Raw genomic sequence first — 56,826 nt, forward strand, 5'->3', positions numbered from 1 at the left:
GGCGGCCGTGGTCAGCCGCAGGATCGCCTCGATGTGCACCTTCAGCATGGCCAGCTCGTCCTGGAGCGGGACCGTCCCGAAGGCGCCCTTGTTGCCGAAGCCCGCATTGTTGACCAGGAGGTCCACCGGGCGGGCCGAGTCGGCGAGCCGGGCCTCCACGGCGCCGATGCCCTCGTCGGTCGCGAGGTCGGCGGTCAGCACCTCCGTCTCGATGCCGTACCTGCCGTGCAGGTCGGCGGCTGCGCGCTCCAGGCGCTCGGTGTCCCGGGCCACCAGGACGAGCCGGTAGCCGCTGCGGGCGAGCCGGCGGGCGAAGGCGGCTCCGATGCCGGCGGTAGCGCCGGTGATCAAGGCTGTGGTCATGCCCCGACCGTACCGACTCGTCGCACCCGAGCACACACCCAGGGCGACCCCACCTGCTCGGCGACCTCCGGATGCAGGCCCCGGGGGTGCTCGTACTGTCGAACGGGGGCATCGTCCGACCGGGCGGATACCATTCGAGGAGGCACATCTGATGCTTGCTCAGTTCCGGGCCGAAACGGCTTCGACGTCACACAGCGCGACGCTGGAGGCCGAGACACCCGCGAGCCTGACGGTGGAGGACGAGGCCGTCGTGTCCGACGCGCCCACGTATCTGCCCGAGGCCACCGGCGCGGTGCTGCTGGCCGCGCTCCTGCTCCTCTCGCCGAAGGGCCCGAGGGAGAAGCCGACCCGGTAGGACGGCTCCTCCCCCGTCGGGCCACGCGCCCGTGACCACTCCCTCCTGAAGGGGGACCCGCTCACCATGCCAACCGCCGAGACCCCTCTCCGTGACGAGTTCGCCGCGGCGGTCGAGCGGGTGGCGGACCGGACCCTCGCCGTCCTCCAGGACGGCGGGGGCACGGCCGCACTCGCGGACCCCGACAGCCTGGTACCCCGCCCCCTGCCGGCCGCGGTACGGGTGCTCGGCGCGGACCTGTTCGCGCCGCAGCTGCTCACCGGCGCGGAACCCGACGGCACCGCCGCCGCCCTGCTGTCCGAGGCACGCGTCCTCCCGCCCCGGTACATCCCCGGACTACCGGGAGCCGGTGCCGTCCGGGCCGACGGGGCCGACCTGCTGCGCTACCTCCGGGCCCACCTGGACGGCGGACCTGCGACGAGTCCGGACGGCGGACTGGTGAGGGGCCCGGGCCCCGGACCGGCCACGGGCCCGGACGGCGGACCCGCGACGGACCCGGACGGCGGGCTGCGGACCGCACTGCGGGACGTCCAGCGGCTGCGGTTGCGGCTGCCGCACTCGACCGACCGGATCGGCCTGGTGTGGATGCACCGCCGCTCGGGCGACCGGGACCTCTCCTTCCACAGCGGCGGCACCCGGGGCTTCACCGCCTTCGTGGGGTTCTCACCGGACGGCCAGGCGGCCGTCGCCGCGGTGGCCAACACCGCCCCGGCGCTGGACGGCCGGTTCGTCCAGGCCGGGTACGAGGTGCTGCGGGCCGCCAGCCGGCCTGAGGGTGCCGGTACCGGTCCCCGCCCGGGCGGGGACGGTTCCGCCCGGGAGGGGACGCTTCCGCCCGGGCGGGGACGGTTCCCGGTTCAGACGGCGACGGCCTTGGCTCGGTCGGCGGCGATGTTCACGGCGAGGCCGGCGAGGACGGTGCCCATCGCGTAGCGCTGGATCCGCAGCCAGCCGGGGCGACGGTTGAGGAAGGCCGCGATGCTGCCCGCGCTCACCGCGATCAGGCCGTTGACGGTGATCGCGATCGCGATCTGGGTCAGGCCCAACAGCAGGCTCTGCACGGCGACGTGACCGCGCTCCGGGGCCACGAACTGGGGCAACAGCGAGATGTACATGATGGCGATCTTGGGGTTGAGCAGGCAGGTCAGGAAGCCCATCGCGAACAGCCGGCGCGGCGGGTCCGGCGGCAGCTGCTGCGGGGCGAAGACCGCCGTGCCGCCCGGCTTGACCGCCTTCCAGGCCAGCCAGAGCAGGTATCCGGCACCGGCCAGCTTGATCGCGGTGTAGAGGACGGGCACTATCGAGAACACCGCGGCCACCCCCGCCGTCACCGCGCCCAGGTAGACCAGGAAACCGGCCCCGACCCCGAGCAGCGAGATCAGCCCGGCGCGGCGGCCCTGCGCGATCGAACGCGACACCAGGTAGATCATGTTGGGCCCGGGCGACAGCACCATGCCCAGGGCGACGGCGGCGATCCCGAGCACGGCCCGGCCGTCCACGGCGGATGTCAACGCGTCCATGCGAGGAGGCTAGGCCGGGCAATCGGCTCGATGCAATGATGACTTTGCACTCGGTGCAATGCGAGCCGCTGGAGGGCCGACCCCGATGGACGACTACCGCCTGCTCGCCGACCGGATCGCCGCCGAGATCGCGGACGGGCGGCTGCGGCCCGGCCAACAGCTGCCGACCCAGCGCGCGTTCGCCCGCAGCAGGGGAATCGCCGCCTCGACGGCCGGGCGCGTCTACCGGGAGCTGGCCCGGCGCGGACTGACCGTCGGGGAGGTCGGTCGCGGAACCTTCGTCCGGGCCGGACACGCACCGGACGGCGCACGGGTCGCGCTCGCGGAGCCGTCCGCCACCCCCGTGGACCTGGAGCTCAACTACCCCTCCGTCCCCGGGCAGAGCGAGCTGCTGACGGCCGGACTGGCGCCGCTGCTGCGGCCGGACGCGCTGGGCGAGGCGCTGCGGCCGGTCGGCGCGGCGGGAACGGGCGCGGCCCGGCGGGCGTTCGCGGGGCTGCTCTCGGTCGACGCCTGCGACGCCTGTGACTCCTGCGATTCCTGTGACTCCTGCGGCTCCTGGCACGTCGACGCGGCGGACCTGCTGTTCGCCGGCAACGGGCGGCAGGCCATCGCCGGGGCGCTGTCCGCCCTGGTGCCGCCCGGGCAGCGGCTGGGCGTGGAGGAACTGACGTACCCGGTGGTCAAGGCGGTGGCGGAACGGCTGGGCATCGTGCTGGTACCGCTGGCCGTCGACGAGCACGGGCTGCTGCCTGACGCCGTCGCGGCCGCCCATCGGACCGCCGGTCCGCTGCGCGCGGTGTACGTCCAGCCGCGCCTGCAGAACCCGCTCGGCGTGAGCCTCCCGCGGGAACGGGCGGTGGCGCTGGTGGCCGTGCTGCGGCGGCTCGACCTGACGGTGGTCGAGGACGCCGTCTGGTCCTTCCTCCGGCCGGGGTCGGCGCCGCTGGCCGCGCTCGCGCCGGAGCGCACGGTGCTCGTGGACAGCCTCTCCAAGCGGCTCGCCCCGGGGCTGACCACCGGGTTCGCGGTCGTTCCCGCGGCGCTGCGCGAGCGGGTGGCGGGGGCGCTGCGCTCGGGCGGGTGGGCGCCGAGCGGCTTCGCGCTGGAGGCGGCCGTGCGCTGGATCGGGGACGGCACGCTGGCCTCGGTGGAGGCCTCGAAGCGGGCCGACGCGACGGCCCGGCAGCTGCTGGCGCGCGAGGTGCTGACGGGGCAGCGGCTGCGGTCCGACCCGGGCTCGTACTACCTGTGGTGGGAACTGCCGCCGGGCCTGCGGGCGGAGGCCTTCGTCGCGGAGGCGGCGCGGGCCGGGGTGTCGGTCACGCCGGCGGCGGCATTCGCCGTCGATCCCCGGCGCTCGCCCTCCGCCGTCCGGGTCGGGCTCGCCTCACCGCCGTTGCCGGTGCTGGCGCGGGCGCTGGAGATGCTGGCGGTGATCGCTGCGGAGCTCGGCGGAGGGCGGCGAACAAGCTAGGGGGGACGGGTGACAGATGACAGCTGACAGATTTCGAAATCTGTCAGCTGTCATCCGTTCGCTGTCATCCGTCTGCTGTCATCCGTCTGCTGTCGTCCGTCTGCTGTCATCTGTTCGCAGCCAGCCGCCGGCCGCCGGACTGTCAGCCGTCAGCCGCCCGACCCGCTCCGGCTCCCCCGGGCCTCCGTGTCCGCCGCGCCCCCGGCACCGACGGCGCGCAGGCGGCTCGCGGCGGTGGCGGCGAGCTGGGGGGCGAGCCGGGCCACGTCCCGGGAGCCGACCACCGCGATCATGGTCGGCACCAGCCAGCGGACCGGCTGCATCCCGCGCAGCCAGGCCTGCGCGTAGACGTGGGCGGACCGGCGGGCGATCCCGGCGACGATCCGCTCCACCGCGGGTTCCAGCGGGTACGTCTTGTTCGCCGGCCACGGCAGCCGGGATCGCATCTGCCTCAGCACGGCGTCCTGGTCGGCCCCGCGCACCATGTCGGTGTCGGTCCAACTCAGGTACCCGACACCGACCTTGATCCCCTGGTACGCCACCTCGGCACGGATCGAGTGGGCGAAGGCCTCCACCCCGGACTTGCTGGCGCAGTAGGCGCTCATCAGCGGCGCGGGGGTCAGCGCGGCGAGCGAGGCGATCTGGAGCAGGTATCCGCGGCTCTCGGCGAGCGCCGGCAGGAAGGCCCGCGCGGTGGCCACGCTGCCGAGCAGGTTCACCTCGATGACCCGGCTGAACGCCTTGTGGTCGCTGTCGGCGAGCGGCCCGCCGATGGCGATCCCGGCGTTGGCGACGACGGTGTCGATCCGCCCGTAGTGCTCCTTGATCCGGCGGGCGGTGTCCTCCAGCGCCTCGAGGTCGGTGACGTCCACCTCCCAGCTGGTGGCGGACGGACCGCACCGCTCGGCGACGTCCTTCAGCTCCTCCGGCTCCAGCCCGAGCAAGGCCACCTTGGCCCCGCGCCGGGCGAGCTTGCGGGCCAGCGACGCGCCGACGCCGCGCGCGGCCCCGGTGACGACGACGACCTGCGCGGACAGCGGCGGGATGGCGTTCATGCGACGGAGGTCCTCTCCTCGACGGAGGCGGGAACGGTGCCGACGGGCTCGGCACCAGCGACGGCACCAGCGACTGAAGCGGCGGCGGAAGCGGCGGCCAGGTACGCCGAGGCCATCCGGTGGATCTCGGCGGCGACCTCGTCCGGGCGCTCCAGCGGCGACATGTGGCCGACCCCGGGGAGCAGCAACAGCCCCTGCGGGTCCTGGAGTTCGGCGACGATCCGGTGGGCGTGCACCGGCGGGGTCAGGCGGTCGGCGGTGCCGACCACCACCGCCGTGGGCGCGGCGAGCCGGGCGAGCCCGGCGTGGACGTCCAGCCGGTCCAGCACCGCGGCCCAGTTGGCGCGGACGGCGGTCGGGCAGGCGTGCACGATCCGGGCCGTCGCCTCGACCTGACCGGCGGGCGAACCCGGCCCCATGGTCGCGTACTTGAGCGCCACCCGGCTGACCGGCGAGACCGACCCGAGCGGCATCCGGGAGCGCAGCAGCTGCCGGTGCAGGAGGCGCCGCAGTCCCGGGGAGCGTACGGCCGGTGGCAGGACGGCGAGTTCGGCCACCAGGTCGCCGGGCCCGGTGGAGATCAGGACGGCCGCGGCGGTGCGTTCGGCGACGTCGGGTCGGCCGCCGGCGGCCATGATGGTCATCCCACCCATGCTGTGTCCGGCCAGCACGGCCCGCTCGCCCGCCGGAACGGTCCGCGCGAGCACGGCGGAGAGGTCCTCGGCCAGTGCCCGGGTCGAGTAGCGGGCCCGGCTCGGCGGGATCTCGCTGCGTCCGTGGCCGCGCTGGTCGTAGGCCACCACCCGGTAGCGGTCGGTCAGTCGGCGGATCACCGGGGCCCAGAAGGCGGTCGAGCAGGTCCAGCCGTGCGCGAGTACCACGGTGGGCGCGCCGGGCCGGCCGTGCACCTCGACGTGCAGCCGGATGCCGTCCGCCGACCGGATGCTCAACTCCTCCGCCGGAACCGGTGGTTCGTACCCATCGGGGAGGTGGACGCCACTCATGCGGAGACCTCCTGGCCGGCGGTGCGGGCGGCGGTCGGTGCGGCGCGCATGATCAGTTCGTACTCGCCGAGGTCGACCTTGCGGGTGGCCCGGCGGAACGAGGTGGTGGAGCCGGGCCAGAGCACGGTGTTCTTGCCGTTCGGGTCGAGGTACCAGCTGAGGCAGCCGCCGGTGGTCCACACGGTGCGGTCCATCCGGTGCTGGAGTTCGAGGTTCCACTGCCGCTGGGCGCGCGCGGTGGGCTGCATCGCGGCGGCTCCGATCGAGCCGAGCGTGGTCAACGCGTCGATCATGTAGTTCAGTTGGGACTCGATCATCAGGATCATCGAGCTGTTGCCGAGGCCGGTGTTGGGCCCGATGACGAAGAAGAGGTTCGGGAAGCCGTTCACGGTCGAGCCGCGCAGCGCCTCCATGCCGTCCTTCCACTCCTCCGCCAGGCTGGTGCCGTTGGTACCGAACACCCGGGCGCCGATGGGCATGTCGGTGACGTGGAAGCCGGTGCCGAAGACGATGGCGTCCACCTCGTGCTCGCTGCCGTCGGCCGCGACCAGGGTGGAGCCGCGCAGTTCGCGCAGGCCGGAGGAGACGACCTCGGTGTTGGCCGCCGCGAGCGCCGGGTAGTAGGTGTTGCTGAGCAGGATGCGCTTGCAGCCGATCCGGTAGTCCGGGGTCAGCTTGGCGCGCAGCGCCGGGTCGGGGACGCCCTGGGCGATGTGGCGTTCGGCGAGCCGCTGGACCAGGCGCAGCAGTCCGGGGCGGCGCACGAAGGCGTCCACCTGGATCTCGCGGAGCGCGAAGAGGGTGCCGCGGCGGATCTTGGTGGTGACCGGCAGGCGGCCGTGCAGCCACCTCTCCAGCTGGGTGATCTCGCGGTCGCGGCGCGGCAGCACCCAGGCCGGGGTGCGCTGGAAGACCGTCAGCTTTCCTACCTTGGGCTGGATCGACGGGATGATCTGGGCGGCGGAGGCGCCGGTGCCGACCATCGCGACGCGCTTGCCGGTGAGGTCGAAGTCGTGGTCCCAGCGGGAGGAGTGGAACACCTTGCCGGGGAACCCGCTGAGCCCGGGCAGGTCGGGGATCTGCGGGTCGGCGAGCGGTCCGGCGGCGGAGACGATGGCGTCGGCGGTCCACTGGCCGGCCGAGGTGGTGATCCGCCAGTGGGTCCGCTCGCTCTCCCAACGGGCTTCCAGCACATCGGCGTTGAAACGGAGGTGGGGTCGGAGGCCGAAGACGGTGGCGACCTTCTCCAGGTAGGCGCGGATGTCCGGCTGGCCGGAGAAGCTGCGCGGCCAGTCGGGGTTGGGCGCGAAGGAGAAGGAGTAGAGGTGCGAGGGCACGTCGCAGGCACAGCCGGGGTAGCTGTTGTCGCGCCAGGTGCCGCCGACGGAGTCCGCGCGCTCCAGGACCACGAAGTCGGTGATCCCGGCGCGGCGCAGTCGGACCGCGGCGCCGAGGCCGCCGAAGCCGGAGCCGATCACCGCCACCCGGACGTGCGGGACGGACTCCTGCGCAGCGGCGGTGTCGGTCGCTGCGGACGCGCCGGAACTGGGGCGCTTGCTGCTGGATGCCATGCGGCAACCTCCTGAGGATGGGACGGTGATCGTCGCGCTCTCCCGGGGGTCTGCGGCCCCGGGACCTCCCGGGGGCTCGCCTCCGGGACCCCGCCAATCGCGCCAGCAATCACTGGCATCGTTGGCAGGGTAGCCCTTGCTGACACCGGATGGAAGAAGCACGACAGCTCCGGTTCGGGGATCGTTCCGAGCCGACGGTCCTATGCTGATCGCCGTGGACAAGGTCAGAGCTGCTGCGGGCGACAGAAAACGCGAGTACCGGGTGGAGGAACTGGCCGAGGCCGCCGGCATCACCACCCGCACCCTGCGCTTCTACCGCGAGCGCAAACTGCTTCAGCCGCCCCGCAAGGAGGGCCGCATCGCCTGGTACGGCGAGGAGCACCTGGCCCGGCTGCGGATGATCGGCGAACTGCTCGAGCGCGGCCACACCTTGGGCGGCATCGCCGAGCTGATCGGCGCCGGGGAGAGCGGGCGGGACGTCGCCGGACTGATCGGGCTGGAGGCGGCGATCGTCGCACCGTGGTCGGACGAGACGCCGGTGCGGCTGGACTGGGAGGAGCTGAAGGCGGCCTTCGGCGACCAGCTCACCGAGGAGAACACCGCCGAGTCGATCGCCCAGGGCTACATCACCGTCGAGGAGGACGGCATCACCCACGTCAGCCGCCGGCTGATGGACGCCACCACCGAGTTGGTGGCGGAGGGGGTGCCGCTCTCGGCGGTGCTGGAGGCGAGCCGCCGCACCCGTGAGCACGTGGACGCCATCGCCGAGATCTTCATCGAGGTGGTCACCGAACACCTGCTCAGCGCGCTCGCCACCGACACCCCTCTGCCGCGCGGCGAGGCGGCCCGGCTCACCGAGCGCATCCTTCGGGTCCGGCCGCTGGCACGGACCGTCGCGGACGCCCAGTTCACCCTCGCGATGGACCGGCGGGTCCACGTCGAGTACGCCGAACTCCTGCGCCAGCGACGGGAGAACGGCTCCGAGGCGTAACCGGGCCACTGGCCGGGCAGGGATTCCGGCGCCCCGCCCGTACGTTGGAGGTGCCGCCGATGCCCCGACCGCCCAGCCGCCGCACCGCTCTCGGCCTTGCCGCCGGGATCGCCCCCGGGCTCGTGCTCGCCGCGTGCGGGGCCGGCTCCACGGCCTCGAGCTCCGGCTCGTCCGGATCTTCCGGCACTGGCGGGACGGGCGGGACCGGCGGCGCTGGCGACACCGGCAGCACCGGCGGGCCCCGGACGGTCCGGCACGCGCGCGGCGAGAGCACCGTACCGGCGCGGGCGAGCCGGGTGGTGGCCCTGGACAGCGACGCGCTGGACTCGGTGGTCACCCTCGGGCTCGACCCGGTCGGCGCCACCACCGTCGCGGCGGGTACCGCCTTCCCCGCCTACCTGCCCGCCGAACGGCTGGCCGGTACGAAGCCCGTCGGGGCCATCGGCCAGCCCAGCCTGGAGACGATCGCCGCACTGCGGCCGGACCTCATCCTGAGCAACCAGGTCCGCGACGACAAGCGGTACGACGAACTGTCGAAGATCGCGCCGACGGTGCTCACCCGGACCACCGGGCCGACCTGGAAGGAGAACGTCCGGCTGCACGCCGAGGCGCTGGGCCGGACGGCCGAGGCCGACGCGGCGGACGCGGCGTTCCGGGCGAAGCTCCGGGACCTGGTCACCGCGCTCGGCGGGCCGGCCAGGGCGGCGGCCACCCGGGTCGAGATGGCCCGCTTCCTGGCGGGCGCGCCGACCAGGCTCTACCTGAACGACACCTTCGTCGGCTCCCTGCTCAAGGACCTCGGGCTCGGCCGGCCCGCCAACCAGGACAAGACCGGCTTCTCGATGGAGATCAGCCCCGAGCAGGTGGACCAGGCCGCGGCGGACGTCATCTTCTACTCCGTGTACGGGGACGAGGCCAAGTCCGACCAGGGGAAGATCACCGGAGGGGCGCTCTGGAAGAACCTGGACGCCGTGAGGAGCGGGCGGGTGTTCCGGGTGGACGACGGTTTGTGGATGCTCGGCATCGGCTACACCGGGGCCGGGCTGATCCTGGACGAGATCCGCAGGGACCTGGTGCCGACGGTCGGGTGACGGGTGCCGGGTGACGGTGCCGGATTTCAGATGTCAGCCGTCAGCTGACGGAGTTCATCATCTGTCATCTGAACTCCGTCATCTGTCACCGACCGCCCGCCGGCGCCAACCGCCCGGTACTCGCAAGGAAGGCCACGAACCCGCCGAGGACGATCCAGCCGGGCCAGCCCGCCAACGACATGGTGAGCGGGTCCAGCTCGGCGTCGGGGTCCGCGAACTCCCGGACCATCGACACGCTCATGCTGCTCGCGAAGGCGTGCGCCACCACCGCCGGGACGACCGACCCCGAGCGCAGCCTCAGCCAGGTGAAGACCGGCACGACGAGCACACAGCTCACCGTCAGCGCGGGCACCGCCAGGTACCAGGGCCTTCCCGGGTACTGGCCACCCATCAGCAGCGTCGGCAGGTGCCAGAGCGCGAAGGCCGTCCCGGTGAGCAGGTACGCCCGCACCAGCACCCCTGCACCGCCGCCTCCGCCACCACTACCGTCACCGCGTCGCAGCAGCCGGGGGAAGAGGAAGCCCTGCCAGCCGATCTCCTCACCGAAGAACAGCGGCAGCGACAGCACCAATCCGATCAACCCCCGGGCCGCCCACGCAACGACCCGCCCCGGATCCAGCGAGCCGAAGCCGGCGAAGGGGTAGCTGCCCGCCAGGGCGCCGAGCACCAGCGCCGCGGCCGTCAGCCCGCCGAGCACCCCGAGCGGCAGCAGGCAGGCCCGGACCGCGCGCCACCGCGGCCGGGGCAGGCGCAGCGCGAGCGCCTCCCGCACTCCGCCGCCGCGTTCGACGAAGCGGACCACGAGCAGCGCCGCCAGCGCCGGGGCCAGCATGGCGGCCCCGATGCAGAGTTGCTCCAGGGCACCGGTCTCTTCCCGGGCGTCGGCCCGCCGGTACCCGTCGGCGAGCAGCGGTGCCATCGCCGCCCACATCCCGGCGTAGGCGAGCACCAGGTAGACCAGCAGGCCGCGCCGCCGGACGGCGCTCGTCGGGGTTCGCGTCAGTAGCGTCATGTCGGGGACGTTACGGACCTCGGGCCCGTTCCCGGAACCAAGTGCACTGCCACCCGCGGTAGTTGTCCACTACCACCGCGATGGTCGAGTTTTCTGGGTGTACGGGAGTCCGGCAGAGGTGCTACGTCACGCCCCGCGCTCCGCCGCCCGCCACCCGTCATGCCGCGAGTCACCACGAAAGCTGCACGAGAAGAAAAATTGACGTATCGTCAGGCGTCACACAGCGGGGGCGACGGTGGTCCGCTCACCGTCGCCCCCGCCGTACTCCCCCGCCGGCCGGCACCCACGGCCCGGCGGGGCCTCGACACTGTCCCGGGCCGGGCCCGATCGGTTCAGGCCCGGACCTTGACCTCGGTCCGGATCAGTTGACGTTGACCGCCGTCCACGTGGCGGCGACCGCGTTGTACTCCGCACTGCCCGAGCCGTACAGGTCGGCCGCCGCGCTGAGGGTGCCCGCACGGGCGCCCGCGTAGTCGGTGGTGGAGGTGAAGTACGTGGTCAGCGCGCGGTACCAGATCTGCGCGGCCTTGTCGCGGCCGATGCCCGCGAGCGTGGAGTTGTCGTACGTCGGGCTGTTGTAGCTGAACCCGTTGATCGTCTTCGCGCCGCTGCCCTCGGACAGCAGGTAGAAGAAGTGGTTCGCCACCCCGGACGAGTAGTGCACGTCCAGGTTGCCGACATTCGCGTCCCAGTAGTCCGCCGAGCCGCCGTCCTTTGTCGGCTGGTCCATGTAGCGCAGCGGGCTGCCGTCGCCGCGCAGGTTGATCAGCTCGCCGATCCAGTAGTTCGGCGGGTTGGAGGGCAGGTTGGCGTACCACTCGACCATCGTGCCCATGATGTCCGAGGTGGCCTCGTTGAGGCCGCCGGACTCGCCCGCGTAGTTGAGGTTGGCGGTCGCCGCGGTGACGCCGTGGCTCATCTCGTGGCCGGCCACGTCGATCTCGGTGAGCGGTGCGGTGTCGTTGCTGCCATCGCCGTACGACATGCAGAAGCAGCTGTCGTCCCAGAAGGCGTTGACGTAGTTGGAGCCGTAGTGCACCCGGCTCAGGGCGCCGACGCCGTCGTTGCGGATGCCGCTGCGGCCGAAGGTGCTCTTGTAGAAGTCCCAGGTGGTGGCGGCCCCGAACTGGGCGTCCACGGCGGCGGATTCGCGGTTGTTGACGGTTCCGTCGCCGAAGCTGTTGCTGGTGTTGGCGAACAGCGAGCCGGTTCCGTCGGTGCCGTTCTTGAGGTCGCTGGTGGACTGGCCGCCACGGCTGTCGTCCTTCAGCTGGTACTCCGAGCCGCTCTGGGCGGTGGTCAGCGGGACCTGGCCGACGAAGACGCCGTTGCCGGTGCCGGCCGCGGTCTGGACGGTCTCGTGGCCGGCGAGGGTGCGGCCGTCGGTGGCATCGGTGACCAGGATCTGACGGCTCGGGGTGCCGTCGGCGCGCAGGCCCTCGACGGTGGTGCGGTACGCCAGGCGGGGGTTGCCGTCGGTGGCCCAGACCACCAGCTCGGCCCGGCCGGCCTGGTGGACCTCGGTGAGCGGCGACTCGTCGGCGTCGGTGGTCACCCCGACGGTGGCCCTGACCGCCGCGGTGACCTGCGTGACGGCCTGGTCGGCGGAGAGCTTCGGGGTCAGGTTCGGCAGCGCGATCCGTGCCGCGACCGCCTTGTCGACCGACTTCACCGAGCCGTCGGCCTTCTGGTGCACGACGAGGTCGCCGCCGATCACCGGCAGGCCGGCGTAGGTGCGCTCGAAGCGCAGGTGGCGGGTGCCGTTCTTGTCCAGCACGGCGTCCCTGGCGACCAGTTGCTCCTTGTCGCCGAGCTTGAGCGCCTTGGCCAGCGGGCCGGCCTGACCGGCCGCCAGCTTGAGCACGGTCGCGTGCTGCTGGGCGGCCTGGGCCTGCAGCGAGGGGGTGGGAGCGGCCTGGGCGGCGGTGCTCACCTGGATCACACCGGTCAACAGGGCCGTGGCCGAGAGTACGGCGACGGCCGCGAGCTTACGCTTCACGTACGAGTCCTTCCGGGAAACCGCGTCTGGGCGCGGTCGCACCGCGTCCCGGGGGGCCGGGTCGGCACCTGTGGGGCGGGACGGGCACTGACGTGCGGGAACCCCGTGCAGTCGAGCGGCTCGCCACCGAGGGGTGGGGGTGGGGCTACCGCCGGGGGATGACCAGAAGCATGACAATCCAGCAGATGAATTGACAGGTCTGGTTCAGCGATTGGCCAGGTCCCGCCATTGGGTAAAGGGCGTCCAATCGACGGGCATACCAGGGCGATTCACCACATCCCACCGCGGGTCTCGACCCGTGCGACGGCCGACCGCCTGCACCTACGGGCACTCACCCGCCGAACGCCGGGGTGACTCGTGCGCCCGGCCGACCGTCGATCGACTTTTACATGTGTGTAGAAGATTCCATACGGTCCCTTGACACCCTGGTGGCGAGGTCCCGCCACCCGAACCCCCTTGCCTACCTGGTGAGTTCCTGCTATCGGCGCGCATCGGCCCGTACCTGCGCCCGGGCCTGTGGCCGGGCCTGAACCCGGGTCCGCGCGGCCTGGGCCGTCACTGGAGCCGCCACTCCTGGGCGGTGTTTCCAGGGGTGCAGGCGACCATGGTGACCGCGCTGCCGGGGCCGTTGTTGGTCATACAGCTCTGGTTCTGGTAGTCGCCGAGCGTGTACGAGCCAGCCGAACTCCCGGTGCGAACCGTCCAGTTGGTGAGGAAGCTGAATCCGCTGTTCAGGACGACCTTCCCGTCCATCGTCTGGACCATCAGCGGGCCTCCGTTGTTGCAGGCGTTGAAGAGGATCCACGAGCCGGGGTTGGTCGAACGCACCCAGCCGTACTGCGCGTGACCTCCGACCACGATCGGGTTGTCGCCGTTCAGGTTGTCGTCGCGCATGCCGATCGCACGGCCGTCCTTCACGCTGACGATGGTGCCCCAGCTGTTTCCGCCACAGGAGGCGGGCCGGCTCGGGCTCTGCGGGGCGCCGGTGGCGCCGCCACCGTTGGTCTGGGCCGGGGGCTGCGGGTTCTGGTTGGCGGGCGGGTTGGCCGGGTTGCCACCGGCGGGCTGGTTCGCCTGACCCGCCGACGCCCCGCCCGCGGCCGTTCCCGTACCGCCGGCCCGGTTGCCGCCGGAGCCACCCGGGCCGCCGCTGCCGCCCTGACCGGCGGCCGGGACCTGGGCGGCCGGGAGCTGCGGCTGGCCCTGGGCGGCGCCGGGCACCGGCTGGTCGGACCCCGGGGTGGCCGCCGGGGTGTCGGTCGGTGCCGGGGCGGCGGGCGCGGTCGTGGTCGCGGGCGCGGTCGCCGGCGTGGCGCCGCCCGGGTTCGCGGGGGCGGTGACCACCACGGTCGGCTGCGCGCCTGGCGGCAGGGCTGCATCGGAGCCGCCGGCACCGCGGTCGATCAGCAGGACGGTCGCCGTGCCCATCGAGATGACGACGGGGATGACGACGGGCACCAGAAGGGTGCGCCGCGGGCGCCGTCGGCCGGGTTCGGTGGGCGCCTGCGGCCCCACCTTCGCGACCTCGTCCGGCGCCGGGGTGCCGCCCTTCGCCAGGTCCACCGCGGCATCGCCCCCGGCCGGCTCCGCTGCCCGGTCCTCGGGTCGATCCGCCGTGACCCGCTCGGCCGGGTCCGCGGCACGGGCACCGCCCGCAGCCCCTTCGCCGGCACCGGGCCGCAGCGGGATGGTCCCGCTGTCGGCCGCGCCGGCCTTCCCGGGCACCCGCGCGCCTGCGGCGCCACCCTCCCCCGCGAGCGCCGCACGGGCCGCACGGGCCGCCGACGCCATCGCGGCGGCATCCGCGTACCGCTCCTCGGGCTTCTTGGCGAGCGCCCTGGCGACCAGTGCCCGCACCGACACCGGGAAGGTGTCCGGCAGTTTCGGCACCGGCTGGTTGACGTGCTTCAGCGCGATCTGGAGCGGCCCGTCACCGGAGTACGGCGGCCGGCCGACCAGCAGTTCGTAGCAGACGACACCGATCGAGTAGAGGTCGGTGGCCGGCCCGAGGTCCGCGCCCTCGGCCTGCTCCGGGGACATGTAGAGCGCGGTGCCGATGATCGCGAACGGGGCGGTGAGCTTGGTACTGGCGAGCGCCCGGGCGATGCCGAAGTCGGTGATGGCCACCCGTCCGTCGGCGCGCACCATCAGGTTGGACGGCTTGATGTCCCGGTGCACGATCTCCCGCCGGTGCGCGGCGTGCAGCGCGTCCAGCGCGCCGGCCACCAGGTCGAGGACGCGCTCGACGCCCATCGGGCCGGTGTCCTTGAGCACCCGGTCCAGCGGACGGCCGTCGATCAGCTCCATGACGATGTAGGCGCAGCGCTCCTCGCCGTCCCCGCCGCTCTCGCCGTAGTCGTGGACGCCCACCACGCCGGGGTGGTCGACCGCGGCAACGAGCTGGGCCTCGCGGCGGAAGCGCTGGGCCGAGGTCTCGTCCTCCAGCAGTTCCGAGCGCAGGATCTTGACCGCGACCCGCCGCGCCAGCACGGTGTCCTCGGCCTCCCAGACCGATCCCATCGCACCGCCGCCGATCTTCTCGACCAGCTCGTACCGCCCACCGAGCACGGTGCCCGCGCCGCTCATACCCCTGCTCCCCCGTGTCATGACCCCGCCCCCGCGGGTCGTCGGCACACAGTGTGCCAGAGGATGTCGAGGACTCAGTCGCGCAGTCCTGAAGAGGAATTGAGCATCGCTTGTCAGTCGGCGAGGAAGTACCGAGCACAGTCCGCGACCTTCCGACCGGCCGCGGCGACGGCCCGCGGCCGGTCGGACTGGATGGCGTGACCGGCGCCGTGAACGGTGCCGTGCGTTTCCCCGGACGGCGCTGCTGGCCATGTGCCGACGGGTCGGCCGGATCGGCCGGGTCGGCCGGGTCGAAATCGGGCCTCAGGCCGGCAGGACCCGCTTCAGCAGGCCGAGCAGCGCATCCCAGTGCCGTTCGGCGGCCACCGCGTCGTAGCGGGTGGTGTCGGCCTGGGTGTAGCCGTGCGGGGCGCCTGCGTAGACCTCGGCCTTGTACCGGACGCCGGCGGCGGTGAGGGCCTCGGCGAGCCGGTCGATCTGCTCGGGCGGCAGCGCGGGGTCGTCGTCCGCGTGGCCGAAGTACAGTTCTGCGGTGATCCGATCGGCACCCAGGTGCGGGCTGTCCGGGAGGTCGGTGGCGAGGCTGCCGCCGTGGAACCCGGCCGCGACGGCGATCCGGTCCGGGTGGCTGGCGGCCGTGCGCAGCGCCAGCAGGGCGCCGCGGCAGTAGCCGGTCAGGCCGACCGGGCCGTCCTGGACCAGCGGGGACTCGGCGAGCCAGCGCAGGTACGCGTCCGCGTCGCGGGCGGTCGCCTCCGGGGTGAGCGTGTCGAGCAACGGGACGAGCCGGCCGAAGAGTTCGTCGGCCTGGTCCAGGTCTATGAGTTCCGGCAGTTCGACGACCGGCGAGCGGCCGTTGCGGTAGTAGGCGTTGGGGACGAGCACGGTGTACCCGGCGTCGGCCAGCCGGTCGGCCATGGCCTCCAGGTGCGGCCGGAGCCCGAAGGCGTCCATGTAGAGGATGACGCCGGGGTGGGCCCGACCGTCGTCGGGGTGGGTGAGGTAGGCGTCGGCGGTGCCGTCCGCCGTCGGGATGTCCACGAGGGTTCCGCGCACGGGCATGGTGAGGGGCGCTCCTTCCGGTTCGTCCGGCAGCGTATCCGGTGGGTCCGCGGCCCGCCCGTGCGCTTTTCGCCACAGCGCGGCCTCGCCCTCACAGCGCGGTCTCGCCCTCCCGGCGCGGCCCCCACACGCGGCGTGGCTTCGCACCCCGGCGCAACCACGATGCACGGCCAGGACGTGCCCGGGGAACGCCGGGGCCCCGCGGGGGCGTTGTGCGGGCATGGGGTGGATCGTGGGTGTGACGGCGGTGGTCGCGGCGGTGCTGGGGCTGGTCCTGCTGGCGGCGTGGCAGGTCCAGGACGAGGCCTCGTCACGGCCGCGTCAGCGCGGGCCGGGGACGGGGCTGGGTGTCGGCGGGCTGGAGGAGCTGCACGCGCTGTTCAGCCCGGGCAAGCAGGTGCAGATCGAGCAGAAGCACGAGCGGCTCGTGCTGCGGGACGACGCGCAGGCCGGAGCGCCGCCGCACTTCGGCGTGGACCTGGACCGGGGCGTGGCGGTGCTGCCCGACGGCGCCGGCGGGCGGACGCCCGGGGAGAAGGGGGCTCAGGACTCCCAGGTGCGGGAGCAGAGCACCAACCGGTAGCCGTCCGGGTCGGCCATCGTCACGCCGTACTCCTCCCAGTACGGGTTGTGGGACTCGACCCGGGTGCCACCGGCCTCCTCCAGCCTGGCGACCAGGGCCTCGTCCACCGGGGCGCCGAGGTAGACGACGAACAGGTCCTCCACCGTCGGAGTGGGCTCCAGCGGCCGTTCCGGGTCGTGGGTCAGCTCGAAGTGCCAGCTGCCGCCGGACGGACCAACCATCAGCAGGTCGTGCTTGCCGGGCACCCGCTCGGTGCTGCGCCACTGCACGTCGAGGCCGAGGCCGCCGACGTAGAAGCGCTCGGCCGCCGCGAGGTCGCGCGAGGGGCGGGCGATCCGTACCCGCGTCGTGGAATCGATCATGCGAGTGACCATAGCCGATGCCACTGACAGCGAACGGGCCCGTCCGGCAGTGCTGTGGACGGCCCGTCAGAGGCGGCCCAGCCGTTCCTCGTCGGAGGTCCGCGGGCAGGTCAGGCAGGCGGCCGCGGCGGGACCGACGGCGTAGTAGAGGCAGCAGCCGAGCCGGGTTCGGGTGTGGTGGGCGCGCCCGTCGGGGGTGTGCAGGCGGCGGAAGTCGGCGCCACCGGGGAGCGGCAGGGTGCCGCCGGGCAGGACGGCCTCGGCGGCGGCGACGGAGGCGTCCTCCTCGCCGAGCATCCGGCCGAGGTACCAGAGGGCGGAGGCCAGGTCGTCCGTCACCATGCCCCAGAGCGCGCGGTCGCGGCGCCGGGTGGGCCCGGCGAACGCGGCGAGCACCGGTTCGAGGTGCGCGACCACGGCGGCCCGCAGTTCGGCGCGCAGTTCGTCGTCGCCGGGGAGGGTGACGTGCCCGCGCGGGCGCAGGGCGAGCGCACCGGTGGGGGCGTGCAGCCAGAGGTCGGCGGCCTCGACGACGGGGACCCGGCGGGCGAGGTGCCAGGGCCCGGCGATCAGCAGGCAGACCGACCAGGCGTAGTGGTGGAGCAGCCGGGAGGCGGTGACGTGCGGTCGCGGGGCGCGGCCGTGCTCGTCGGCGATGCGGGCCTCAGTGCCGGCCAGGACGGCGGCCAACGCCGGTTCGTCGGTGATGAGTTCGGCTCCGGAGTACCAGCCGTCGGCGGCGCGCGGGTCAGGCTCTGCGGCGTCGAGCAGGCGCAGTTCGAGCACCGGGCAGAGCTCCAGCAGCCGCCGGTAGTCGGCGACGAGCGCCGAGGACGCGGCGGGCACCGAGGACGCAGCGGGCACCGAGGATGCGACGGACGCCGCGGACGCGACGGACGCAACGGGCGCGACGGGCATGGGTGTTCCGGGAACCATTGACACTCCCGTGATCGATTCTGCATGATCGATTAAGGTGAGGCTCACCTTACAACGCTTCACGGTCGAGCCAACCGAAGCTTGACGAATTTAGGTAAAGCTAACCTAAGATATTGCTTCGTGCTGAGAACCGACCCGCCGGCCTCCACAGCCCCGGCGACGCCTCGTTCTCCGGCGATCCGGCAGCCCCTGCTGCTGCTCGCCGGCGTGTGCGCGCTCGTGCTGTGTGCCGCCCTGAGCCTCGCTCTGGGCTCCCGCTCCATTCCGCTCTCCACCGTGGTCGACGCCCTCACCGGTGCCGCCCACGGCGGTGACGCCGATGTGGTGACGGGCCTTCGGGTCCCGCGCACCCTCGTCGGGCTGGCGGTCGGGGCTGCGCTCGGCGTCGCCGGGGCGGTCGCCCAGGGCGTCACCCGCAACCCGCTGGCCTCCCCGGTCACCCTCGGCATCAACGCCGGCGCGAGCCTCTTCGTGGTCGCCGCGATCTACGCGCTGGACCTCGCCCGCCCGGTCGAGTACGTCTGGTTCGCCTTCGCCGGTGCCGCCGTCGCCGCCGTCGGCGCGTACGCGATGTCCCGGCGCGGCGGGGACCTGGACCCGGTCCGGTTGGCGCTCGGCGGCACCGTGCTCACCGTGGTGCTCACCTCCTGGACCTCCGCGCTGATGCTGGCCAGTCACCGCACCCTGGACGAGGCCCGGTTCTGGTTGGCCGGCTCGATCGCCGGCCGGCACCTTGACACCCTCGCCCCCGTCCTGCCCTTCCTCGCGCTCGGTCTGGTCGGCGCCCTCGCCATCGCTCCCGCGCTCAACGCGCTGGCGCTCGGCGACGAGACGGCGCAGGCCCTGGGCGTGCCGGTGGCCCGGATCCGGCTGGCCGGCGGGCTGGCCGTGGTCCTGCTCGCGGGCAGCGCCGTCGCCGTGGCCGGACCGGTCGCGTTCATCGGGCTGGCCGCACCGCACCTGGTCCGTCCGCTGCTCGGCAACGACCACCGCTGGCTGCTGCCCGGCTGTCTGATCACCGGTCCGCTGCTGCTGCTCGGCGCCGACGTGCTCGGCCGGCTGGTGGTACGACCGTCCGAGATCGAGGTCGGCATCGTGACCGCCTTCCTCGGCGCGCCGCTGCTCGCGGTGCTGGCCCGGAAGGTGGCCAAGTGAGCGCGATCGCGCTGCCCGTCCGGGGCCTCGCCCGCCGCCGCGCCCGTACCGCCGCCTGGTCGCTGGTGGCCGCCGCCCTGCTGGTGCTGCTGACCGGGATCGCGCTCGGCACCGGCCAGGTCGGCATCCCCGCCTGGGACGCGCTGCGCGCGCTGGTCGGGCAGGGCGAGCCCGGGAACGTCCTGGTGGTGCAGCAGTTCCGCGCGCCCCGGGTGGTCTCGGCACTGATCGCGGGCGCCGGGCTGGCGGTGGCCGGCTCGATGCTCCAGCGGCTGTTCCGCAACCCGCTCGCCGCGCCCGACACCATCGGCATCACCGGCGGCGCGTCCTTCGGCGCCGTGCTGATGCTCGCCACCGGCGCCTCCCAGCAGCTGATCCCGCTGGCCGCGGTCGGCGGCGGTCTGCTCGCGGCGCTGTTGCTCGGCGGCTTCGCCTGGCGCTCCAAGATGGCCGTCACCCGGCTGGTGCTGGTCGGCCTGGCGGTCCAGCAGGGCCTGGCGGCCGCCGTGAACCTGATGATCGTACGGTTCCCGGCCGAGCTGGCCTCCTCCGCTCTCCAGTGGACCACCGGCTCGCTCTACGGCCGCAACTGGGCCGAGGTGTGGATCGGCGGCACCGCGATCGCGCTGACCACCCTCGCCCTGCTGCTCTGCCAGCGGCGGGTCGCGGTGCTCGACCTCGGCGACGACTCGGCCGGCGGCCTCGGCCTCAATCCGGCCCGGGACCGGCTCTGGCTGCTGCTGCTCACCATCACCCTGGCCTCACTGGCCGCCGCGCTCACCGGGCCGGTCGCCTTCGTCGCGCTCGCCGTCCCGCACCTGGTCCGGCTGCTCGCCGGGCCGCCCACCCTCGGCACGCTCGGCCTCACCGCGCTCACCGGCGCCGTGCTGCTGCTCTCCGCCGACCTCCTCGTGCTGCACGTGATCCCCGTCCACGGCCTGCCGGTGGGTGCCGTCACCGCCACCCTCGGCGCGCCCTGGCTCCTGGTGCTGATGATCCGCCAGGGCCGGCTTCCCCAGAGGAGCAGCTGATGACCTCCGTCGAGACGACTGCCGGGACGGGCCAGGCCGCACGTGCGGCTACCGGTAAGGCCGTCGGTGCCGGTGCTGCCGCCGGTGCCGCCGCCGGTGCCTGTGCCGCCGCCGGTGATGCCCCCGGTGCCGCCGCGAACCGGCTCGCCACCCGGAGCCTCGGCCTGCGCTACGGCGACCGGACCATCGTGGACGGGCTCGACCTCGAACTGCCCGGCAACGCCGTCACCGCGATCGTCGGGCCGAACGCCTGCGGCAAGTCGACGCTGCTGCGCGGGCTGGTCCGGCTGCTCGACCCGGCCGCCGGGACGGTCACCCTGGACGGCGCCGACATTCACCGGATGCCCGCCCGGGCGCTCGCCAAGCGGATGGGCCTGCTGCCACAGCAGCCCGTCACCCCGGAGGCCGTCACCGTCGAGGCGCTGGTGCGGCTCGGGCGCTACCCGCACCAGCGGATGCTCAGCCCGTGGTCCAAGGCGGACCAGGCGGCGGTCGAGGAGGCGCTGGAGCGCACCGGCACCGCCGAGCTGCGCGACCGTCAGGTGGACCGGCTCTCCGGCGGGCAGCGCCAGCGGGTCTGGATCGCGCTGGCGCTCGCCCAGGAGACCGACCTGCTGCTACTGGACGAGCCGACCACCTTCCTGGACCTGCGTCACCAGCTGGACGTCCTCGACCTGGTCGCCGACCTGCACGCCCAGGCCGGGCGCACCGTCGTGATGGTGCTGCACGACCTCGGGCAGGCCGCCCGGTACGCCGACCACCTGGTGGTGCTCAAGGACGGGCGGCTCGCCGCCGCCGGTCCGCCGTCGGAGGTGCTGACGGCGGAACTGGTGGAAGCCGTCTTCCAGGTGCCGTGCCGGGTCGTGCCCGACCCGGAGACCGGGACTCCGCTGGTCGTGCCGCGGGCGCGCGGACGCGGCGGCGCCACCGCGTCCGCCTCCTGAACCCGGGCTCCTGAGCTCCGCCTCGTGACCTGCGGCCGATGACCTCCGCCCTGCCGAACTCCCCCTTCCCATCCCCCCTCCCCGTCCCCCTGTTCGGGCCGACCGCCCGAACCGATCCAAGGAACCCCGATGAACCGCCGACTCCCCGTCGCCGTCCTCGCCGTCGCCCTCTCGACCACCCTGCTCGCCGCCTGCGGCAGCAACGGGGACGGCACCAAGTCGGGCGGCGACTCCGCGTCGTCCGCGTCCTCCGCCTCGGCCGCGACCGCCGCCGGGTTCCCGCGCAGCGTCAAGCACGCCGCCGGAACCGCCCAGATCAAGAGCCAGCCCAAGCGCGTCGTGGTGCTGGACAGCGGCGAGCTGGACGACGTCACGCTGCTCGGCATCACGCCGGTCGGCGCGGTGTCCCCGCACATGAAGACCGAGGGCGGGTTCCCGAACTACCTCAAGGACAAGATCAAGGACACCAAGGACGTCGGCCCGATGAACGAGCCGAACCTGGAGCTGATCGCCTCCCTCAAGCCCGACCTGATCCTCTCCTCGAAGGTCCGCCACGCCAAGGTGTACGACCAGCTGAACGCGATCGCCCCGACCGTGCTGGCCGAGACCACGGGCTTGCCGTGGAAGGAGAACCTCGCGCTGTACGCCCAGGCGCTCGGCCGGGAGGACGACGCGAAGAAGGCGCTGGCCGACTACGAGGCGCGGGCGAAGAAGCTCGGCGAGGAGATCAAGGCGAAGAACAACGGGACGATGCCGACGGCTTCGGTGGTCCGCTTCGTGGCCGGCCCGACCCGCCTGTACGCCAAGGCCTCCTACAGCGGCGTGGTGCTCAAGGACGTCGGCCTGGCCCGTCCGGCCTCGCAGGACGTGGAGCAGAACATCGTCGAGGTCAGCGCCGAGCAGATCAGCCAGGCCGACGCCGACCTGGTGTTCGTCACCACCGCCGACGACCCGAGCAAGACCAAGGAGAGCGAGGTCCAGCAGACCCCGGTCTGGCAGGGCCTGAACGCTGTCAAGAACAACAAGGTGTTCAACGTCCCGGACGAGACCTGGATGTCCGGCATCGGCGTCCAGGCCGCCGACGCGATGCTCGTCGACATCGCCAACGCCGCGGGCGTGGACGCGCCGAAGTAACCGTCGACAGCCCGGGCGAACAGATGACAACCGTCGGACGAGCGATGACAGACGACAGATTTCAGATGACGGGTTTCAGATAACAGATTTCGAAAGTTGTCAGCTGTCATCTGTTCGCCCCTCCCGCTTCCGCCAGCCCCCGAGGACCCTCCATGCGGCTCTACCTGCTCGCGCTCAACCCCACCGACTCCGTCACCTCCGGCTTCCTGCCCGCCGCCGCCCGGCTCGGGCTCGACGTCACCGTCCTGACCGACGGCGCCGAAGCCCACCGTCGGGCCTACGCCGAGCTCCCGTTCCCCGCACCCGAGGTCCTGGAGTGCGACGTCCGCGACTTCCGCGCCGTCATCAGCCTCGTCTCCCGCCGCGCCCTGGCCGACCCGGAGCACGCGCCCGACGCGGTGTTCAGCAACAGCGACCACCTCCAGACCCAGACCGCGCTGGCCGCCGAGTACTTCGGCCTCCCGGCCAAGGACTGGAAGGCTACTTTGCGAGCCAAGGACAAGGGCCAGTTGCGCCGCCACCTCACGCTGACCGGCCTGGACACCGTCCGGTCCGCCGAGCTGGCCCCCGGCCAGGACCCGGCCGAGCTGGACGTGCCGTTCCCCTGTGTGGTCAAGCCCCGCGAGGGTGTGGCCAGCGAGGACGTCACCCTGGTCACCGACGCCGCCGAACTCGCCAAGCGCTGCGAGGAGATCCGACTCCGCAGAGCCGGCGCCACCCTGGTGGTCGAGGAGTTCCTGGTCGGGCAGCTGTGCACCCTGGAGACCCTCGGCGACGGCCGGCGACGGCACGTCCTCGGCGGGTTCCGTACCCGGCTCTCCCCGCCGCCGGACTTCATCGAGGAGGTGCTCACCTTCGTCCCGGCCCACCCGCAGCCGGTGGTCGACCAGGTCATCGCCCAACTCGACGCGCTCGGCGTCGGTTTCGGCGCCTGCCACACCGAGTTCGTGCTCCAGCCGGACGGCCGGGCCCGCATCATCGAGGTCAACTACCGCGCCATCGGCGACCAGTGCGACCTGATGCTGGCCGAGATCCTCGACATCCCCCTGTTCGAACTCGTCCTCGGCGTCCACCTGGGCCGCGACCTGCCCGCCGACCTCACCGAGCGGTGCGCCGCCACCCCGCGCCGGGCCCGCAACGAGGTGGTCTGCGCCGACCGCGCCGGCGTCCTCACCGCCGCGCCCGGCCCGTACGACGAGGAGCGCGACGGCGTCCGGCTCGCCTACCGGCCCCTGCGCCCGCTCGGCGAGCGCCACGAGCACTACCGCACCAACCGCGACTACCTGGGCGTCGTCTGGGCGATCGGCGCCGACCAGGACGCGGTGGACGCAGCCGCCGCCCGCTTCCTCGCCGCCAACCGCTGGGAGATCACCCCATGACCGCCGGACAGTCGTCGACCGGTGCCGCACAGCGCTGGACCGCGGCCGAGCAGCTCACCCTGCGCGTGCTCTCCGCCCTGCTGCGTGAGGACGTCCTCGGCCTGCGCACCCTCGGCCGCGTCGAGGAGCGTACCGACGGCCACTGGCTGACCGTCCCCGGGCTTCGACTGGCCCTGCCCGTACGACCGGAGGGCTTCCAGTGCGAGTACGCGGCCCGGCTGCCGCTGCTGGAGCCGGCCGGTCGGCGGATCACCGGCCCGGAAGCCGTCGTGGCGGCGCTCGCCGAGTCGGCCGAGGCCGAGGACCGGCCCGGCTGGGCGGCCTTCGCCGAGGAGTGCCGGCAGACCCTCGCCACCATGGAGTTGCACGAGCGGGTCCGCCCCGAGGTGCACGACCGGCTCGTCGACCTGTACGGCGAGGACCCGGCCGACTGGACCGGCCCCGCCGCCGCCCTCGGCCACGACACCCTGGCCGCCTACCTCGACCACCCCGTCTACCCCACCGCGCGCGGCCGCTCCGGCCTCACCGAGCCACAACTTCGTTTGTACGCCCCCGAGTTCCATTCCCCCTTCGAGCTGCGCTGGCTGGCCGTGCCGGCCGCGGCGCTGACCGTCCACGGCGGGCAGCCGCTGCCGAGCTGGTGGCCCACCCCGGCCTGGCTCGGCCTCGGCGACCGGTGCCCCGGCGAGGGCTGGGCCACCCTGCCGGTCCACCCGCTCACCGTCGGCGAACCCCTGGACGAGGCGCTGGCCGCCACCGGCCTGACCGGCCGCGCGGTGCTCGCCGAACGGCCGTACCTGACCGTCGTCCCGACCCTGTCCATGCGCACCGTCGCCGTCGTCGACGACCCCTCGTGCCACCTCAAGCTCCCGCTCGCCACCGCGACCCTGGGGCGCCTCAACCGCCGCACCATCAAGCCCGGCACACTGCTCGACGGCGCCGCCGGCCAACGGCTGGTCGAGGCCGTACTGGCGCGCGAGCCGCGCTTCGCCGGCCGTATCCTGCACGCCGACGAGCAGTCCTGGGCGCATGCCGGACACGAGCTGCTGGCCGTGCTGCTGCGCCGCTACCCGACCGGGCTGGAGCAGGCCGTCACCGTCCCGTTGGCCGCCCTGCTGGCCCCCGCACCCGGCGGCCGCCTCGTCCTGGACCACCTCGCCGACCGCTACTACCGAGGTGACGTCCTCGCCTGCTACGACGCCCTGTTGGAGCTGCTGCTGGACTGGCAGGCCACACTGTTCGGCCACGGTGTCGCCCTGGAGTCGCACCAGCAGAACACCTCGCTGGTGATCGACCGGGACGGCCTGCGGCTGCTCTACAAGGACGACGACGGCCCGCGCGTGCACACCGCCCGGATGACCGCATCGCTGGGCGAACTCGCGCCCGCCCGGGAGGAGTTCGACGACGCACGGATATTCGGCGAGGACGACCGGGCGCTCACTGACCTGTTCGCCACCATCACCGGCCACCTGTGCACCGGCGCCCTCGCCTTCGGTCTCGCCGACCACGGCCGGGCCGAACTCTCGGAAACCCTGGCTCTGTTGCGCAAGCGTACGGCCGAGGCCGTGGAGCGGATCGGGCCGGCGGGCGCACCGCTGCGGGCCGCGCTGCTGGACGCCGAGCGACTGCCGGTCAAGGCCATGGTCACGGCCGGGACACTGCTCAGCAAGCAGCGTTCGGGCGCCGCCGACATCAACAAGCACTACACCAGCGGGCCCAACTATCTGCGCGAACAGGCCGGAGAGCCCCCGCACGACCGGCCGGGCGGCATCGTTCCGGACGGCGATTCGGATGACCACCCACACAACCACCCGCACGACCACCCGGTCGGTCTTCACGAGGACGGACTTCAGGACGGACTTCCGAACAGCCGGCGACGCACGGACGAGGCCGTCCGGTGACCGTGGAGACCCTGCCGCCGCAGTCGCAGCCCTCGGCCGACCGCTCCGGCGGGCTCGGCCGGCGCCAGGTGCACGCCGTCGCGGCCTGTTACTTCGTCGCCTCCTTCGCCGCGCTCGGCCTGCCGCCCTACCTGACCGCGATCCTGCCCTCGCTCGGCGACCCGCAGGCCCGCTGGGCCGGTGTGCTGTACATCGTCCCGACGGTGTTCAGCGCCCTCGGCGCGCCGCTGTGGGGCCGACTGGCCGACCGCTTCGGCCGCAAGCGGCTGCTGCTGCGCGCACAACTGGGGCTCACCGTCTCCTTCCTGCTGGCCGGAGCCGCCGACAGCCTGACCACGTTCACCCTCGCACTGGTCCTCCAGGGCTTCCTCGGCGGCACCTTCGCCGCGACCAACGGCTACCTGGCCGCCGCCCTCGACGGCCCCCGGCTCTCCCGCGCCCTCACCCTGATGCAGGGCAGCGCGCGGGCCGCGCTGGTGGCCGCGCCGATCCTGGTCGGGGCGCTCTCCCCGTGGATCGACCCGCACCGCCAGTACCTGGTGATGGCCGTGCTCCCGCTCGCCGCGGCGGTGTTCCTCTCGCTGCTGCCCGAGCCGGAGCGCCCCGAGACCGTCCCGGCGACCGGCGGCCGGCCCGTCGAGCGGACCGCCACGGTGTCCCTAATGCCGCTCTACGCCTTCGAGTTCACCTTCGTCTTCGCGACGGTGATCTCCTTCCCGTACCTGATCGCCCTCGCCGAACAGCGCCTGCCCGGCGTGGACGGCACCACCACCGGGGTGCTGTTCGCCCTGCCGCACCTGTGCTACCTGGTGTTCGCCGCCCGCACCCACACCGTGTTCCACTCCCGCCCGCACGCCGGCATCGCGCTCGGCTTCGGCTTCGTCGCGCTCGGCCTGGTCGGGCACGCGGTGGCGTACTCGCTGCCCGTGTTCGTCGCCGTCCGGCTGCTGCTCGGGGCCGGGCTCACGCTGGGGCTGGTCTGCCTCGCCGTGCTCGCCGCCGGCGCCGCCCAAGGGCGCCCGCCCGGGCGGATGTTCGGCACCCTCGAACTGGTCTCCAAGGGTGGCGCCGTCGCCGCCGGCGCCGTCGCCGCGCTGGCCAACGGGCGGTTCGGCGCCGCCGCCCCCGTGGTGGCCGGAACCGCCGCCGCCCTGCTGGCCGCCGTCGCAGCCACCACCCTCACCCTCCCGTCCCTCCGCCAGCGCTGGAGTCGCCGATGACCCCCGAGCAGTCCCCCCACTCGCCCAGGACCGACGACCCCCGCGGCACCGACGGCCGGCCCTTCGAGCTCGGAAGCCGAACCTGCGGCACCGACGAACTGCCCACCGCCGACGAGGCGGTGGTCCACACCCTGCTGAACTGCCTGTTGCGCGAGGTCTCCGCGCCCGAGCACCAGACCGCCGCCGACGAGGGCCGCCTGCTGCTGCGCCTGCCGCGCCGCGGCGTGCTGCTGCGGGTCGCGCTGCGCCGCACCTCGCTGCTCGGCGCGCATCGCTTCACCGGCCCGGTCGAGGCCGAACGCGACGGCGGCTGGGACGAGTTGGACTGGCGGGAACTGGCCGAGCACGTCCGACACGAACTGGAGCTGCGCACCGGCACGGTGAACGAGGAGTTCCTCGACCAGGTCGCCTCCAGTCACCACGGCGTCCGCGAGGGCCTGGCGGGCCGACCGGCCGCCGGAACCGACCGCTACCTGGAGTCCGAGCAGGCGCTGCTGTTCGGCCACCGCTTCCACCCGGCCCCCAAGTCCCGCTCCGCCGCCCGCGGCGACTGGCGCAGCTACGCCCCCGAGTCCCGTGCCGCCTTCCCGCTGCACCACCTCGCCGTCCGGGCCGACCTGCTGGCCGAGGAGTCGCTGGACGGGAGCACGACCGCCCTGCTGGACGGGCTCGGCGAGGTACCGGACGGCTACCGGCTGCTGCCCGCCCACCCCTGGCAGTACCAACTCATCGGTGACCACCCGCTGTTGCGCGCCGCCCTGGCCCGTGGCGACGTCCTCGACCTGGGTCCGCGCGGCGAACGCTTCACCGCCACCGCCTCGGTGCGCACCCTGCACGGCGCCGACGCCTTCCTCAAGTTCAGCCTGAACGTCCGCATCACCAACTGCCTGCGCAAGAACGCCGCTTACGAGCTCACCGGAGCCGTCGCCCTCACCCGGCTGCTCGCCCCGGCCCTGGCCGACCTCGCCCGGCGCTTCCCCGACTCGGCCATGCTGCGCGAACCGGCCTTCCGCACCCTCGCGCTGCCCGGCGCCGACGGCCACGCCGACCGGGCACTGTACGAGGGCTTCGGCCTGATCGTCCGGGAGGGCTTCGGCGGTGTGCTCCGGCCGGGCGTCACCCCGCTGCTGGCCGCCGCCGTCGCCGACGAGCACCCGACCAGCTCCGCGCACGTCTCCCGGCTGCCGGCGGGCGGTTCGGACGGCGCGGCGGCGCTCGGCTGGTGGCGCGACTACCTGCGGCTGCTCGTCCCGCCGGTCCTGGCCGCCTACTTCGAGCACGGCGTGGTGCTCGAACCGCACCTGCAGAACGTGCTGATCGGCGTGGACCCCACCGGGCACCCCGTCCAGGTGCTCTTCCGCGACCTGGAGGGCACCAAGCTCGTCCCCGAGCAGAACGGGGACGTCCTCGCCGCGCTGCCGCCCGAGGTGGCCGGCCCGATGACCTACGACGCGGAGCGCGGCTGGGACCGGGTGGTCTACTGCCTGCTGGTCAACCACGTCGCCGAACTGCTCGCCGCGCTCGCCGACCGCCACCCCGACCTGGAGTGCGCGCTCTGGCAGGCCGTCCGGGACAGCCTGGAGGAGTACGCCGCCGCACACGGCTGCCCGCCCCGGCTGCGCGCGCTGCTCGCCGGTGTCCCGCTGCCCGCCAAGGCGAACCTGCTGACCCGCTGGGAGCGCAAGGCCGACCGCGAGGCGGGCTACGTCCGACTGCCCTCCCCGCTGGCCGGCTCCGTCCTCGCCGAGGCCGCCCGCATGCCCGCCCGGACGTCGGCCCGCGCGTCCGCCCACGCGCCCACCCACACGTCCGTCCGCCTTCCCGCCGGGAGCACCGCCCGATGACGAACCAGACCATCCGGCCGACCCAGCCCTGCCGGGCGACCGAGGCGGCCGGGCCGACCGAGGCCGTCCGCCGCTTCAGCGCCGGCCTGGCGGCCGAAGAACTACCCGCCTACGTCTACGACTTGGCGGCACTGCGGGAGCACGCCGCGGCCGTCCGGGCCGCGCTGCCCGAGCGGGTCGAGCTGTACTACGCCGCCAAGGCCAACCCGGAGGCACCGCTGCTGATCGCGCTGCGCGAATCGGTGGACGGCTACGAGGTGTCCAGCGGTGGGGAATTGGCCCACGTCCGGGCCGCCGTGCCGGGCGCACCGCTGGCCTTCGGCGGCCCGGGCAAGACCCCGGCCGAGATCACCTCGGCGGTGGAGGCCGGGGTGCACCGCTGGCACGTCGAGAGCGAACAGGAGCTGCATCGGCTGGCCGCCGTCCTCGCGGACCGACCGGGCACGGTCGTGGACGTGCTGCTGCGGGTCAACCTGGCGGTCGAGACGGAGGCACTCGACGCTGTGCCGCTCGCGATGGGCGGACGTCCGACGCCGTTCGGCCTGGACCCGGACCGGGCCGAGGAGTGCGCCCGACTGCTCACCGGGGACGGCCCGCTGGGGCGACAGCTGCGGCTGCGCGGCGTGCACGCCCACCTGGCCAGCGGGCTCGCGGCAGCGGAGCAGCTGTCGGTCGCGGCGCAGATCGTCGGTTGGTCGGCCCCGCTGGCCGAGCGGCACGGCTTCCCGCTGACGGAGGTCAACATCGGCGGCGGGATGGCCGTGGACTACGCGGACCCGTCCGCCCGCTTCGACTGGACGGCCTTCGGCGAGGGCCTGGCCAAGCTGCTCGACGCCCACCCCGGGCTGACGCTGCGGATCGAGCCGGGCCGGGCACTGACCGCCTACTGCGGCTGGTACGCGACCGAGGTGCTGGACGTGAAGGCGAGCCACGGCGAGGACTTCGCGGTGGTCCGCGGCGGCACCCACCACCTGCGCACGCCCGCGACCCGGGGGCACTCCCAGCCCTTCGCCGTCCTCCCGGTGGACGCCTGGCCGCACCCGTGGCCGCGCCCGGCCGTCACCACCGGCCGTGCCACCCTGGCCGGGCAGCTCTGCACCCCGAAGGACGTCCTCGCCCGCGCCGCCGAGGGAGCCGACGGTCTGCGGGCGGGCGACCGCGTGCTGTTCGCGATGGCGGGCGCGTACGCCTGGAACATCTCGCACCACGAGTTCCTGATGCACCCTCGCCCTGGCTTCCACCACCTGGACGGCGACGGGCCGGGCGCGGTGGAGGAGTGACGGAGGAGCCGACGAAGGATCGCTGACGGATGACAGCTGACAGATTTCGAAATCTGTCAGCTGTCATCCGTCAGCGGTCGGCCGTCGGCTGTTGTCCGTCGGCCGCCGATCGCCCGCCCCGCCCGCCACCTGAACCGCCGCCCCCTTCCGCCACCCGGTCCGCCGCCGCCCCCTTCCGCCGCTCGTGGGAGAGTGGTAGGCAGCGAAGGGAGCGCGAACGTGCTGATGGACAAGGTGGCGGAGATACTCGCCGAGGCGTCGGCCGAGGCGGTGGAACCCCGCTTCCGGGCGCTGACCGCCGGCGAGGTGCTGGAGAAGGCCCCCGGCGAGATCGTGACGGTCGCCGACCGCGAGGCCGAGGCGATCATCGCCCGCCGCCTGCACGAGCTGCTCCCCGTGCCCGTGGTCGGCGAGGAGGCGGTCGCCGCCGATCCGTCGCTCGCCATGGCCCTGCACGACGAGCCCGCCGTCTGGCTGGTCGACCCGGTGGACGGCACCGCGAACTTCGTCGCCGGCAGACCCGAGTACGCCGTGATGTGCTCACTGGTCCGTTCCGGCCGGACCGTCGCCTCCTGGATCTGGCAGCCCGCCACCGCCACCGCCTACCGCGCCGAACTGGGCTCCGGCGCCTGGCGCGACGATGTGCGCCTGACCCGCCCCCCGGCGCCGAAGGACGTCGCGAAGCTGCGCGGCTCGGTGAAGAGCCGCTACCTCGACGCCGAGCACAGCCGCCGGCTCCAGGACAACATCGCGGCCTTCGGCGAGATCTCCCCCGGTCGGCACGCCGCCGGGATCGAGTACCCGGACGTCGTCGAGGGCCGCTCCGACTTCGTCCTCTACTGGCGCACCCTCCCCTGGGACCACGCCCCCGGCTCCCTCCTGGTCACCGAGGCCGGCGGTGTCTCCGCCCGCCCGGACGGCTCCCCGTACCGCCCCGAGGCCCCCGGCTGCGAGGACGGTCTCCTGGTCGCCGCCGACCCCGAGACCTGGGAACTCACCCACTCGATCCTGCTGGACGGCTGACCCCGCGGCCGCGCCCGCCCGGAACCGTTCCGGCCGCGCCCACCTGGCCCCCTTCCGGCCGCGCCCCGTTCCGGCCCCGCACAGCCGGACCGGCGTCTACCCCGCCCGCTCGCCCGCCACCTCGCGGCCGGCGCCCACCACTTCCCGCAGCAGCGCGCCGACCTCCTCCACCGTGGTGTGGGGGTTCAGCAGCGTGAGCTTCAGCCGAACCCGGCCCGGACCGTCGCCCGGCAGTTCGGTGCGGCCGACCACCGCCCGTCCGGTGCGCAGCAGCAGGCGACGCAGCCGCCCGTTGACCTCGTCCAGCGCCGTCTCGTCCGTCATGCCGGGCGGCCGGTACCGGAAGAGCAGGACGGTGAGCACGGGCTCGGCGTGGAGTTCGAGCGCCGGGTCGGCGCGCACCGCGTCGGCGGTGGCGCGGGCGAGGTCGTGGCAGGCGTCGACCAGCCGGCCGAGTCCGTCGCGGCCGAGGGTGCGCAGGGTGACGGCGAGCTTGAAGGCGTCGGCCCGGCGGGTGGTGCGCAGCGAGCGGCCGAGCAGGCTGGGGTAGCCGGCCCGCTCGTCGTCGGCCGGGTTGAGGTACTCGGCTCGGCGGGCGAGCGAGGCGTAGGTCTCGGCGCGGCGCACCAGGAAGATCCCGGCCGCGGCCGGCTGCCAGCCGAGCTTGTGCCAGTCGAGGGAGACCGAGTCGGCGCGGGCGAGGCCGTCGAGCAGTGGGGCGAGCCGGTCGGAGAGCAGCGCCCCGCCGCCGTACGCGGCGTCCACGTGCAGCCAGGCGCCGTGGCGGCGGGCGAGGTCGGCGGCGGCGTGCAGCGGGTCGACGGCTCCGGTGTCGGTGGTGCCGGCGGTGGCGACGACGGCGATCGGGGTCCGTCCGGCCCGGTCGGCCTCGGACATCGCCCGCTCGAGTGCGTCCTCGCGCATCCGCAGCCTCCGGTCCACCGGGACGGGGATGACGGCCCGCTCGCCGAGTCCGAGCAGGGCGGCGGCGCGCTGGACGGAGAAGTGCGCGGCCTCGGAGGCGAGGATGCACGGCCGGACGCCGGCCGGGATGCCGTCCAACTCGACGATGCCGCCGAGCTTCTGGTCGCGCGCCAGCATGAGCCCCATGAGGTTGGACTCGGTACCGCCGGAGGTGAGGACGCCGGCGGCGCGGTCCGGGTCGTAGCCGACCAGTCCGGCGATCTCGGCGAGCAGGGCGCTCTCCAGGGCGGTGGCGGCGGGGGCCTGGTCCCAGGAGTCCTGGGAGGGGTTGAGGGCGCTGACCGCGAGGTCCGCCGCGGCGGCGACGGCGAGCGGCGGGCAGTGCAGGTGCGCGGCGCAGGCCGGGTCGGCGGGGTCGGCGGCGGCGTGGGCGAGCAGTTCGGTGAGCCGGGCGAGCGCACCGGGTCCGTCGGCGGTGGCCAGCGCGTCGTCGACGAGTGCGGCGATCTCGGCCGGGCTGCCCTTCGGCAGCGGTCCGGAGCGCGTGGCGGTGCCGCGCTCCAGGGAGTCGAGGACGGTGGCCAGCAGCGGTCCGAGTGCGCCCGGCCCGGCCGCGCCGCCCGCCAGGGCGTCCGTCGCGACGCTGTCGTGGGGGAGCCCGACGGGGCCGGCTCCGGCCCCGGTCACCGCTTCCCCCGAACCGCCGACGCTCCCGCCGGACCGCCTGCCGAACCATGTACCACCGCGCCCGACGACCCACCGCCGGGCCCGCTCGCGGAAGCCGCCGCGATCGCCTCCGCCAGCCGCTCCAGCACCGCCGCCACCTGTTCGTCCGTGATGGTCAGCGGCGGGAGCAGCCGCAGCACCGCGTCGTGGCGTCCGCCGAGTTCGACGATCAGCCCCCGGGCCAGGCACGCCTCCCGGACCCGCACCGCGAGCGCCGAGTCGGCCGGCCGGGCGCCGCACGCGTCGGGCTCGGCCGCCGGGTCGACCAGTTCGACCCCGAGCATCAGCCCCCGTCCGCGAACGTCGCCGATCACCGGCAGGTCGGCCGCGAGTTCGCGCAGTCGGGCCGCCATCCGCTCGCCGACGGCGGCGGCCCGCTCGGCCAGCCCGTTCGCCGCGACGTGGCGCAGTGTCGCGGCCCCGGCGGCCATGGCGAGGGTGTTGCCGCGGAAGGTGCCGGTGTGGGCGCCGGGCCGCCAGCCGTCGTAGTCCTCGCGGTAGACGACGACGGCAAGCGGCAGGCTGCCGCCGATCGCCTTGGAAAGAACCATGGCGTCCGGGACGATGCCACTGTGCTCGATCGCCCACATCGCCCCGGTGCGGCCGACTCCGGTCTGCACCTCGTCGACGATCAGCGGGATGCCGCGCTCGGCGGTGATCCGGCGCATCGCGCGCAGCCACCCGTCGGGCGCGGGGACGACCCCGCCCTCGCCCTGGACGGCCTCCAGGATCATCGCGGCGGGCGCCACCACACCGCCCGCCGGGTCGTCCAGCAGCCGCTCCACGTACGTCTCGGCGAGTTCGGCACCCGCCTCGCCGCCGACCCCGAACGGGCAGCGGTAACCGTACGGGTACGGCAGCCGGGCGACCTCGCCGCCGCTCGGCAGCGGCTCCTTGACGGCGACGTTGCCGGTGAGCGCGAGGGCGCCGGCGGTCATGCCGTGGTAGGCGCCGGTGAAGGCGAGCGCGCCGGAGCGGCCGGTGGCGGTCTGCATCAGCTTGAGGGCGGCCTCGACGGCGTCCGTCCCGGCCGGTCCGCAGAAGTGCACCCGGGCGCGGGCGGCGAACTCCGCGGGCAGGCTCTCGAACAGCGCGCTGGTGAAGTCGTCCTTCTCCGCGGTGGCGAGGTCGAGCAGGTGCAACGGGGCGCCGCTGTCGAGGGTGCGGCGGATCGCCTCCAGCACCACCGGGTGGTTGTGGCCCAGGGCGAGCGTGCCGGCGCCGGAGAGGCAGTCCAGGTAGCGCCGTCCGTCGGCACCCTCGACGGTCATGCCGTGGGCGCGGACCGGGACGATCGGGAAAGAGCGGGCGTAGGTTCTGGCGGCGGACTCGCGGACGCGCTGACGGCGCAGGATGGCTTCACCGGCGGCCGGGGTTCCGGAGGTGGCCTGGACGGGTACGGCAGCGAGCGACACGAGAAACCCCCAGGGGAAGTTAGGTAAGCCTAACTTTACTGGCCGTGACCTGGCGGAATGCCCCCGGGGCCCCAGAACCACCCGCGCGAGTGAACCTCCCCCGGTTCGCCCAACGAGCGCCGCGTGGAAAGGTCACGGCCCGGACCTCGACGCCCCCTCCGACCGACGGTCCGGGTCCGGATACGGCCCCGAGCCCGGCCCCGAGCCCGGACTCGGGCTCGGGGCCGGGCTCGGGCTCGGGCCGGGCTCGGGCTCTGACTCGGGCTCGGTGAACCGTCAGGCCCGGCTCCTCCACCGGTAGCAGAGCTCCGGTCGCCCGACGCTGCCGTACTGCGGCTCCCGCACCGCGCACCCGGTCTCCACCAGGTGCTCCAGGTAGCGCCGCGCGGTGATCCGCGAGACCCCGGCGGCGGCGCCGGCGGCCGCGGCCGACAGTCCGGTGGCCGCTTCGCGCAGGACCGAGGCGACGGAGTCCAGGGTGGGCGCGCTCAGCCCCTTGGGCAGGGTGGTGCGCTCCGGCGTGCGGAGCAGCGCGAACGCCTGGTCGACCTCCTCCTGGCCGGTCGCCTCGCCGGTGCGCCCGAGGCTGTCGCGGTAGCGGGCGTAACGCTCCAGACGGTCGTGCAGGGCGGCCGCGCTGAACGGTTTCAGCAGGTACTGCACGACGCCCGCGGAGACGGCCTGCCGGACCATGGCGAGGTCACGGGCCGAGGTCACCGCGATGACGTCGGTGCTGTGACCGGCCGCGCGCAGGGTGCGGCAGAGCTGGAGCCCGTGGCCGTCCGGCAGGTAGAGGTCGAGCAGGGTGAGGTCGACGGGCGTCCCGGCCGCGCGGGCCCGGTCCAGGAAGCGCAGCGCGTCGGCGCAGCTGTGGACCGTCCCCGCGGCGTGGAAGCCGGGCTCGCGCCGCACGTACAGGGTGTGCGCTGCGGCGGCCACCGGGTCGTCCTCGACCACCAGGACGGAGATCTCCTTCCCGGCGGGGGCGCCGATCCCGGTGTCGGCCGTGCTGTCGGCGGCGCCACTCATGCCAGGGCCCCTTCCTGTTCCCGACCGGCAGACCGGGCGGCCTGGTCGGCCCGGTCCGCGGACTCCTCCGATTCGCCCGCCGCTCCTCCCGGCTCCCCCGGCCCACCCGGCCGGCCGGCCAGCGGAAGCCGCACCGTGAGCACCGCGCCACGCTCCCGTCCGACCTCGACGGTGCCGCCGTTGCGCCGCGCGGCCTGGGCGACCAGCGCCAGCCCGAGCCCGTGCCCACGGCCGTCCTGCTTGGTGCTCCAGCCGCGCCGGAACACGTCCTCGACCGCGCCCGGGTCGATCCCCGCGCCGGTGTCGGCGACCCGCAGTAGCAGGCACGCGCCTGGCGCCCCCGCGTCCCCGTCGTCGCCCCGGCCGTCGCTCCCGCGATCCCGACCGACGCCGTCCCGACTGCCGCCATCCCGAACGCCATCGTCCCGAACGCCGCAGTCCCGGCCGTCGGCGATCCGCGCCGTGACGGTGACCTCCGGCGGGACGGGGCTCTCGGCCGCTCCGGCGATCGCGGCGTCCACGGCGTTGTCGATGAGGTTGCCGAGCACGGTGATCAGGTCTCGTGCGGAGAGCCCGGGCGGCAGCACCCCGTCGTCGATCCGGCTGTCCTCGGTGAGGGTCAACTCCACACCCCGTTCGGCGGCTTGGGCCGCCTTGCCGAGCAGCAGCGCGGCCAGCACCGGCTCGCTCACCGCCGCGACCACCCGGTCGGTGAGCTGCTGGGCGAGTTCGAGCTCGGCGGTCGCGAACTCCACCGCCTGCTCGTGGCGACCCAGTTCGATCAGCGAGACCACGGCGTGCAGCCGGTTGGCGGCCTCGTGCGCCTGCGCGCCGAGCGCCTCGGTGAAGCCGCGTACCGAGTCCAACTCGCCGCTGAGTGCCTGGAGTTCGGTGTGGTCCCGGAGGGTGACCACCCGACCGAGGCCGGTACCGGCGCCGATGGTGGAGGTGTTCAGCACGACGACCCGCTCGGCCGTCAGGTGCACCTCGTCCCGGACCGGCTCCTTCCCCAGCACGGCCGCGACCAGCGCCTCCGGCAGGCCCAGCTCCACCACCGGACGTCCCTCCAAGTCACCCGCCAGTCCGAGCAGTTCACGGGCGGCGTCGTTGCACAGCACCACCCGGTGCGAGCGGTCGACCAGGACCAGCCCCTCGCGCACCGCGTGCAGGGTGGCCTGGTGGTACTCGTAGAGGTGACTCAGCTCGTCCGGCCCCATCCCGTGGGTGTGCCGCCGCAGCCGGGAGTTGGCGAGGTAGGTGCCGACGCCACCGAGCGCGAGCGCGGCCACCGCCACCCCGACCAGGGCGAGCAGCGGACCGCTCAGCTGCGCGGAGATCGACTCCACCGTGAGGCCCGCGCTGACCAGCGCGACCACCCGGTGCTGGTCGTCCCAGACCGGGGTGACCACCCGGACGGACGGGCCGAGCGTTCCGGTGTACGTCTCGCTGCGGGTCTGCCCGGCGAGCGCCCAGTCGATGTGCCCGAGGTAGGTCCGGCCGATCTGCTCGGGCAGCGGGTGGGTCCAGCGCACGCCGTCGGTGTCCATGACGGTGATGAAGGAGACCCCGGTGTCGGCCCGTACCTGCTCGACGTACGGCTGGAGCACCGCGGTCGGGTCCGGGCCGCCGACGGCCGCACGGACGGACGGCGAGTCCGCGACGGCGTGCGCGACCGCGGTCACCTGGCGGCGGGCGGCGTCCTCGGTGCGGCCGGCGGTGAAGAGGTACGCGAGCACCGCGCCGCCGGCGACCACGGCGGCGACGATCACCACCTGGACGACGAACAGCTGCCCGGCCAGGCTGCGGACCAGCCGCCGGGGCCCGCGGCCCGTCGACCGGTGCGAACGGCGGCGCGGGGCGGTGGGGGCGGTGCGCTCGGACATGCCTGCCAGTGTGCACCACACTCCCGGACGCCCCCAGGGCACGGCGACGGGCGGGAGCAGCCCACCCGTGCCCGCCCGGCCCGCACCGTTCGCGGCCCGCACTGATCACAGCCCGCACCGTTCGCGGCCGGGACATCCGGACCACCCGCACCGTTCATGAACTCTATGAACGCAAACGTGACCTCCGTCACCTCCGGGCCCATAGTCAGAGCGGCCCATCCCCCGGGGCCACCAGGACTGCACGGCAAGGGAGCCGCAGATGTCGATCACCGGAGCCGCCACGGCGGCAGGACCCAGACGCAAGGACCGGACCCACTACCTCTACATCGCCGTGATCGCCGCGGTGGTCGCGGGTGTGGTGGTCGGCCTGGCCGCCCCCGGTTTCGCTGTGGAGCTGAAGCCGGTCGGTACGGGCTTCGTCAACCTGATCAAGATGATGATCAGCCCGGTGATCTTCTGCACCATCGTCCTGGGCATCGGCTCGGTGACCAAGGCCGCCAAGGTCGGCAAGGTCGGCGGCCTCGCCATCGGCTACTTCCTCGCCATGTCGACCGTCGCGCTGGGCATCGGCATGGTCGTCGGCAACCTGCTGGAGCCCGGCGGCGGCCTGCACCTGACCGCCGCGCTCGCCAAGTCCGGCCACGCCCAGGCGGCCGCCGGCGGCGCCCAGTCGACCACCGACTTCCTGCTCGGGATGATCCCCGAGACCCTGTTCTCGGCCCTCACCCAGGGCAAGGTGCTCCAGACCCTGCTGGTCGCCCTGCTCGCCGGCTTCGCCCTCCAGGCGATGGGCACGGCCGGCGCGCCGGTCCTGCGCGGGATCGAGCACTTGCAGCGGCTGGTCTTCCGGATCATGTCGATGATCATGTGGGTCGCGCCGATCGGCGCCTTCGGGGCCATGGCCGCCGTGGTCGGAGCCACCGGCACCGCCGCGCTGAAGAGCCTGGCCGTCATCATGATCGGCTTCTACGTCACCTGCGTGCTGTTCGTCGTCGTGGTGCTGGGCACGCTGCTGCGCCTGGTCGCCGGGGTCAACGTGTTCTCGCTGCTGAAGTACCTCGGCCGCGAGTTCCTGCTGATCCTCTCCACCTCCTCCTCCGAGAGCGCGCTGCCCCGCCTGATCGCCAAGATGGAGCACCTGGGCGTCAGCCGCCCGGTCGTCGGCATCACCGTGCCGACCGGCTACAGCTTCAACCTCGACGGCACCGCCATCTACCTGACCATGGCCTCGATCTTCATCTCCGAGGCGATGGACAAGCCGATGTCGCTCGGCGAGCAGCTCTCGCTGCTGGTCTTCATGGTGATCGCGAGCAAGGGCGCGGCCGGGGTCACCGGGGCCGGACTGGCCACCCTCGCGGGCGGGCTGCAGTCGCACAAGCCCGCGCTGGTGGACGGGGTCGGCCTGATCGTCGGCATCGACCGCTTCATGTCGGAGGCCCGCGCCCTCACCAACTTCGCGGGCAACGCCGTCGCGACCGTCCTGATCGGGCACTGGACCGGCGAGCTCGACACCGAGCGCTCCCGGCGGGTGCTGGCCGGCGAGCTGCCGTTCGACGAGCAGACGCTGGTCGACGTCCACGGCGCGCCCGCCGGCCCGGCCACCGCGGCGGACGGTTCGGCGGCTGCCGCCCCCGAGACCGTTCCCGCCCAGGGCGCCGCTCCCGCCGGCGTCTGAGCCCGGCAGCGGCCCTCGCACTCCCCCGGCCCGGCGCCTCCACCAATCCGGACGGCGCCGGACCGGGGCTTCGTCTTCCCCGAGCCGGGGCCTCGTCGTTCCCGGACCGGTCGGCCAGCCCGGACGGGCCTCGCGACTCGCTCGTCACAGCTCCTGCGAGCCGCTGACCACCCAGGCCACCCCGCTGGCCGGATCCTCCAGCGCGACGTGCAGATGGTGCAGCCCGGCCGACGGCTCCTGCCAGGTGAAGCAGCGCATCCGGGCCACCAGCGCGTTCACCTCGGCGCGGTCCACTCCGCGCGTCCCAGCCGTCCCGGCTGCCCTCTCCCAAGTGCCCGCCCCGTCCGCCGTGTCCGCACCGCCCATCGCAGCCATCGCGGCCAGCGCCCGCCACAGCGCCAACCGCCCGTGCGCGCAGCCCTGATCCCGCCCCACGGCGGCGGCCCGCACCAGCGCCGGATAGGCGAGCGGGAACGGCAGGTACCCGCCGATCACCCGACGGTCGCGGGCGAGCAGGGCGGCCGCCGCCGGGGCCGGACCGCGGACACAGGCCGCCGCCGCCCACGGCGCGAGTGCCCCCAGCCCGGCCAGCGCCCGGGTGACCCGCGGCCCGTCCGGGCGTCCGGCCGACTCCTCCGCCGGTGGCAGTTCCACCTCACCCAGGCCCTCCCGGCTGGCAGGCAGGGTCAGCAGCGCGCTGCGCGCACCCCCGCCGGGCAGGTACTCGCGCACCCGGGCCGCCTCGTCCCAGCCCGACGCCTCCCACGGCTCCAGGCGCAACGGCACGCCCTCGGGGTCGGACTCGGGCCCGTACGGCCCGGAGCCGCACGACTCGGACCGGTGCGACTCGGACCCGTGCGGCTCGGACCCGTGCGGCTCGGACCCGTGCGGCTCGGACCCGTGCGAGAGGTCCTCGCCGAGCAGTGCCCGGGTGTGCGCGACCAGCCGTCGCACCGGGGCCGGGCCCAGCAGCGGGGCCAGCCGCGACCAGGAGTGCCTGGTCGCCAGCACTTCCCAGAGCGGGCCGGCGTCGTGGTCGGCCACCCCGGCCGCCGTCCCCGCGCCGCCGTCCCCGTCGAACAGCCGGACGGCCAGCTCGGGCGGCGCCGCGTAGGCGATCAGGTGGCCGAGCGGTGCCGTCAGCACGGCCGCGGCCTCCTCACCGGCCTCGGCCACGGCGGCCGCCCGGCCCTGCCGGTAGGCGGCGAGCAACTCGGGCCAGCGGCCGTCCTCGGCCAGTGCGCGCAGGCGGCCGTCCTCGTACGTGATCACGATTCGCAGGGTACGGGCCGGGGCGCCGCATCAGTTTGACTTGCCGTCAGACCGGTGCGTCGGAGCGGCGATCGCACACCCGTCCCGACCCCCTCGGTCGCGCCCGCGGTCACGCCCGCGGGCACGTTCCCGGTCGCGTTCCCGGTCGCGTTCCTGCTGGAGGATCGCGCGCAGTCGGCCGTGGGCGCGGCGCCGGGTGACAGCGAGCGTACTGCGGTGCAGCCCGAGCAGTTCGGCGGCCTCGTCGATGCTGTAGCCGTCGAGGTCCACCAGCACCACCGCGCGGGCCTGCTTAACCGTCAGGAAGCCCAACAGGCGCAGCACCTCCCAGCGCGCCTGCGACTCGGCCATCCCGCCGGCCCAGGAGTCGGCAGCACCCCGGTCCCGCTCGCCGACGTCGCCCGCCTCCGGCACCTCGGGCATCGGCACCCGCCGGCGCTCCCGGCGCCACTGGTCGCGCAGGATGTTCACCATCGTGGTGAACGCGTAGGCGTACGGCTGCGGATGGCCTAGGAAGCGCTCCGGCCGGCGGGCGATCCGGAGGTACGCGTCGTGGACGACGTCTCCCGCTCCGATCGGGCCGCCGGCGAGGGAGGCCGCCGCCTGCTGGAGCCTGGGCAGCAGATCCGTGAACACCCGGTTGAACTCTGCCGATTGACCACTGCTCACGCCGGGAGCGCAGTCCGCTTCCCGTCCGCCGCCCGCATTCCGACCACTGCAATCCGCCATGCCGCTCTCCCCGGAAATCGGCACCCCGAGCACCAGGCCGGCCTTGACGACGGAGCGCCGTAGGCCAACCGGATGACTTGTGACACAGGTCACATCATAGTTCGTCGTTTCACTGTGCGCAGTCAATCGTGTGCAACATGTCACCGACCGCGCGGGAGGCGGGAGTTCACCTCCCGGCAGACATCCGGGCGGTCGGGGCGCCCCGCCCGACGAGAACCCCTCGACAAGGAGAACCACCGTGCGAGGCTGCATCGCCAGGAAGTTCGCCATGTTCGGACTGGCGGCCACGGCCGCCCTCGGCGTACTCGGGACCACCACCCCGCCGGCCGCCGCGGCGACGGTCCGGATCCAGACCACGACCCCCGACGCCATCCCGGCCTGGAACACCGTCGCGACCGACACCTACCGCTGCGTCATCACCGGCAACTACGGCTGGCGCTGGGAGGGCCGCTGCAACGTCTATTCCGGACGACTGCGCACCATCACGTACTGCGCCGACGGCTCGTACAGCACCGGCCTGTGGATCGGCGCACGACCGGAGGCCTGGGCGGTCTGGGGCAACTGCCCCGGGTCCACCTGGACGCGGGTCGTGTTCCAGTGGCACAGCTGAACCGCTGACGCCCTAGGCGGAACGGCCGGAGCACCCCCGGCCGAACGCGGACGACCGATCGACCGACCGCCGACGACCACCGTCGACGATCGACGGCGGACAGATGACAGCTGACAGATTTCGAAATCTGTCAGCTGTCATCCGTCCGCCGCACGCTGTCCGCCCGTCGGTGCCTCGGCCCGCCTGCCCGCCTCAGCCCACCGGTGAGGCGTCCGCGAGCAGCCTGGCGGCGTGCACCCGGCCCGCGTGCTCGACCAGGTTGATCAGCACCTCCTTGCCCGAGGCCCGGTGGCGCGCGTCGCACAGCAGCACGGGTGTGCCCGCGTCCAGGTCCAATGCGCGGGCGACCTCCTCCGGACCGAACTCCCGTGTCCCGGCGAAACGGTTCACCGCGACCACGAAGGGAATTCCCCGGTGTTCGAAGAAGTCGACGGCCGGGAAGCAGTCCGTCAGCCGACGGGTGTCGGCGAGCACCACCGCACCGAGCGCCCCCTGGGCCAGCTCGTCCCAGAGGAACCAGAACCGGTCCTGCCCCGGGGTGCCGAACAGGTAGACCGCCAGCCCCTCGCGGATGGTGATCCGGCCGAAGTCCATCGCCACCGTGGTGGTGGACTTCCGCTCCACGCCGTCCAGGTCGTCCACCTCGCGCCCGGCCTCGGTCAGCCGTTCCTCGGTGCGCAGCGGCCGGATCTCACTGACCGCGCCGACCAGTGTCGTCTTCCCCACCCCGAATCCCCCCGCCACCAGGATCTTGAGCGCGAGCACCGTGCCGTCGGGATCCTCGGCGTCGAACGGATTCGGTCCGTCGTATGGATCCGGTCCGTCGTACGGCGCGGGCGGCCCGGACGGGGCTGCCGACGCGGACGGGGCGGGCGGGCGGTCAGAGTGCGCGGAGTCCACGGATGACCTCCTGGAGGATGCGCTCGTCGGGGAGCAGGGCGGGCGGGACGGGGCGGCGGACCCGGATGAGCCCGGCCGCCAGCAGGTCGCCGAGCAGTACCCGCACGACGCCCACCGGCAGGTCGAGGTCGGCGGCCAGCTCGGCCACGGACAGCGGGGTCCCCCGGCACAGCGCGAGGATCCGCGCCTGTTCAGGGCCGACCGGCGGCTCGGGCGCGTCCGGCACGAGCACCGGGTCGGGCAACTCGGTGACCACCACGGCGATCAGGTCGAACTGCTGCTCCCCGGCCCCGGTGCGCCCCCGGGTCATCGCGTACGGGCGGACCACCGGCCCGGCGTCGTCGTCGTACCAGCGGGACCGGTGGGCGGCGGCGAGCGGATTGCGGGAGTGCCCGTCGGGTTCGGCCCTCGGGTGCTCCGGATGTCGCCCCCGGTACGGGTGGGGCACCGGACTCACCGGCCGCCCACCGCCCGCGGCGGGGCGCTCAGGTGCTCGCCGACCCGGCGGACCAGTCTGGCCATCTCGTAGGCGATCAGGCCGAGGTCGGCCCGGGCGGTGGCGAACACGGCGAGGCAGGTGCCCTCCCCGGCCGCCGCGACCAGCAGGTACCCGCCCTCCAACTCGACCATGGTCTGGCGGACTTCGCCCGCGCCGAAGTGTCGGCCGGCGCCCTTGGCCAGGCTGTGGAAGCCGGAGGCGACGGCCGCCAGATGCTCCCCGTCCTCGCGGGCCAGGCCGGCCGAGGTGCCCATGGCCAGGCCGTCGGCGGAGAGCATCACGGCGAAGCGGAGTTCGGCGGCGCGCTGGACCAGCTCGTCGAGGAGCCAGTTCAGCTCCCCCGCGCGGTGGGTGGTGGCGATCACGGACGCTCTCCTTCGGGTCGGAACGGGTGTCGGGGGTGGCGTGCCCGCGGCGGCTGCGGAGGGTCGGCGGGTTGCCCGTCCGGCCGGCCCTCCGGGTACAGGCCGCGCGCCCATCCGTTCTGGAAGGCGGACATCGCCGCCCGCGCCTCCTCGGGGCTGCGGCCCGCGGCGCCAAGGCCGTCGCCGGCTCCGGGATCGGCCGAGGAGGCGGCAGCCGTACCGCGGCCGCGCGCGGTCGGGCGGGCCGGGGCCTCGCGCAGTTGCGGCGCGAGGCTCGCCTGGCGGGTCCGGCGCGGCAGCTCGGCGGGGCCCGGGTCGGCTGGGTGACCGTCCGGTACGTGGCCGCTCGCAGGTCGGGCCTCCGATCGCCGGGCCTCCGGTCGGTGATCGTCGAGTCGGTGATCGTCCGGCCGGTGGCCGCCCGGTCGGTGGCGCTCCGATCGCCGGCCGCCCGGTCGTTGGCCACCCGATCGCCGGTCCTCCGGCCTGGCGTCGCCCGCGCCGCCGGGCCCGGGTACCGGTTCGGCCTGGGGTTCCGTACGGTACGGCTCCGCGCCGTACGGCTGCGGCGGTCCGGACCGCGGACGGGCGGTCGCACCCGCACCCCCGCCCGCGGCCGGACCGGTCACCCGGGCGCCGTCGGCCCGGAAGGGGGTGCGGCGCACCGGCCCCGGGTCACTGCCCCGGACACCGAACGCCAGCAGAGCCCCACCCTCCGGCGATGGCCCACCCACCGCCGGAAACCCGTCGCCGGTCCTGCCCTGCGGGTGCTCCCGGCGCCTCGGGCCGCCGCTCGGGCCGCCGCTCGACGCGTTGCCCACGGCGCTGCCCGGATCGCCCGTCGCCCCCTCCCCGCGGGCGTGCACCGCCGTGAACTCCCGCTCCGGAAGACCGGCTTGTGCCCACTCGGCAGGTAGCGGCCCCATCGGCGCCTCCCCGGCCGCCGCACCGCCCGGCGCCGCTGCGGACGGCAGGGGCGCCACCGGCTCGACGTCGTGTCGCACGTCCCCCGCCTCCATCGCCTCCGGCTCCATCGTCTCCGCCGCCATCGCCTCCGCCGCCGCCTCGTCGGCCAGCAGCGTGGTCGGCAGCAGGACCACCGCGGTGGTGCCGCCGTACGCGGAGGTCACCAGCGAGACCTTGACGTCCTGCCGCCGGGCGAGCCGGCTGACCACGAACAGGCCGAGCCGGTCGCTGTCGAAGAGGTCGCTCTGCTCGACGGCGGCGATCCGGCGGTTGGCCGAGGCCAGCACCTCCGGGCCCATGCCGAGGCCGCGGTCCTCGATCTCCAACGCGAAGCCGTTGCCGACCCGTTCGCCCCGGATGTGCACCCGGGTGTGCGGCGGGGAGAACCCGGTGGCGTTCTCGACCAGTTCGGCCACCAGGTGGGTGAGGTCCGCGACGGCGTGGCCGACCACGGCCGCGCACGGCAGCGGGTGGACCTCGACCCGGGCGTACTCCTCGACCTCCGAGACGGCCGCGCGCACCACGTCCACCAGCGGGACGGGTCGGCGCCAGCCACGGCCGGGAGCGGCCCCGGAGAGGATGATCAGGCCCTCGGCGTGGCGGCGCATCCGGGTGGTGAGGTGGTCCAGCCGGAACAGGTCGGCCAGCTCGGACGGGTCGTCGGTGCGGCGCTCCATCGCGTCCAGCAGGGTGAGTTGGCGGTGCACCAGGACCTGGCTGCGGCGCGCGAGGTTGACGAACACCCCGGAGACGCCGGAGAGCACTTCGGCCCGCTCGACCGCCGCCGTGACGGCAGCCCGCTGGACGGTGCCCAGCGCCCGGTGCACCTGGCCGATCTCGTCGTCCCGCCCCACCGGCCGGGGCGCCTCGGCCTCGATGTCCACCTCCTCGCCCGCGCGCAACTTCCGCATGGTCGCCGGGAGTTTGCGCCCGGCCAGCTCCAGTGCCGAATTGCGCAGGCCGATCAGCTCGCTGACCAGACCGCGACCGATCTGCACCGAGATCACCAGCGAGGCCACCACGCCGACCAGGCCGAGCAGCACGGCCATCCCGGCCGGGGTGAACAGGCCCAGGGCGTAGGGGTCCTGGCGCTCGGCGGCGACCCGTCCGGCCCGGTCCTCGACGGTCCGCAGGGCGCCGGCCACATTGCCCGCGACCATCGCCCAGCGGTCGGCCTGCACCGCGGCGACCGCGATCCGCCCGTCGGCGGCCGTCCGCACCCTGTCCTCGTACCCGGCCAGCTCGCGGTGGTCCTGGCCACCGGTGACGGCGAGCAGCGACTCCCGGTCGGCGGGGCGCAGGTCGGCGGCGGCACCCCGCTCGAACTCCCGCCGGGCGAAGGCCGCGCCGGAGAACTCCCGCAGCTGGTCGTCACCGAGCCCGCCGGACAACTGGGCGGCGCGCAGCAGCGCGTCCTCGCGGGCGAGCAGCTCACGGGAGCGGGCCAGCTCCAGCAGCACCCGGGCGTCGGCGGCCACCTGGCGGTCCTGGAAGGGCGCGACGGCGCCGGCGGCGGCGAGCGCCCGGTCCACCGCCTCGCCGTACACGGCGTACGCCTCGGGCCAGCCGACGCTCCTGGCCAGGACCCGGTCGCGCAGGACGGGCAGGGCGGCGAGCGAGCTGCCGAGGGCGTCCAGCCTGGCCGCCGCCTCACCGCCCAGTCCCTGGGCGTCGGCGCGGTTGTAGCCCCGGTCGGGGCGGTGGGCGTCCGGGAAAAGCGGGGTGAGCGCCCGGTCGGTGGCCGCCGCCGCCTCGCGCAGGGCGCTCTCCCGGACGGCGGTGGGGGCCGGCGCCGGGGCCGCCAGCAGCTGACCGACGGCGGTGCGTTCGGCCTGCAGCCCGGCGACGGTTTCGGCGACGGGGGTGAGCAGGGTGCGCTGGGCATCGCGCTGGCGCATCAGACCCCAGACGCCCTGGGCGGTGGTGACGGTGGCGAACCCCCACAGCGCGATGACGGAGACGACCGGGACCATCAGCAGCGCGATGATCCGGGCGCGGACGCTCCGGGGGCGCAGCCCGCGCAGCCACGGGCCCGGGCGCGGCGGACGGGCGGGCGGCCCGGCATGGGCACCCCGACGGGTACCGGGGGCGGTACCGCGGTCTTCTCGCATGGGTGAGGAGCCTTTCGGGCGGGGAGAGCGGGAAAACGGGAAAGCGGGAAAACGGGAAGGCGGAAGGCGTGCGGCTCAGGCGGCTTGCAGAACGCGCCGCGGCGGATGCGCAGCTCAGGCGGCGCGCTGCCCGGCCCCCGCCTCGGCCGGGGACGGCCCGTGCGGAGCGGGCCCGTGCGGAGCGGGCCCGGAGTGCGGGGGCTCGCCGGGGTGCTCGCCGATGGACGGCTCGCCGATGGACGGCTCGCCGGCCGCCCGGTAGCCGGCCCGCTCCTGGGCGGTCGGCGAGAGCGCCACGAAGGCGGAGGCGAGGAAGAGGAAGGAGCCGAGGCCGACGGCGAGCGGGAAGACGAACTCCATCGGGCTGACTCCGCCGAGCTCCGTGCGGGTCGGCTCCAGCCGGACGTGGACGGCGGCCATGCCGGTGTAGTGCATGCAGCTGACGGCGAGGCCCATGGCCATCGCGGCGGCCGCGGCCGCGTACACGTTGCGGATGGTGACGGCGGACCAGAGCGCGGCGGTGGCGGCACCGACGGCGACCAGTACGGAGGCCGCGACCGTTCCGGGGTCGTAGTGCAGTCCGCCGTGCATCCGGAGGGCGGCCATGCCCAGGTAGTGCATCGCGGCGACGCCGAGGCCGGTGGTGACGCCGCCGGAGAGCAGGGAGAGGCCGCGGTGCCAGCCGTAGCAGACCACGGTCAGGCCGAGGCCGGTGACCAGCACCGCGACCACGAGGCTGAGGAGGGTCAGCGGCACGTTGTAGCGCAGCTCGGTGCCGTCGACGGTGAAGCCGAACATGGCGACGAAGTGCATGGTCCAGATGCCGGAGCCGATCGCGGCAGCGGCCGTGACCAGCCAGTTCCGCCGGGCCGGGCCGCTCGCGGTGAGGCCGCGCAGCGTGCAGCGCAGCCCGAGGGCGGCGCCGGCGCAGGCCATCAGGTACGAGAGGGCGGGGGTCAGCCAGCCGAGGCTGAGATTGTTGAGGGTGCCCATGGGACCTCCGGTCGACCGGTCGGGCCCGGGGGCGGTACGCGGTGCGCCCGGGCTCCCCTGGCCGGGCGGACTGCGTGAATGGCATATGCCAGCCGCATGTGCGCTTCCGGTCCGGGGTGCGTGGGACGCTACCGAGAGGCCGGAATCGGTCAGACAAAGATCTGAAAAGCTGCCCGTGACACACGGGTGGTGTGTTCGAATGGCCCGGTCGTGTACCCAGCGGACGGTCGACGAGCGCGCGGCGGGCGACGTACGGACGACAGCGGACAACCGACAGCGAACAGCGGACAGATAACAGAGTTTGAAATCTGTCATCTGTCCGCTGAACCCCGTCGGCTGTCGCCTGTCAGCTTGTCGCCCGCCTACCGCAAGCCGCCCGTCAGTCGCCCGGCGTCACCCGGATCCGCATCGGGCTCGCCGCCCGCAGCGTGATCCCCTGCGCCAGCGCCACCCGCCGGTCCACCGCCTCCAGCTCGAAGTCCCGCAGCAGCACCCCCAGGGCCAGCACGGCCTCCAGCATCGAGAAGTGCTGACCGATGCAGGCCCGCGGCCCACCGCCGAACGGGAACCAGGCGTACCGGTGCCGCGCCCGCTCCGCCTCCGGCAGGAAGCGGTCCGGGTCGAACCGCTCCGGCTCCTCCCAGTGGTCCGGGTGCCGGTGGGTGACCAGCGGCGCGACGACCACCTGTGCCCCTGCCGGGATCACGTACCCGTCGATGACGGTCTCCTCGACCGCCCGCCGCCCGCCCAGGGCCGCCGACGGGTAGAGGCGCATCGCCTCCTTCAACACCCGGGTGATGTACGGCAGCGCGTCCAGGTCCGCCGCCGTCGGCGCCCGCCCGGCCAGGACGGTCCGCGCCTCCTCCCGGGCGAGCCGCCGCTGTTCGGGGTGGATCGCCAGCAGGTGCAGCGCGAAGGCCAGCGCGGTGGCCGTGGTCTCGTGCCCGGCGAGCAGGAACACAAGGACCTGGTCGCGGAGTTCGGCCGGGTCGAGCCGCGCGCCGTCGTCGTCGCGGGCCCGCCCGAGCAGGGTGAGCAGGTCGTCCGCGGCCTCGTCGTCGCCGCGCGCGGCCCGTTCGGCGATGATCCGGTCGCAGACCCCGTACAGCGCCCGCTGGGCCTCGGTGCCGCGCCGGTTGGCCGGGGTCGGCCAGGTGCGCGGAAGGCGGACCGGGGCGTAGCCGCGCTCCTTCACGTACCCGCCGAGCACCGGGAAGCTGTGGTGCACCACCGCGATCGCCTCCTGCACGTCGGCGCCGAAGAGGATGCGCGCGACCGCCCGCAGCGCGAACCGGGACGTCTCCTCCGCCGCGTCCACCACCCCGTCGGGCACCGCCCGCCAGCGCTCGACGAGCGACTGCGCCTCCTGCGCCAGCGCGTCCGCGTAGCCGTCCACCCGGCGCCGCGTGAACAGCGGCTGTATCATCCGTCGTTGACGCTGGTAGTCGGCGTCCTGGCTGGTCAGCAGCCCGTTGCCGACACTGGTGCGCAGTTCGTCGTAGAAGGAGCTCTCCTTGCGGAAGTTGGCCGCGTCGCCGGCCAGCACCTGGCGGACGCCCTCCGGCGAGAACACCCCGTAGAAGTCGGCCCGCAGCCCGGGCGGCCCGGCCTGGAAACGCACCACGTCGCCGTGTTCGCGGTGGGCCGCGAGGTAGCTGCGCAGCGGGCGACGGGTGAGGTCGAACAACGATCCGACCAGACGGTTCCCGGACGGTACGGGTATCGCGGAGGTGGGGGCGGGCACGAGCCCGGGGGCGCGCACGGGGATGACGTCGGTGGCCATCGGCACTCCTTCTGTACGGGGATGCGCCCGCCGTCTCTCCCGACGGGCAGTCAGCACCGAGAGGAGCCGCGCCCGGACCCGCCCGACCGGGCTGATCCGCCCGGTCGGATCCGGACCCGTCTCACTCGTATTCGGTGCCCCCCTTGCGGGTCAGGTAAGCGTCGCTGACCACTTTGGCGATCGCCCGCCCGCCGAGCACCGGGCTCCACCGCTCGGTGACCGGCCGCACCACCACGCCCTCCCGCAGGTGCAGTTGACGTCCGGAAACGGTCTCCTTGCCCCGGGCGAACGCCAGCACGGTCTCCGGGTCGAACGGCCCGCGCCACAGCTCCGGAGCCAACGGCAGCTCACCGTCCAGGAGTTCTACTGACGACAGCCAGTTCAGCTGTCCGTCGATCAGGGCCGACACGTCGAAGGCCGCGTAGCCGGGGCGCTCGCTGCGCGCCGAGGCACCGTAACCCAGGTCCTGCACCCCCTCGCCGAAGACCTCGCCGAAGATGCCGACCCGCTCGGCCCCGAGGCGCTCGGCCAGCCGCGCCGCCACCTCCGGGATGCCGTACGCCCGCACCGCCCGCCAGTACAGGTTGCGCTCGTCCTCGGCCAGCGCCAGCCCCTGCGCGCCGATGCCCTTGGAGGACACCTGCACCTCGCCGGTGGCGGCAAAGTACGTGACCAGGCAGCAACTGCCGTGCAGCTTCTCGGTCAGCACCACGGGCTCGCCCGGCGCGAAGACGTCGGGGTAGCGCTTGAGGTTCTCGATGTCCACCCAGGGCAGCAGGTCCGGCGCGCTGACCACGTCGCCGCTCATCGACGTCGGCACCGGCGGCTGCCACTTGACGATCCCGAGCAGCTCGGCGAAGTCCTCGCCGCGCTCGGCCGCGGCGGCCAGGTCGGAGCCGGCGAGCGCGGCGGGCCGGCAGACGATGCCCTGGGACAGCTCGCCGCGCAGCCGTACCGCCTTCACCCGGTTCGCCCGGGTGCCGGCCAGCTTGCCGGTCAGCCCCAGCTCGTCGATCAACCCCTCGGGGAGGACGGCCTGTTCGGGGATGTAGACGGCGTGGTCCCCGGTCCGGTAGGCACCCTTCGCGACCACCGCGCGGTAGAGGCCGACCTGGGCGAGCTCCAGGGCATCGGCGTTCGGGTGCTCCAGGATGACCAGCTTCTCGGCGGTGACGCGCAGCGTGGACACGGACGGACCCCTCCCCTTGGTTCGGCCGCGGCGGCGCCTCTGAGCGCCCCCGGCCGCATGTACGGACAGCGACCACTGTGACCGTCCGGCCGTTTACGGCGCGACACAATTTCCGCGCGCCCCTTACGGCGCACGCACGCCGGGGGCGCACGCCGGGCACTCACGCCGGGCACTCACGCCGGGCACTCACGCCGGGCACTCACGATCCCGGACGCGCCGTTCCACGCCAGTCCGAGGGCCGCCACCCGGCTGTCACCGGCCGCCACCCGCCGGCATCGGCCTGCGCCGTGCGAACCGACAGGGGGTTCATCACTCGCATCTGCGGCACTATGATCGCGGTAATGGCCGCACCTGCGATCAGGCCTCCGCGCCCCTTCCGGCGCGCACCCTGGAGGGGAAGCACCGATGAGCACCCGCACGCCGACCACCCGCAGACTCGCCGTCGCCACCGCCGCGGCCCTCGCCCTCGGCCTCGGGGTCACCGCCTGCGGCAGCGGCGGCGGCTCGTCCTCCGGTTCCGCGGCCTCCTCGAGCACCTCCCCGAACGCCGCCGCGGACGCGGGCGGCGCGGGCGGCGGCGTCCCGAAGGCCGCCGGCACCGTCACGGTCTTCGCCGCGGCCTCGCTCAAGGAGACCTTCACCGAGCTCGGCAGGAAGTTCGAGGCCGCCAACCCGGGCAGCAAGGTCACCTTCAACTTCGGCGGCAGCTCCAGCCTTGCCACCAGCATCAACTCCGGTGCCCCGGCTGACGTGTTCGCCGCCGCCAGCCCCGCCACCATGAAGACCGTGAGCGACGCGGGCGGTGCGAGCGGACAGCCCACGACCTTCGTGCGGAACACCCTCACCATCGCCGTCCCCAAGGGCAACCCCAAGCACGTCGCGGGCCTCAAGGACCTCACCGCCTCCGGCGTGAAGGTCGCCCTGTGCGCGAAGGAGGTGCCGTGCGGCGCCGCCGCCCAGACCGCGCTCAAGGCCGCCGGTGTCGACCTCACCCCGGTCACCCTGGAGCAGGACGTCAAGGGCGCGCTCACCAAGGTCGAACTCGGCGAGGTCGACGCGTCCCTGGTGTACCGGACCGACGTGCAGGCCGATGCTGCGAAGATCGACGGCGTGGACTTCCCCGAGGCCGACAAGGCCGTGAACGACTACCCGATCGCCGCGCTCGCCAAGGCACCGAACAAGAACGGCGCCGCCGCCTTCGTCGCGTACGTCCGGACGCCCGAGGCCAGGCAGGTGCTGACCGCGGCGGGCTTCCAGGCGCCGTGAACGACCGCACTGCCGGCTCCGGGGCGAACAGCCGTCCGGGCCGGGACCAGCAGGCCCGCACCGTCGGCGGCGGCCCGGCAGGACCCGCGCAGGCCCTGCCGGGCGGCCGCCCGCGAAGCCGCCGCCCCCGAAGCCGTCCGCGAAGCCGGCCCCACAGCCGTCGCCCGCGCACGCAGCGCGTCCCGGTCGCACTGCTGCTCCCGGCTCTGCTCGGACTGGCCTTCCTGACCCTGCCGCTGGCCGGCCTGCTGATCCGGGCGCCCTGGAGCAGCCTGTCCGAGCAGCTCACCAGCGCCGCGGTCTGGGAGGCGCTGCGCCTGTCGTTGATCAGCGCGACCGCGGCCACCGCGGTGTCACTGGTCTTCGGCGTCCCGCTGGCCTGGCTGCTCGCCCGCACCGAGCTGCCCGGCCGGCGGGTGATCCGGGCGCTGGTCACCCTGCCGCTGGTGCTGCCGCCGGTGGTCGGAGGCGTGGCACTGCTGCTGGTGCTCGGGCGGCGCGGCATCGTCGGCTCCTGGCTGGACTCGGCCTTCGGCATCACCCTGCCGTTCACCACCACCGGGGTCGTGATCGCCGAGGCGTTCGTGGCGATGCCGTTCCTGGTGATCAGCGTCGAGGGCGCGCTGCGGGCCGCCGATCCCCGCTACGAGGAGGCCGCCGCGACCCTGGGCGCCTCCCGGCTGACCGCGTTCCGGCGGGTCACCCTGCCGCTGATCGCCCCGGGGATCGCCGCCGGGGCCGTCCTCGCCTGGGCCCGGGCGCTCGGCGAGTTCGGCGCGACGATCACCTTCGCGGGCAACTTCCCGGGCCGTACCCAGACCATGCCGCTGGCCGTCTACCTGGCCATGGAGTCCGACCCCCAGGCGGCGATCGCGCTGTCGCTGGTGCTGCTGGTGGTCTCCGTGGCCGTCCTGGTCGGCCTGCGCGACCGCTGGCTGTCGACGCCGTGACTTCGCCCGCACCGAGACACCGGAGACACTGGCCACACCGGAACACTTCGAACACCCTGGACACTTCGAACACGCTGGACACTTCCAACGCCCTGGACACTCCGGACACCTGGACGCCGCACCGATGAGCACCGCCAGCCGCCCCGGCCCCGCCCTGGACGCCCGTCTGAGGGTCGAGCGCCCCGGGTTCGCCCTCGACCTCGACCTCACCGCCGCCCCCGGCGAGGTGGTGGCGCTGCTCGGCCCCAACGGGGCCGGCAAGTCCACCGCCCTGCGCGCCCTCGCCGGCCTGCTCCGGCTCACCGGCGGCCACCTGCGCCTGGACGGTCACGTCCTGGAGGACCCTGCGCAGCGCGCGTACACCCCCGCCGAGGAGCGGCCGGTCGGCGTGGTCTTCCAGGACTACCTGCTGTTCCCGCACCTCAGCGCGCTCGACAACGTCGCCTTCGGTCCGCGCTGCCAGGGCCGCCCCAAGCGCGAGGCGCGGGCCGAGGCGGCGGCCTGGCTGGAGCGGATGGGCCTGACCGACCACGCCTCGGTCCGCCCCGGCCGGCTCTCCGGCGGCCAGGCCCAGCGGGTGGCGCTCGCCCGCGCCCTCGCCGTACGCCCCCGGCTGCTCCTGCTGGACGAGCCGCTGGCCGCCCTGGACGCCCGCACCCGGCTCGACGTACGGTCCCAGCTGCGGCGCCACCTGGCCGAGTTCGAGGCGGTGGCGGTGTTGGTGACGCACGACCCGCTGGACGCCATGGTGCTGGCCGACCGGCTCGTGGTGATCGAGGACGGGCGGGAGGTACAGTCCGGCAGCCCGGCGGAGGTCGCCCGGCGTCCGCGCACCGACTACATCGCCCGGCTGGTCGGCCTGAACCTGTACCAGGGCCGGGCCGACGGCACCCGGGTCACGCTCCCGGACGGAACGGTCCTGGCCACCACCGAGGAGCTGGACGGCCCGGCCTTCGTGGCCTTCCCGCCCTCCGCCGTGACGCTGTACCGTGAGCGCCCGCAGGCCAGCGCCCGCAACCTGTGGAAGGCCGAGGTCACCGGGCTGGACCTGCACGGCGACCAGGTCCGCGCCGAACTCGCCGGCGACCTGCCGCTGGCCGCCGACCTCACCCCGGCCGCCGTCGCGGAGCTGGAGCTGGCGCCCGGCGTCGCTGTCTGGGCCTCGGTCAAGGCGACCCAGACCCACGCCTACCCTGCCTGACAGCCCACCGCCGGAGCGGCTCCGGCAGGAGCCCTCCGGCGGGGCCGCTCCGACGGGCCGCCCCGACAGGCCAGCTTCGGCGGGCCGCTCCGACGGGGCCGCTCCGACGGGATCGAGCCGGCAGCGTCACTCCGCCGGTTCGACGAACCCCGACTCGTACGCCGCGATCACCGCCTGGGTGCGGTCCCGCGCGCCCAGCTTCGCCAGCACGCTGCTGACGTGCGTCTTCACCGTCTGTACGCCGAGGAACAGCTGCTCGGCGATCTCCCCGTTGCTGAGGCCGCGCGCGACCAGCCGCAGCACCTCCGCCTCGCGCTCGGTCAGCGCCGCCCGCTCCATGGCCGCCCGGGCGGTCGGGTTGCCGTGCCCGGCCGCCAACCGGCGGATCGCGGCCGGGAACAGCAGCGACTCGCCCGCCGCCACCAGCCGCACCGCCTGGGCGATCTCGGCCGGGCGGGTGCGCTTGAGCAGGAAGCCGTCGGCGCCCGCGCGCAGCGCCTGGTAGACGTAGTCGTCGTTCTCGAAGGTGGTCACGACCAGGATCCTCGGAGGGCGCTCCCCCGGTGCGCCGGGGCGCAGCAGTTCGCGGGTGGCCGCCAGGCCGTCCAGTACCGGCATCCGGACGTCCATCAGCACCACGTGCGGGCGCAACGCGCGGGCGAGGGCGACCGCTTCGGCACCGTCGGACGCCTCGCCGACCACCCGCAGGTCCCCCTGCGCCTCCAGGACGGCCCGCAGGCCGGCCCGGACCAGTTCCTCGTCGTCGGCGAGCAGGATGTCCGTCATCTCGGCGGCTCCTCCGGCCGCACCTCGGGTCACAAGATCGTTCGTCACGAGCCCAAGCGTAGGGGCAACCGGACGGTCAGCACCCATCCCCCGTTCCCCTCCTGCGCCTCGGCCGCCCCCGGCCCCGTCCCCTGCACCGACCCCGCTCCCGACCCCGTCCCCTTCCCCGTCCCCGGTGCCACTCCCCGCGCCGGTCCCGCCGTCGCCTCCCCGCCGAGCAGGGTGGCACGCTCGCGGATGCCGCGCAGTCCCTTGCCGCCCTTGCGCGTTGCGCCCCTGCCCGCGCCGTAGGCCGCCGGCCGATCCGCCCCGGCCGGTGAACGACCGCTTCCGAGTGGCCGGTTGGCGCAGCGCAGCTCCAACCGGCCGTCCCGTACGGCGATCCGGATGTCGATCGGCTCGCCGGGCGCGTACTTGAGCGCGTTGGTGACTCCCTCCTGGACGATCCGGTACGACTCGCGGGAGAGCACTCCGGGCAGGGTGCCGGGAGGCACCTCGATCCGTGCCTCCACCGGGCTTCCGGCCGCCCGGGCGGTGTCGAACAGCGCGGGCAGCTGGTCGATCCCGGGCTGTTCGGTGGCCGCGCCGTTCGCTCCGGCCGGAGTCTCGCGCAGCAGCACGAGGGTGCGCTCGAGATCCTCCATGGCCTGTCGGCCGGTCTCCTCGATGACTTCGAGCGCCTTGGCGACGAAGGCCGGATCCCCGACCTCGCGCGCCGCTCCCGCCTGGAGGACCGTCACCGTCAGGGCGTGGCCGATCGAGTCGTGCAGCTCCCTGGCCAACCGGTTGCGCTCCAGCAGCCGTTCGGCCCGCAGTTCCGCCTCGGCCAGTCGCTCCGCCGGCGACGGGCCCAACAGTCTTACTGCCATGGCGAGTTGGAGGCGCCCTGCGTACACCAGGAACCAGCCGAGGCCGAGTGCCGCCAACGGCGTGAACGGGAGGTACCAGAGGACGTCCGGACCGGTCAGCCGCTCGAAGGCCCCGGCGATCCCGAAGACCACGGGGAACCCGACCGCCGAACCGAGCGCGACCCGTCCGATCAGCCAGCCGGCCGTGCGCCGCCGGTCGGCCCAGGAACGGGAGGGCTCGGTGGCGATGTCCTCCTCGCGGTCGGGCACCAGCAGCAGCCGGGCCTGCACCCCCTCGGCCCGGCGCGCCGCCGGGATGAGCGCGGCGAGCGCGAGCAGCACGACGTCCGTCGAGACGCTCGCCATCAGGATCCCGCCGACGCCCTTGTGGTACGTCCCCGGATAGACCATCAGCACGACGCCGGCGAAGATCCACCCGACCAGCAGGTGCAGCAGTCGTGCGTACGTGGCGCCGGCCACCAGGGGCGCGACGAGCCTCGGCACCGCGCTTCCCGGCGCAACGCTCCCGGACACCGCGCTGTTCAGCGCTGCGATCTTGGACATTGGGCCATCCTGTCAGGCCGCCCCGGGCCCCGGCTCCCGCGCCGGTCTCCGGCCGGCTCCCTCTCGGGAGGGAGGCGGCTCCCCGCCCCGGCGGGATCCGCCGCACCGGACCGCTCCGGTCGAATGGAGCCACCGCCCGGGGACGACCACAGCGAGCCCCGGCGGAGACCGACGACAAGGCGAGACGAGACGAGGGGAGCGGGCCGTGATCGAGATCCAGGGCCTCACCAAGGAGTACGACGGCCGGCGCGCCGTCGACGACCTGACCTTCGAGGTCCGGCCCGGCGTGGTGACCGGCTTCCTCGGCCCGAACGGCGCCGGCAAGAGCACCACCATGCGCCTGGTCCTCGGCCTCGACCGGCCGACCGCCGGACACGCCCTGGTCGGCGGCCGGCCGTACGTCGAACTCCCCGACCCGCTGCGGACGGTCGGAGCGCTGCTGGACGCCCAGGCGCTGCACGGCGGCCGGACCGCGCACGGCCATCTGCGCTGGCTCGCCGCGAGCAACGGCCTGCCGGCCCGCCGGGTCGACGAGGTGCTCGGCCGGGTCGGCCTGGCGGACGCCGCCGGGCGGCGGATCCGGGGCTTCTCGCTCGGCATGCGCCAGCGCCTGGGGGTGGCCGCCGCACTGCTCGGCGACCCGCCGGTCCTGCTGCTGGACGAGCCCGTGAACGGCCTGGACCCGGAGGGCATCCGCTGGATCCGCACCCTGCTGCGCGGCTTGGCCACCGAGGGCCGGGCGGTGCTGGTCTCCTCCCACCTGATGACCGAGATGGCTCTCACCGCCGACCACTTGGTGGTGATCGGGCGCGGCCGGCTGCTCGCCGACGCCGCCACCCCGGAGTTCATCGACCGCCACGGCCGGACCCGGACCAGGGTCCGCGCCGTCGACCCGACCAAGCTCGCCGCCCTGCTCGGCAACCCCGGCCACGGCCTCGACGCCACCGAAGTCGGCGACGGCGCCTGGGAGGTGAGCGGCGCCGAACCCGAGCGGATCGCCGCGCTCGCCGCCGCCGGCGGCGTGGTGCTGTACGAGATCGCCGTGCAACAGGACTCCCTGGAGGAGGCGTTCATGCGGATGACCGCCGACAGCGTCGAGTACCGCGCGGAGGCCGCCGCGTGAACGCGCCCACCCCTGCCGGGACCTCTGCCACCGGGGCTCCTGCCGCCAACGCCCTGCGCGCCGAGTGGATCAAGCTCGCCACCCTCCGGTCGCTCTGGATCACGCCCCTGCTCGCCCTGGTGCTCACGGCGGGCGTCACCA

Annotated in this window: 49 protein-coding genes (2 of these 49 running past the window's edge); 23 read left to right on the plus strand and 26 right to left on the minus strand. The window is 74.2% G+C overall.

Annotated elements, in window-relative coordinates:
• Positions 1-363, minus strand: partial view of an SDR family NAD(P)-dependent oxidoreductase gene (locus tag ACWDBE_RS14795; protein WP_449793279.1) — the 5' end (the start) only. 411 nt of this gene lie to the left of the window's left edge; the window shows 363 of its 774 coding nt (coding positions 1-363); the start codon lies at positions 361-363; its stop codon lies off the left edge, out of view.
• Positions 364-514: 151 nt separating this feature from the next.
• Between ACWDBE_RS14795 and ACWDBE_RS14800 the strand changes: the two genes are divergently transcribed.
• Complete coding sequence (locus ACWDBE_RS14800; protein WP_449793280.1) at positions 515-718, plus strand: hypothetical protein; 204 nt, start codon at positions 515-517, stop codon at positions 716-718.
• Positions 719-784: 66 nt separating this feature from the next.
• Positions 785-1,651 carry a hypothetical protein gene (locus ACWDBE_RS14805; protein ID WP_449808185.1) on the plus strand — a complete coding sequence of 289 codons (867 nt, stop codon included), beginning with the start codon at positions 785-787 and terminating at the stop codon, positions 1,649-1,651.
• Here the strand turns inward: ACWDBE_RS14805 and ACWDBE_RS14810 are convergent.
• Positions 1,576-2,238 carry a LysE family translocator gene (locus tag ACWDBE_RS14810; RefSeq protein ID WP_449808186.1) on the minus strand — a complete coding sequence of 221 codons (663 nt, stop codon included), beginning with the start codon at positions 2,236-2,238 and terminating at the stop codon, positions 1,576-1,578. The two genes, ACWDBE_RS14805 and ACWDBE_RS14810, sit on opposite strands and share 76 nt — an antisense overlap.
• A gap of 85 nt (positions 2,239-2,323) precedes the next feature.
• On the opposite strand from ACWDBE_RS14810, the gene ACWDBE_RS14815 reads away from it, so the two are divergent.
• Entirely contained in the window at positions 2,324-3,715 is a 1,392-nt protein-coding gene (locus ACWDBE_RS14815; protein ID WP_449793283.1) for an aminotransferase-like domain-containing protein, read from the plus strand.
• Between the two features lie 149 nt (positions 3,716-3,864).
• Here ACWDBE_RS14815 and ACWDBE_RS14820 read toward each other — a convergent pair whose 3' ends face one another.
• Genes ACWDBE_RS14820 through ACWDBE_RS14830 form a run of 3 tightly spaced genes read right to left on the minus strand, consistent with a single transcriptional unit; the run spans position 3,865 to position 7,345 of the window.
• The gene (locus tag ACWDBE_RS14820; protein ID WP_449808187.1) at positions 3,865-4,770 is read right to left on the minus strand and encodes an SDR family oxidoreductase; all 906 of its coding nucleotides are present in this window, start codon (positions 4,768-4,770) and stop codon (positions 3,865-3,867) included.
• On the minus strand, positions 4,767-5,774 hold the full coding sequence (locus ACWDBE_RS14825; protein ID WP_449808188.1) for an alpha/beta fold hydrolase: 1,008 nt from the start codon (positions 5,772-5,774) through the stop codon (positions 4,767-4,769). Before ACWDBE_RS14825 ends, ACWDBE_RS14820 begins: the two co-directional genes overlap by 4 nt.
• Positions 5,771-7,345 (minus strand): flavin-containing monooxygenase, encoded by a 1,575-nt coding sequence (locus ACWDBE_RS14830; protein WP_449808189.1) that lies wholly within the window; start codon positions 7,343-7,345, stop codon positions 5,771-5,773. Before ACWDBE_RS14830 ends, ACWDBE_RS14825 begins: the two co-directional genes overlap by 4 nt.
• Before the next feature lie 202 nt (positions 7,346-7,547).
• On the opposite strand from ACWDBE_RS14830, the gene ACWDBE_RS14835 reads away from it, so the two are divergent.
• The gene (locus tag ACWDBE_RS14835) at positions 7,548-8,336 is read left to right on the plus strand and encodes a MerR family transcriptional regulator (RefSeq protein WP_392871836.1); all 789 of its coding nucleotides are present in this window, start codon (positions 7,548-7,550) and stop codon (positions 8,334-8,336) included.
• A gap of 59 nt (positions 8,337-8,395) precedes the next feature.
• Positions 8,396-9,427, plus strand: a complete 1,032-nt coding sequence (locus ACWDBE_RS14840) for an ABC transporter substrate-binding protein (protein WP_449808190.1) — start codon at positions 8,396-8,398, stop codon at positions 9,425-9,427.
• An 85-nt stretch (positions 9,428-9,512) separates the two neighbouring features.
• Here the strand turns inward: ACWDBE_RS14840 and ACWDBE_RS14845 are convergent, their stop codons facing one another.
• From ACWDBE_RS14845 to ACWDBE_RS14860, 4 genes are all read right to left on the minus strand, one after another.
• Entirely contained in the window at positions 9,513-10,439 is a 927-nt protein-coding gene (locus ACWDBE_RS14845) for a CPBP family intramembrane glutamic endopeptidase (protein WP_449791610.1), read from the minus strand.
• Positions 10,440-10,800: 361 nt separating this feature from the next.
• Complete coding sequence (locus ACWDBE_RS14850) at positions 10,801-12,438, minus strand: M4 family metallopeptidase (protein WP_449808191.1); 1,638 nt, start codon at positions 12,436-12,438, stop codon at positions 10,801-10,803.
• A 555-nt stretch (positions 12,439-12,993) separates the two neighbouring features.
• Positions 12,994-15,024 carry a serine/threonine-protein kinase gene (locus tag ACWDBE_RS14855; protein WP_449791612.1) on the minus strand — a complete coding sequence of 677 codons (2,031 nt, stop codon included), beginning with the start codon at positions 15,022-15,024 and terminating at the stop codon, positions 12,994-12,996.
• A 303-nt stretch (positions 15,025-15,327) separates the two neighbouring features.
• Entirely contained in the window at positions 15,328-16,086 is a 759-nt protein-coding gene (locus ACWDBE_RS14860; protein ID WP_449791613.1) for a dienelactone hydrolase family protein, read from the minus strand.
• Between the two features lie 220 nt (positions 16,087-16,306).
• Here ACWDBE_RS14860 and ACWDBE_RS14865 point away from each other — a divergent pair, with 220 nt between their 5' ends.
• Entirely contained in the window at positions 16,307-16,669 is a 363-nt protein-coding gene (locus ACWDBE_RS14865; protein WP_392871854.1) for a DUF6191 domain-containing protein, read from the plus strand.
• On the opposite strand, the gene ACWDBE_RS14870 is transcribed toward ACWDBE_RS14865, so the two are convergent.
• Entirely contained in the window at positions 16,630-17,031 is a 402-nt protein-coding gene (locus ACWDBE_RS14870) for a VOC family protein (RefSeq protein WP_392871857.1), read from the minus strand. The two genes, ACWDBE_RS14865 and ACWDBE_RS14870, sit on opposite strands and share 40 nt — an antisense overlap.
• Positions 17,032-17,097: 66 nt before the next feature.
• On the minus strand, positions 17,098-17,949 hold the full coding sequence (locus tag ACWDBE_RS14875; RefSeq protein ID WP_449808192.1) for a (2Fe-2S)-binding protein: 852 nt from the start codon (positions 17,947-17,949) through the stop codon (positions 17,098-17,100).
• Between the two features lie 195 nt (positions 17,950-18,144).
• Between ACWDBE_RS14875 and ACWDBE_RS14880 the strand changes: the two genes are divergently transcribed.
• From ACWDBE_RS14880 to ACWDBE_RS14925, 10 genes are all read left to right on the plus strand, one after another.
• Positions 18,145-19,122 carry a FecCD family ABC transporter permease gene (locus ACWDBE_RS14880; protein WP_449808298.1) on the plus strand — a complete coding sequence of 326 codons (978 nt, stop codon included), beginning with the start codon at positions 18,145-18,147 and terminating at the stop codon, positions 19,120-19,122.
• Positions 19,119-20,153: a FecCD family ABC transporter permease gene (locus ACWDBE_RS14885; RefSeq protein ID WP_449791615.1), complete on the plus strand. Its 1,035-nt coding sequence runs from the start codon at positions 19,119-19,121 to the stop codon at positions 20,151-20,153. The genes ACWDBE_RS14880 and ACWDBE_RS14885 overlap by 4 nt, the downstream gene beginning before the upstream one ends.
• A complete protein-coding gene (locus ACWDBE_RS14890; protein WP_449808193.1) occupies positions 20,153-21,097 on the plus strand; it encodes an ABC transporter ATP-binding protein in 945 nt (314 codons plus the stop codon). Before ACWDBE_RS14885 ends, ACWDBE_RS14890 begins: the two co-directional genes overlap by 1 nt.
• 129 nt (positions 21,098-21,226) lie before the next feature.
• Positions 21,227-22,231 (plus strand): ABC transporter substrate-binding protein, encoded by a 1,005-nt coding sequence (locus ACWDBE_RS14895; protein WP_449808194.1) that lies wholly within the window; start codon positions 21,227-21,229, stop codon positions 22,229-22,231.
• Positions 22,232-22,383: 152 nt separating this feature from the next.
• Positions 22,384-23,610 (plus strand): ATP-grasp domain-containing protein, encoded by a 1,227-nt coding sequence (locus ACWDBE_RS14900; RefSeq protein ID WP_449808195.1) that lies wholly within the window; start codon positions 22,384-22,386, stop codon positions 23,608-23,610.
• A complete protein-coding gene (locus ACWDBE_RS14905; RefSeq protein WP_449808196.1) occupies positions 23,607-25,511 on the plus strand; it encodes an IucA/IucC family protein in 1,905 nt (634 codons plus the stop codon). Before ACWDBE_RS14900 ends, ACWDBE_RS14905 begins: the two co-directional genes overlap by 4 nt.
• Positions 25,508-26,731, plus strand: a complete 1,224-nt coding sequence (locus tag ACWDBE_RS14910; protein WP_449791620.1) for an MFS transporter — start codon at positions 25,508-25,510, stop codon at positions 26,729-26,731. Before ACWDBE_RS14905 ends, ACWDBE_RS14910 begins: the two co-directional genes overlap by 4 nt.
• A complete protein-coding gene (locus tag ACWDBE_RS14915; RefSeq protein ID WP_449808197.1) occupies positions 26,728-28,575 on the plus strand; it encodes an IucA/IucC family protein in 1,848 nt (615 codons plus the stop codon). Before ACWDBE_RS14910 ends, ACWDBE_RS14915 begins: the two co-directional genes overlap by 4 nt.
• On the plus strand, positions 28,572-29,855 hold the full coding sequence (locus ACWDBE_RS14920; RefSeq protein ID WP_449808198.1) for a type III PLP-dependent enzyme: 1,284 nt from the start codon (positions 28,572-28,574) through the stop codon (positions 29,853-29,855). Before ACWDBE_RS14915 ends, ACWDBE_RS14920 begins: the two co-directional genes overlap by 4 nt.
• A 225-nt stretch (positions 29,856-30,080) precedes the next feature.
• Positions 30,081-30,878 carry an inositol monophosphatase family protein gene (locus ACWDBE_RS14925; protein WP_449791666.1) on the plus strand — a complete coding sequence of 266 codons (798 nt, stop codon included), beginning with the start codon at positions 30,081-30,083 and terminating at the stop codon, positions 30,876-30,878.
• 96 nt (positions 30,879-30,974) lie between these two features.
• On the opposite strand, the gene ACWDBE_RS14930 is transcribed toward ACWDBE_RS14925, so the two are convergent.
• From ACWDBE_RS14930 to ACWDBE_RS14945, 4 genes are all read right to left on the minus strand, one after another.
• Positions 30,975-32,489 carry a pyridoxal phosphate-dependent decarboxylase family protein gene (locus ACWDBE_RS14930; protein WP_449791623.1) on the minus strand — a complete coding sequence of 505 codons (1,515 nt, stop codon included), beginning with the start codon at positions 32,487-32,489 and terminating at the stop codon, positions 30,975-30,977.
• The gene (locus ACWDBE_RS14935) at positions 32,486-33,943 is read right to left on the minus strand and encodes a diaminobutyrate--2-oxoglutarate transaminase (RefSeq protein WP_449791624.1); all 1,458 of its coding nucleotides are present in this window, start codon (positions 33,941-33,943) and stop codon (positions 32,486-32,488) included. Before ACWDBE_RS14935 ends, ACWDBE_RS14930 begins: the two co-directional genes overlap by 4 nt.
• A 276-nt stretch (positions 33,944-34,219) precedes the next feature.
• On the minus strand, positions 34,220-34,972 hold the full coding sequence (locus tag ACWDBE_RS14940; RefSeq protein WP_449791625.1) for a response regulator: 753 nt from the start codon (positions 34,970-34,972) through the stop codon (positions 34,220-34,222).
• Positions 34,969-36,855 carry an ATP-binding protein gene (locus tag ACWDBE_RS14945; protein ID WP_449808199.1) on the minus strand — a complete coding sequence of 629 codons (1,887 nt, stop codon included), beginning with the start codon at positions 36,853-36,855 and terminating at the stop codon, positions 34,969-34,971. Before ACWDBE_RS14945 ends, ACWDBE_RS14940 begins: the two co-directional genes overlap by 4 nt.
• A 259-nt stretch (positions 36,856-37,114) precedes the next feature.
• Here ACWDBE_RS14945 and ACWDBE_RS14950 point away from each other — a divergent pair, with 259 nt between their 5' ends.
• Complete coding sequence (locus ACWDBE_RS14950; protein ID WP_449791627.1) at positions 37,115-38,530, plus strand: cation:dicarboxylate symporter family transporter; 1,416 nt, start codon at positions 37,115-37,117, stop codon at positions 38,528-38,530.
• A 144-nt stretch (positions 38,531-38,674) separates the two neighbouring features.
• Here the strand turns inward: ACWDBE_RS14950 and ACWDBE_RS14955 are convergent, their stop codons facing one another.
• Together ACWDBE_RS14955 and ACWDBE_RS14960 are read right to left on the minus strand one after the other, a co-directional pair.
• Entirely contained in the window at positions 38,675-39,802 is a 1,128-nt protein-coding gene (locus ACWDBE_RS14955) for a hypothetical protein (RefSeq protein WP_449808200.1), read from the minus strand.
• 30 nt (positions 39,803-39,832) lie between these two features.
• Complete coding sequence (locus ACWDBE_RS14960) at positions 39,833-40,471, minus strand: RNA polymerase sigma factor (protein ID WP_449808201.1); 639 nt, start codon at positions 40,469-40,471, stop codon at positions 39,833-39,835.
• 298 nt (positions 40,472-40,769) lie between these two features.
• Here ACWDBE_RS14960 and ACWDBE_RS14965 point away from each other — a divergent pair, with 298 nt between their 5' ends.
• Positions 40,770-41,141 carry a hypothetical protein gene (locus tag ACWDBE_RS14965; protein ID WP_449808202.1) on the plus strand — a complete coding sequence of 124 codons (372 nt, stop codon included), beginning with the start codon at positions 40,770-40,772 and terminating at the stop codon, positions 41,139-41,141.
• Positions 41,142-41,333: 192 nt separating this feature from the next.
• On the opposite strand, the gene ACWDBE_RS14970 is transcribed toward ACWDBE_RS14965, so the two are convergent.
• From ACWDBE_RS14970 to ACWDBE_RS15000, 7 genes are all read right to left on the minus strand, one after another.
• Positions 41,334-41,906, minus strand: coding sequence for a GTP-binding protein (locus ACWDBE_RS14970; protein ID WP_449791667.1), 573 nt, complete (start codon positions 41,904-41,906; stop codon positions 41,334-41,336).
• Positions 41,907-42,021: 115 nt separating this feature from the next.
• Entirely contained in the window at positions 42,022-42,369 is a 348-nt protein-coding gene (locus ACWDBE_RS14975) for a DUF742 domain-containing protein (RefSeq protein WP_392913937.1), read from the minus strand.
• Between the two features lie 125 nt (positions 42,370-42,494).
• A complete protein-coding gene (locus ACWDBE_RS14980; protein ID WP_449808203.1) occupies positions 42,495-42,905 on the minus strand; it encodes a roadblock/LC7 domain-containing protein in 411 nt (136 codons plus the stop codon).
• Positions 42,902-45,982 carry a nitrate- and nitrite sensing domain-containing protein gene (locus ACWDBE_RS14985; protein ID WP_449808204.1) on the minus strand — a complete coding sequence of 1,027 codons (3,081 nt, stop codon included), beginning with the start codon at positions 45,980-45,982 and terminating at the stop codon, positions 42,902-42,904. Before ACWDBE_RS14985 ends, ACWDBE_RS14980 begins: the two co-directional genes overlap by 4 nt.
• Positions 45,983-46,096: 114 nt before the next feature.
• The gene (locus ACWDBE_RS14990; RefSeq protein ID WP_449808205.1) at positions 46,097-46,975 is read right to left on the minus strand and encodes an MHYT domain-containing protein; all 879 of its coding nucleotides are present in this window, start codon (positions 46,973-46,975) and stop codon (positions 46,097-46,099) included.
• 379 nt (positions 46,976-47,354) lie between these two features.
• Positions 47,355-48,758, minus strand: a complete 1,404-nt coding sequence (locus ACWDBE_RS14995; protein ID WP_449808206.1) for a cytochrome P450 — start codon at positions 48,756-48,758, stop codon at positions 47,355-47,357.
• 121 nt (positions 48,759-48,879) lie between these two features.
• Positions 48,880-49,947 carry an RNA ligase (ATP) gene (locus ACWDBE_RS15000; protein ID WP_449808207.1) on the minus strand — a complete coding sequence of 356 codons (1,068 nt, stop codon included), beginning with the start codon at positions 49,945-49,947 and terminating at the stop codon, positions 48,880-48,882.
• Between the two features lie 405 nt (positions 49,948-50,352).
• Here ACWDBE_RS15000 and modA point away from each other — a divergent pair, with 405 nt between their 5' ends.
• The 3 genes from modA to ACWDBE_RS15015 all read left to right on the plus strand — a co-directional run bounded on the left by modA (position 50,353) and on the right by ACWDBE_RS15015 (position 53,364).
• Entirely contained in the window at positions 50,353-51,213 is an 861-nt protein-coding gene (gene modA / locus ACWDBE_RS15005; RefSeq protein WP_449791635.1) for a molybdate ABC transporter substrate-binding protein, read from the plus strand.
• A 95-nt stretch (positions 51,214-51,308) separates the two neighbouring features.
• Positions 51,309-52,163 (plus strand): ABC transporter permease, encoded by an 855-nt coding sequence (locus ACWDBE_RS15010; protein ID WP_449791668.1) that lies wholly within the window; start codon positions 51,309-51,311, stop codon positions 52,161-52,163.
• Positions 52,164-52,287: 124 nt separating this feature from the next.
• Complete coding sequence (locus ACWDBE_RS15015) at positions 52,288-53,364, plus strand: ABC transporter ATP-binding protein (protein ID WP_449808208.1); 1,077 nt, start codon at positions 52,288-52,290, stop codon at positions 53,362-53,364.
• 126 nt (positions 53,365-53,490) lie between these two features.
• Here the strand turns inward: ACWDBE_RS15015 and ACWDBE_RS15020 are convergent, their stop codons facing one another.
• Together ACWDBE_RS15020 and ACWDBE_RS15025 are read right to left on the minus strand one after the other, a co-directional pair.
• Positions 53,491-54,150 carry a response regulator gene (locus ACWDBE_RS15020; protein ID WP_392913935.1) on the minus strand — a complete coding sequence of 220 codons (660 nt, stop codon included), beginning with the start codon at positions 54,148-54,150 and terminating at the stop codon, positions 53,491-53,493.
• Positions 54,151-54,194: 44 nt separating this feature from the next.
• Positions 54,195-55,562, minus strand: a complete 1,368-nt coding sequence (locus ACWDBE_RS15025; protein WP_449808209.1) for a sensor histidine kinase — start codon at positions 55,560-55,562, stop codon at positions 54,195-54,197.
• 205 nt (positions 55,563-55,767) lie between these two features.
• Between ACWDBE_RS15025 and ACWDBE_RS15030 the strand changes: the two genes are divergently transcribed.
• Positions 55,768-56,685 carry an ATP-binding cassette domain-containing protein gene (locus tag ACWDBE_RS15030; protein ID WP_449808210.1) on the plus strand — a complete coding sequence of 306 codons (918 nt, stop codon included), beginning with the start codon at positions 55,768-55,770 and terminating at the stop codon, positions 56,683-56,685.
• Positions 56,682-56,826 carry the 5' portion of an ABC transporter permease gene (locus ACWDBE_RS15035; RefSeq protein WP_449791639.1) on the plus strand. It continues 629 nt past the right edge of the window, so only the first 145 of its 774 coding nucleotides appear in the window; the start codon lies at positions 56,682-56,684; the stop codon falls past the right edge of the window. Before ACWDBE_RS15030 ends, ACWDBE_RS15035 begins: the two co-directional genes overlap by 4 nt.

The sequence above is a fragment of the Kitasatospora sp. NPDC001132 genome, assembly GCF_053598415.1.

What these genes read in the sequence shown, in the direction of transcription:
- ACWDBE_RS14800 (WP_449793280.1), top strand. Translation starts at nt 515, where the DNA reads ATGCTTGCTCAGTTCCGGGCCGAAACGGCTTCGACGTCACACAGCGCG.
- ACWDBE_RS14805 (WP_449808185.1), top strand. Translation starts at nt 785, where the DNA reads ATGCCAACCGCCGAGACCCCTCTCCGTGACGAGTTCGCCGCGGCGGTC.
- ACWDBE_RS14810 (WP_449808186.1), bottom strand. Translation starts at nt 2,238, where the DNA reads ATGGACGCGTTGACATCCGCCGTGGACGGCCGGGCCGTGCTCGGGATC.
- ACWDBE_RS14815 (WP_449793283.1), top strand. Translation starts at nt 2,324, where the DNA reads ATGGACGACTACCGCCTGCTCGCCGACCGGATCGCCGCCGAGATCGCG.
- ACWDBE_RS14820 (WP_449808187.1), bottom strand. Translation starts at nt 4,770, where the DNA reads ATGAACGCCATCCCGCCGCTGTCCGCGCAGGTCGTCGTCGTCACCGGG.
- ACWDBE_RS14825 (WP_449808188.1), bottom strand. Translation starts at nt 5,774, where the DNA reads ATGAGTGGCGTCCACCTCCCCGATGGGTACGAACCACCGGTTCCGGCG.
- ACWDBE_RS14830 (WP_449808189.1), bottom strand. Translation starts at nt 7,345, where the DNA reads ATGGCATCCAGCAGCAAGCGCCCCAGTTCCGGCGCGTCCGCAGCGACC.
- ACWDBE_RS14835 (WP_392871836.1), top strand. Translation starts at nt 7,548, where the DNA reads ATGCTGATCGCCGTGGACAAGGTCAGAGCTGCTGCGGGCGACAGAAAA.
- ACWDBE_RS14840 (WP_449808190.1), top strand. Translation starts at nt 8,396, where the DNA reads ATGCCCCGACCGCCCAGCCGCCGCACCGCTCTCGGCCTTGCCGCCGGG.
- ACWDBE_RS14845 (WP_449791610.1), bottom strand. Translation starts at nt 10,439, where the DNA reads ATGACGCTACTGACGCGAACCCCGACGAGCGCCGTCCGGCGGCGCGGC.
- ACWDBE_RS14855 (WP_449791612.1), bottom strand. Translation starts at nt 15,024, where the DNA reads ATGAGCGGCGCGGGCACCGTGCTCGGTGGGCGGTACGAGCTGGTCGAG.
- ACWDBE_RS14860 (WP_449791613.1), bottom strand. Translation starts at nt 16,086, where the DNA reads ATGCCCGTGCGCGGAACCCTCGTGGACATCCCGACGGCGGACGGCACC.
- ACWDBE_RS14865 (WP_392871854.1), top strand. Translation starts at nt 16,307, where the DNA reads ATGGGGTGGATCGTGGGTGTGACGGCGGTGGTCGCGGCGGTGCTGGGG.
- ACWDBE_RS14870 (WP_392871857.1), bottom strand. Translation starts at nt 17,031, where the DNA reads ATGATCGATTCCACGACGCGGGTACGGATCGCCCGCCCCTCGCGCGAC.
- ACWDBE_RS14875 (WP_449808192.1), bottom strand. Translation starts at nt 17,949, where the DNA reads ATGCCCGTCGCGCCCGTTGCGTCCGTCGCGTCCGCGGCGTCCGTCGCA.
- ACWDBE_RS14890 (WP_449808193.1), top strand. Translation starts at nt 20,153, where the DNA reads ATGACCTCCGTCGAGACGACTGCCGGGACGGGCCAGGCCGCACGTGCG.
- ACWDBE_RS14895 (WP_449808194.1), top strand. Translation starts at nt 21,227, where the DNA reads ATGAACCGCCGACTCCCCGTCGCCGTCCTCGCCGTCGCCCTCTCGACC.
- ACWDBE_RS14900 (WP_449808195.1), top strand. Translation starts at nt 22,384, where the DNA reads ATGCGGCTCTACCTGCTCGCGCTCAACCCCACCGACTCCGTCACCTCC.
- ACWDBE_RS14905 (WP_449808196.1), top strand. Translation starts at nt 23,607, where the DNA reads ATGACCGCCGGACAGTCGTCGACCGGTGCCGCACAGCGCTGGACCGCG.
- ACWDBE_RS14915 (WP_449808197.1), top strand. Translation starts at nt 26,728, where the DNA reads ATGACCCCCGAGCAGTCCCCCCACTCGCCCAGGACCGACGACCCCCGC.
- ACWDBE_RS14920 (WP_449808198.1), top strand. Translation starts at nt 28,572, where the DNA reads ATGACGAACCAGACCATCCGGCCGACCCAGCCCTGCCGGGCGACCGAG.
- ACWDBE_RS14925 (WP_449791666.1), top strand. Translation starts at nt 30,081, where the DNA reads ATGGACAAGGTGGCGGAGATACTCGCCGAGGCGTCGGCCGAGGCGGTG.
- ACWDBE_RS14940 (WP_449791625.1), bottom strand. Translation starts at nt 34,972, where the DNA reads ATGAGTGGCGCCGCCGACAGCACGGCCGACACCGGGATCGGCGCCCCC.
- ACWDBE_RS14945 (WP_449808199.1), bottom strand. Translation starts at nt 36,855, where the DNA reads ATGTCCGAGCGCACCGCCCCCACCGCCCCGCGCCGCCGTTCGCACCGG.
- ACWDBE_RS14950 (WP_449791627.1), top strand. Translation starts at nt 37,115, where the DNA reads ATGTCGATCACCGGAGCCGCCACGGCGGCAGGACCCAGACGCAAGGAC.
- ACWDBE_RS14985 (WP_449808204.1), bottom strand. Translation starts at nt 45,982, where the DNA reads ATGCGAGAAGACCGCGGTACCGCCCCCGGTACCCGTCGGGGTGCCCAT.
- ACWDBE_RS14990 (WP_449808205.1), bottom strand. Translation starts at nt 46,975, where the DNA reads ATGGGCACCCTCAACAATCTCAGCCTCGGCTGGCTGACCCCCGCCCTC.
- ACWDBE_RS14995 (WP_449808206.1), bottom strand. Translation starts at nt 48,758, where the DNA reads ATGGCCACCGACGTCATCCCCGTGCGCGCCCCCGGGCTCGTGCCCGCC.
- modA (WP_449791635.1), top strand. Translation starts at nt 50,353, where the DNA reads ATGAGCACCCGCACGCCGACCACCCGCAGACTCGCCGTCGCCACCGCC.
- ACWDBE_RS15015 (WP_449808208.1), top strand. Translation starts at nt 52,288, where the DNA reads ATGAGCACCGCCAGCCGCCCCGGCCCCGCCCTGGACGCCCGTCTGAGG.
- ACWDBE_RS15020 (WP_392913935.1), bottom strand. Translation starts at nt 54,150, where the DNA reads ATGACGGACATCCTGCTCGCCGACGACGAGGAACTGGTCCGGGCCGGC.
- ACWDBE_RS15025 (WP_449808209.1), bottom strand. Translation starts at nt 55,562, where the DNA reads ATGTCCAAGATCGCAGCGCTGAACAGCGCGGTGTCCGGGAGCGTTGCG.